Genomic DNA, 57,671 nt, shown 5'->3' on the forward strand with positions numbered 1-57,671 from the left:
CGATGGTACTGCAGGGGGGACCCTGTGGGAGAGTAGGACACCGCCGGACTTAACTTAGAAGAGCCCACCCCACGGGGTGGGCTCTTCGTCTTTAACCCACCATCTTTATAACCCACCTCCGACGACACACAACGAGCCCGCCCACCAGCGGGCTCTTCGTATTTAACCGACAGAACACGGCCTTCGGGAGCCGGCGATCTCCGCCCGTCGCTTGAGGGCGACGCGGAGTGGCTCGTAGGCTGGAGGGGCGACACTGGGAAGGGGATCCATGCGCGAGCTGAGCGAGATCGACATCCGTACGTCCTTCATGAATTGCTCGAAGGGCGAGGCGTTTCGCATCATGGTCCCTGTCGGGTTGGAACACCTCGACTGGGAGCGCCGCGACTACCTGGGCTGGCAGGACCCCAAGGCCCCGCAGCGCGCGTACCTCGTGACCTGGCGCGGTGATGAGCCCGTTGGCATCGTGCTTCGCCGCGCCGACCCGGTGGCCTCCCGGGCCCGTTTCCAGATGTGCTCGCTCTGCCAGACGCCTCAGCCGGCCGACAACGTCGCCCTGTTTGTCGCTCCGCGCTCGGGCGACGCAGGCCGGAACGGAAACACGATAGGCACCTATCTCTGTGCTGGCCTGAACTGCTCAGCGCACGTCCGGGTCGAGCCACCGGTATCCGAGATCCAGCCCGATCCATCGGCAGTCGTCGCCTCGAAGATCGAGGGGCTGCTGAGCCGACTGGACGGGTTCCTCGCGAAGGTCGACAGCGTCTGACCCAGTCTCAGGACTGGCAGCGGGGGCACCAGTAGGTGTCGCGCAGACTCAGTTCGTCCTGGCCGAGTTTGCCCGCTCGGATACGGGTGCCGCATCGCAAGCATGCTTTGCCGGCGCGGCCGTAGACCCAGACCTTGCGGCCGGGACGGGTGTCTCCCGTCGTGGTTCGTTCGACGCGATCCCTGTTGGCGAGAATGAGCCGGGACGAGAGGGCGACCATCGCCGGAACATCCGTCTCGCCGATGGGGCGGCTGGGCAGAATTCCGCGGAGGAAGCACAGTTCGTTCGCGAAGACGTTTCCGAGGCCCGCGAGGTTCCGCTGGTCGAGGAGTGCGACAGCGGCCGGTACCTCGGGTGCAGCCGTGAGGCGCGCGATTGCGTCGTCCGAATTCCAGTCGGCGCCAAGGAGGTCGGGGCCGAGGTAACCGACGACGGTCTCCTCCTCTGCCCGGGGAACGAGCTCGACGACGCCCAGGTCGAAGCCGACACTCACCCAGTCGGCTGTCGCGACGACCGCGCGTGCCTGGAACGCCGGGCGCTTCCACGGTGAGCCCGGGCGGTACAGGTGCCACGACCCCTCCATTTTGAGGTGGCTGTGCAGGGTGAAGTCGCCGACCCGGTGGAGCAGGTGTTTGCCGCGGCTGGCGACGCCCTCGATGCGTTCACCGGTGAGGTCGGATGTCGCAAAGGCCGGGACCCGGATGTCCCAACCGGTCACGGTCGCGCCCTGCAAAGCCTGATTGAGATGGAAGGCTTCGCGGTAGACGGTGTCACCCTCAGGCATGTCGCATCCGGAGGCCCCGTGGCGTCTCGCTGAAGCCAGCCTCGCGCAGTGCGGCAGCGACGGGCGTGCCGAGGAGGAACTCACCGTTCACCTTCTCGATGGCGAGCTTGTCGATCGCGCCGCGCTTCACCAGGGTTCCGACGGATGTCGCCGCCACGGTGAGTGTGTCCTGGTCGTCAGAGAACGCGAGAAGAGTCTTGCCGCCACGCTCGAAGTACAGGACGAGCTCACCATCGACGAGCGTGACCAGCCCGCCCGCTTTCCTGCCCGGCCTGTGCTTGGTGCCGCTCGTCTCGAGCGCCGGCCATGGAAGTGCTGCGCCGTACGGGTTGGCGGGGTCACTCGCGGCGAGGGTGACGACCTCCGACGGTGCGCGCTTGTCGTCGTCGTCGGGGCGGGTGAAGGAGCGGAGGCGGTCGACCGTGCCCGCCAGGGAGAACTGCGCGGCTCCCAGTCCGTCGATGAAGTAACCACGCCGGGCGCGGCCGGAGTCCTCGAACCCGCTCAGCACACGGTAGGTCAGGGCGAATCCGCCCGGCACACCCTCGGCCATAACGGATCCCCGGGTCACGACGCCGTAGCGCTCGAGCAGTATCTCGGCGGTGGCCGCAGCGCGCACCGTGGAATCCTGCTCGGCGAGCGGCAGGATCGACCAGCGGCCGCCGAGGATCGGGGCGCCGACCCTCGTGGCCATCGTCGCGGGGCGGAGCGGCCGCCCGCGGTACATGCGTGACCTGGGCTGAGCACGGGTGGTCCGGTGTGCGCCCTTTCCGTGGCCGGTGAGTGTGCGAAGCGGCGCGAACGTGTCGTTGGTGATCAGCCCAGCCCAGACCAGTTCCCACAGCGCGGTGACGAGCGACGCATCGTCGCGAGCACCGGTCGCCTCCGCCAGCTGGGGGAAGAAGTACGCGCCACCACCACCCAGGGCGAGGAGCACCTCGCGCTGGAGTTCGTCGGTGTCGGCGTCAGCCGGGATCGGCAGGGTAAGAGGCGCTGTCTCCGCGAGATGCAGGGTGACCCAGCCGTCGTTCCCGGGGAGCGAGCCGGCGCCAGCCCAGACGACCTCGCCCGTCGCTGTCAGCTCGTCGAGCATCGCTGGCGAATAGTCGGACACCCGTTGCGGCAACACGAGGGATTCCCACGCGGATGCCGGAAGGGAGACACCGGCGAGCTGGTCGATGACCGCGGCAACACCGTCGACGCCCCGGAGTCGGCTTCCGACCTGCTGCCAGACCGGGAGGAACCGGGCGAAAGCGGCCTGCTCGACCGGCTCGACCTCGTGCCGAAGAGCCGCCAGCGAACGCACACGGAGGCGACGGAGGACCTCGCTGTCGCACCACTCGGTGTTATCGCCGATTGCTTCCCTGCCCGTGGCGAGGAACTCACCGCGGACAACCCGGCGAGCGTCGGCAAGCCGGGTGAGGGTGTGCGCCGCGACGGCGCTGCCGAGCCCGAACCTGTCGGCCACCTGCTGGGTGGTGAACGGACCGTGGGTGCGTGCAAAACGGGCGACGAGGTCGCCGACGGGATCGGCCACCGGCTCGATGAACGCGAGCGGAACACCGATCGGCAGCGGGACACCGAGAGCATCGCGCAACCGTGCCGAATCCTCGATCGCCGCGAACCAGCTCTTGCCGGCGAACGAGACGGCAATGGCCCGTTTCGTGGCGGTGAGCGTGTCGAGGTGGGCGGCGGCAGCGTCGAGGCGTTCCGCGTCGATGGCCCCCGACGTGCCGTGTGTGTCAGCGGGTGCGGATGCCGGCGCGCCGTCAGTGGCGGCGGATTCGTCTGCCGCGTCGGCAGAGTCTCCGTCGCCAGGGACGTCTCCGGTGCCGGCAGCGGCTCCGGTGCCGACCGGCTCCAGCCGCTCCGCGACCTCCTCGACGGTGAGTGGACCGAGCATCCGCAGCAGGTCGGCAACCCCCTCGAGGCCACGCGCCCGGCGGGACTCGGCCAGCCGCTGGAGCTCGGCTTCGGTGCGTGCGATGACGCCAGGGTCGAGCAGCTCGCGGAGCTCCACCTGTCCGAGCAGCTCGGCAAGCAAAGCGCTGTCAATCGTCAGCGCCGCTGCCTTGCGCTCGGCGATCGGGCTGTCGCCCTCGTACATGAAGGCACCGACGTAGCCGAAGAGCAGCGACTTTGCGAAGGGTGACGGCAGATCGGTGGTGGTTTCCACGATGCGGATGGCGCGGCCAGCGAGCTTCTTCGTGATGTCGAGGAGTGCGGGAAGGTCGTACGCGTCCTGAAGGCACTCCCTCACGGTTTCGAGGATGATCGGAAAGCTCGGGTACTTGCGCGCAACGTCGAGCAACTGCGCCGAGCGCTGGCGTTGTTGCCACAACGGTGCCCGTTTTCCGGGGGAATAGTTCGGCAGCAACAGTGCGCGGGCCGCGCACTCGCGGAACCGTGACGCGAACAGCGCCGAGCCGCCGACCTGCTCGGTGACGAGCGCCTCGAGTTCATCGGCGTCGAAGACGAACAGCTCGGCACCGGGAGGTTCTGCCTCGGTGTCGGGAATCCGCACGATGATGCCGTCATCGCTCGCGACCGACGCGCCGTCGAGGCCGAAGCGCTCCTGCACCCTGGCGCTCACCGCGAGGGCCCACGGCGCGTGAACTTGCATGCCGTACGGGGAATGAAGGATGACCCGCCAGTCACCGAGTTCGTCCCGGGTGCGTTCGACGACGAGCGTCTTGTCTGAGGGGATGTGCCCGGTGGCCGTTCGTTGTTCGGTGAGGTAGGCCACGAGGTTCGTTGCCGCGCGCGAATCGAGACCGGCGCCGCTCAGCCGTGCCGCGGCATCCGCTTCGCTCGCCCCGTCGATCTCACGGCGGAACGCGCCGACCGCTTCACCGAGTTCGGCTGGCCTGCCGAGGCTGTCACCCTTCCAGAACGGGAGTCGGCCCGGCTGGCCGAACGCCGGCGTGACGAGCACACGATCGTGGGTGATCTCCTGGATCTTCCAGCTGGTGGCGCCGAGCGCGAAGACGTCGCCGACACGGGACTCGTAGACCATCTCCTCGTCGAGTTCGCCGACGCGGGACCCCGGCGTCGCGTCGCTCGACACCATGTACACGGCGAAGAGTCCCCGGTCGGGGATGGTGCCTCCGCTCGTCACCGCCAGCCGCTGCGCACCGGGGCGACCGGTGAGCGTGCCGGCGTCACGGTCCCAGACGATGCGCGGGCGCAGCTCCGCGAACTCATCGCTGGGGTAGCGGCCCGCAAGCAGGTCGAGGGTCGCTTCGTAGGCAGACCTGGGCAGTCTCGAGAAGGGGGCGCTGCGCTTCACCTGCTCGAACCACTCCTCGACGCCGATGGGCTCAAGCGCTGTGGCGGCGACGGTCTGCTGGGCGAGGATGTCGAGTGGGTTCGTGGGGACGGCGAGCGACTCGATGCGGCCGGCGACCATGCGTTCGGCTGCCACGGCCGAGTTGACGAGATCGGATCGGTGCTTCGGGAACAGCACGCCGCGCGAGATCTCACCGACCTGGTGTCCGGCGCGGCCGACGCGCTGAAGACCGCTCGCGACCGAGGGCGGCGACTCGACCTGCACGACCAGGTCGACCTCACCCATGTCGATGCCGAGTTCGAGGCTCGAGGTGGCGACGACGCAGCGGAGTCGGCCCGATTTGAGGTCGTCCTCGATGAACGCGCGCTGTTCTTTGGACACGGACCCGTGGTGTGCCCGGGCGAGCTGTGGTGCATCGGGCGCGGAGCCCTGGGTCTGGCCGCTTCCGCCCATCAGCGTGGCCGGCGGGCGTGCAGGAGAGCCGACGGCAACGGCCGTGCCGACCGGCTGGGCTTCTTCGACGCGGGACTCCGGATTGAGCCGCTCTTCGTAGATCTCGTTGAATCGGGCGGTGAGCCGCTCCGCCAGTCGTCGCGAGTTCGCGAAGACGATGGTGGATCGGTGGTCGAGGATGCGGTCGACAATGGCTTCTTCGACGTGCGGCCAGATCGATCCGGTGCGTTCGCCGTCGAGTGCGCCAGAGGTCGAGCCCTCGGGAATGAACGGGGCGCCCGATGCGAGGTCGGTCATGTCGTCGACGGGGACGATGACGCTGAGGTCGAACCGTTTTGACGCGGGCGGCGCGACGATTTCGACCGGCGAGGAGCCGCCGAGGAAGCGAGCCACTTCTTCGCGCGGTCGAACGGTCGCCGACAGGCCGATGCGCTGTGCCGGTTTCTCGAGCAGTGCATCGAGACGTTCGAGGGAGAGCGCGAGATGCGCGCCGCGCTTGGTCGCGGCAACGGCGTGGACTTCGTCGATGATCACCGTCTCGACCGAGCGGAGGGTTTCTCGCGCGGCCGACGTGAGCATGAGGAAGAGCGATTCAGGCGTCGTGATGAGGATGTCTGGCGGGTTCTTCGCGAGTGACCGGCGGTCGGCGGCGGGGGTGTCGCCGGAGCGAACACCGACCGAGATGTGGGGCGGCTCTGCGCCGAGGCGCAGCGCGGTCTGGGTGATGCCGGTCAGCGGGGCGCGGAGGTTGCGCTCGACGTCGACACCGAGCGCCTTGAGCGGAGAGATGTACAGGACGCGGGTGCCTGTGTCGTCGATCCGCGGCGTTGCCATCAGCCGGTCGAGTGACCACAGAAATGCCGACAGCGTCTTGCCCGACCCTGTCGGGGCTACGACGAGGGCGTGGGAACCGCGCGAGATGGCATCCCACGCACCGATCTGGGCACCGGTGGGCTCGGCAAACGCCCCGCTGAACCACTCACGGGTGGCGGGGGAGAACCTGTCGAGGACATCTCGCACGTTTCCATCCTGCCTGACGCCACCGACAGCATCCGCCCCCGCAGGTTAAATGCCCGGCGGATTTACAACTGGCGTTCGATGAACGCGCGGATGTCGGCGAGTTCCTGCTGTGAGATCGAGTGGTCGAGTCCCTCGTAGATGCGCCCGGCGAGCTTGGAGTGTGTGGGCAGCCAGTCCACGGTCCGGGTGACAGCCGAGAGGGGGATGACCTGGTCGTGGGTACCGCGGCCCCAGAACACCGGGGGACGGCGCTCGGCGAGCACCGCGTCACCGGGGACGACGCCAGGGGGCACGTAGCCGGAGAGATTGACGGCGTAGGCGAAGCGCTCGGGAGCGTGCCTGAGCAGTTGCATCGCCATTGCGCCGCCCTGCGAGAATCCGAGCAGGCCGATCGTCGATGGCTGGTTCGGCAGGGAGTCAAGCCACTCGAGTACGGCCTCGGCGGCCAGGTCGACCCCGGACTCGTCCGGCTGGCCCGGTGAGTCGATCGGGTACCAGGAGAAGCCGTCGATGGGCCAGGGGGCGATGAGCGGTGCGCGAAGGGACGCGATCACCGGTTCGAGCGGCAGGTACGGCGCCAGTCCGAAAAGGTCGGCTTCGTTCGAGCCGTAGCCGTGCATCACGATCAAGAGGGACCTGTCGTCCTGATCCTCCCCGGTTGCCGACCAGAGGACGGCGTCGTGGTCAATCATGGGCTTTGTCATCCGGCGGTTCTCTCTCATTCGGGACTTCGGTCAAGCCTACAGAGGTGAACGCTGGTAAGAATGGATCATGAGCGTTCGCACTCCCGACCCCGACCAGCCGCAGGAACCGTCATCGAACCCGACCCCGGGCTGGCTCAGCGACGTTGAGCTTGCTGAGGTTCGCCAGCGGCTGCCGCTGCTGTACGTGGAGGCGGTACCGGTTCGTGTCGACGGCCTCGGAATCGTCACCGAGGTGGGAGTGCTGCTCCGCGCGACGTCGACGGGGCAGATGACCCGCACGCTGGTCTCCGGGCGTGTGCTCTACGGCGAGACGCTGCGCGACGCGCTGTTCCGCCACCTCGAGAAAGACCTCGGACCCATGGCGTTCCCGCTGCTCCCAGCGTCGCCGACCCCGTTCCACGTGGCCGAATACTTCCCGATGCCGGGGATTTCCGCGTACACCGATGACAGGCAGCACGCGGTCGCCCTGGCCTACGTCGTTCCCGTCACCGGGACCTGCGACCCGCGTCAGGACGCACTGGAGATCACCTGGATGACCCCTGAGGAAGCGCAGTCGGATGCCGTCAGCGACGAGATGGAAGGCGGACGTGGCACCCTGCTTCGGGTCGCGCTCGCCTCGGTGGGGCAGCTGAGGTAGCACTGAGCCGGCAGAAACGGTCGGGTTTCGCGAGGAAACGCAGCCGTTTGTGGCCGAGCAAGGCCGTTCAGCCGTTTGTGGCCGAGCGGAGCGCTACCGGACGTAGCGGACTTCGTGGATCTCCTCGCCGAGGAACGGCTCCGTGTGCTCGGCGCCATCCGCGATGAACCCGTTCTTCTCGTAGAAGTGGCGCGCGTGGGTGTTCGCCGACGACACCCAGAGGTATGCGGGAGCGTCGCCGATCGCGGCGTCGAAGAGCTTCTGGCCGGTACCCGTGCTTCGGAACTCGGCGAGCATGTTGATGAAGTACAGCTCCCGATGGCGGGGCGCGTCGGCGTCACGGGCGGGGCCTGAACCGGAGAACCCGATGATGTCTCCGTCCAGCACGGCGGCGAACTGAAGGTACTCGGGCCCCTGGTTCATCCAGTGGGTCCAGAGCTCGGCCATGCGGCGGGGGGAGAGGTGCTCGAGCGCTGCTTTCGAGATGATCTCGTCGTACTGCTCGTGCCAGCACTGTGCGTGGACTCGACCGAGTGACTCCGCGTCGACATCGCGGACGGGGCGGACAATGACGTCGCGGATCGGGGTGACGGTGGCTTCGCTGCTCATACCGTGACGATACCCTCTGGTCCCGCTGCCGTGAAATCGGGTGACGGCATCCGCTCATTACTGGTGCATCCGGGCGCCAGGAGGCCAGAAGCGGGCGGGGGCGGATGCCGGGGCAACCGAAAAAACCGGCCGGCCTGCCTTCCAGAAACCTGGAACGCGGACCGGCCGGTATTCAGCTCAGAAGACTGTTAGCTTCCGCTGGAAACGCGGCGGTTCGTGCGCTGTCCTCCGGAGGATGCGCCACCGGAGGATGCCGGGCGGGCGGAACGCTCGGGGCGAGCCTGGGCCGGGCGAGCCTGGGCCGGACGGCCTGATGCTGCACCCTCGTGGCGGCGACCCGTTGTGCCTGCCGATGACGTGGAGTAATCGCGTGAACCGGAGCCTGAACGTGACCGTCCAGCGCCCTGTCCACCCTGGCCGGCGCGCTTGCGCTGGGCGTTGGCGCCCTGTGAGCGTCCACCGCCCTGGGCCTGAACGACGCGGGGGAGCGGCTTGACGTACGCGGCGACCTCGCCGACGAGGGCTGTGACCTCGGGGCTCTTCGACGTGACGGCAACCGGGGTCACCTTGATCTCGGCCTTGCGGAGAAGAACGGCGAGGTCCTTCTTCTGGGTCGGGAGGCAGATGGTGACGACGTCACCGGCGCTGCCGGCACGGGCGGTGCGGCCCGAACGGTGCAGGTATGCCTTGTGCTCCATGGGCGGGTCGACGTGGATGACGAGTTCGACGTCATCGACGTGCACGCCGCGAGCCGCGACATCCGTTGCCACGAGAACGCGGGCGGTTCCATCGCTGAACGCGGCGAGGTTACGGTCACGCTGCGGCTGCGAGAGGTTACCGTGCAGGTCGACGGACGGGATGCCCGAGTCGGTGAGCTGCTTGGCGAGCTTCTTCGCGTGGTGCTTGGTGCGCATGAAGAGGATGCGGCGACCGGTGCCCGATGCGAGGGTCTCGATGAGGTCCTTCTTGGCGTCGGGGCCGGAGACCTCGAACACGTGGTGGGTCATCGCGGAGACGTGGCTGGTGGCCTCGTCGACACTGTGCAGGACCTCGTTGTGCAGGAAGCGTCGGACGAGCTTGTCCACTCCGTTGTCGAGCGTTGCCGAGAAGAGCAGGCGCTGTCCGTTGGACGGCGTCTTGTCGAGGATGCGTGTGACAACCGGCAGGAAGCCGAGGTCGGCCATGTGGTCGGCCTCGTCGAGCACGGTGATCTCGACGGCGTCGAGGTTGACGAAGCCCTGCTTCATGAGGTCTTCGAGGCGACCGGGGCAGGCAACGACGATGTCGACGCCGGCCTTGAGTGCGGTGACCTGGCGGGTCTGGTTGACTCCGCCGAAGATGGTGGTGGTGTTGAGGCCGTACGCAGCGGCGAGCGGGGTGAGCACAGCCGAGATCTGGGTGGCGAGTTCACGGGTCGGTGCGAGCACGAGACCGAGCGGGCGACCTGGGCGGCGCTTTCCACCGGCGAGCTTGCCGCCGAGGCGTGCGGCCATCGGGATGCTGAACGCGAGGGTCTTGCCCGAGCCGGTCTTTCCGCGACCGAGAACGTCGCGGCCACCGAGGGTGTCGGGGAGCGTGTCGACCTGGATCGGGAAGGCGAGGGTCTTGCCGTCTGCGGCGAGAGCCGAGACGAGCGCGGCGGGGACGCCGAGTTCAGCGAAAGTGGTGTCCGGGACAGTTTCTGACAAAGTGGTGCCTTTCGGGGCAAAGCATCCCGTACGGATCTCGACAGGCGAAATCGCTGGAGCGGGAGCAAGTGGCGAAGGTGGCAGAGGCCACATCCGTTCGCCGTATGAAGAGTCATCGACCCGAGTTTCTCGGGGAGAGAGGAAGCGTTCTACGACGCAAGGGGCACGATTATGGGCCCGCAAGTTCCCTCAGTCTAGCGGATGCTCCGAGGTAACGTCTGGCAGGACGCCGTGAGCGCCTACTCCTGGCCGGCTTCTGTGTCGGTTTCTGTGCCGGTCGCTGCGTCCACCGGAGCGTCCGGCTGCACCGGTTCGAACGCCCAGTTCGGTGCCATCTGCGTGAGGCGCAGCCCGCGCCACTGCCACATCGTCCATAGCGGCATCCAGAGTGCGACGGCAGCGGGTCCCGTGATGTCGAGCCGGTCGCGGTAGAGGGTCTTGCCGGGCTGGCCAGGGGCCGGCGCGACGGCCATGCGGTGGTGCCAGCTGTCGAGAAGGGCGAGGGGGCCGCTCAGCGGTCGACCGTTGTCGACAAGAATCCGCACGCCGGGCATCCGCTTGAGATCGAAGTCAAGGTCGAGCAGCTGACGCCCGACGGACACGACGCCAACACCCTTCATGGTTACCTGCATCGTTCCGGGCTCCCAGAGCGTCGGCATTGGCGAGTCAGGGGCGAGGGTGAGCAGTGGCCCGTAGAGCTCCTGCAGCACGGTGGGCGAGCGCAGCGCTCGCCACGCGTCGTCGGGCTCGCAGTCGAGGATGAGCTTCAGTTGAACTCGCATATGCCCAGTATGGAGGTGTTTACGCGCCCGGACGCCGCGCGCGACCGGTGGAATGCGCTAAACAGGGGGGATGGCGATTCGGTACTGGCTGGCTGTGGCGTCGCGTGACCACGTCCGGAATGCCGTCGATCTCGGGATCGCCCAGGTGAACCACGGGCAACGCGGCGGACTCGACGCGATGGGAGAGGCGGACGGCATCGTCTGGTATTCGCCGAAGACCGAGTATCCCGACGGGGAGCCGTTGCGGGAGTTCACGGCGATCGGTCGAATCGCCTCGGGGATGCCGTACCAGGCGCTGTCGCTTGACCGGCGGCCGTGGCGTCGGCGCGTGGATTACGAGCGGGATGCCGAGCCGGCACCGATCCGCCCGATGCTCGGCATGCTCGATCTGACTCGTGACACACCACAGTGGGGCTATCAGCTTCGCCGCGGGCTGCTTGAGATCTCACGGTATGACTTCCATCTCATCAGGGAGGCCATGCAGCGGCCGAGTGCCGATGATCGCCGCTACCCCGAGCACCGCCGTTAGACGGCGTAACAGTAGAGCCGGCATCCGGATGCCGCGGCTAGCCTTGATGCATGCCTGAACTTGCCACCCGAAACGTGCCGACCACCCAGTCGAAGTATCAGGTGCGGTTCGACGTCGGTATTGACGGCCTCGCGCGAATCGGCGACGCCGACATCGTCGTGTGGGTCGACTCTCTCGCGCTCGCCGGGGCGGACGCTGCGCTCAAGTCGCTGGGGGACTCGACCAGCGCCGTCGCGGCGAACCTCACCAACCGCAGCGCGGTCGCCGCGTGGCTGCTCGAGCAGCAGGTCCAGCGGGGGCGCCGGGTCTCGATCGCTGTGGTTGCTGCGGGGCGGGATGGCGGCTTCGCGAGCAACGACCTGCTCGCGGCCGGCGCTGTCATCGATGCGCTCACCACGCTCGGAATCGACTTCACCTCGCCCGAGGCCGCTGTCGCCTGTGCGGCATTCGGTGGACTGAGGAACGCGGTCGGACACCTGTTTACGGCATCCGTCGCCGGCCAGGAACTGATCGCGGACGGGCAGCGCGAGCGGGTTGTCGCCGCGGCCCGGCTGGACTCGACGGACTCGGTCGACGTGCTGCGTCTGGTCTGAGCCGGCGCGGGAACGTGCAGGCATCCTGATAGCTCTCTGCGAACTCTCGCAAGCGATGGTTTCGGGCGGATGCCGGGCGTATCGTCGGCCCCATGAAGGCTACGTATCAGGACACAGTAATCGCCGATTCTCCGACCGAAGACCTCGTCAAGATCGAGGGGAACTGGTATTTCCCGCCGTCGAGCATTGCCGAGGACCTGTTCTCCGAGAGTCCCACTCCCTACACCTGCCCGTGGAAGGGGGCCTGTCAGTACTGGAACGTCACGGTCGACGGCACGGAGAAGAAGGACCTGGCCTGGAGCTACCCGGAGCCGTACCCGACCGCGTTTGACAGGGTCGGCAAGGACTTCTCCGGGTACGTGGCGTTCGACCGCTCGGTGACGATCAGCGAGTAGCCGCCTCCCGCGCCCGGTGGGCGCGAACCTTGTGCCGGTTTCCGCAGCGCTGCATCGAGCACCAGCGGCGGTTGCCGGCGCGCGAGGTGTCGAGGTAGATGAGCGGGCAATCCTCGGCGTCGCACTCGCGGATGCGACCGAGCGTCTCGCCGGAGAAGAGCGCGACGGCGTCGCGGGCCACAGTGGAGAGCGCCTGCCCGGTCCGCGGCTCTGTGCGCCCGGCCTGCACGGTGCCGCCGGCAAGGCGCGGCGGGATATCCGGGGTTGCCGCGTACAGGTTGAGCAGGTCGATGTCCCGGGCCCCCGGATCGCGACCGGCGCTCGCCGCAAGCGCGAGCCTCGCGATGGCCCCGCGGAGCATGAGCGCGTCCTGCAGATCGCGGTCGGTGGCCGGGGCACTGGGCAGCCTGGTCTCGAGCCAGGATGTGAGGTCGTCGGGTGTGCGGAGTGTCTCCTCGTCCTCCGCGCTCTCAGCTGCAGCATCCACGCCGACGTGACCGGTGTATGCGAAGTCCAGGGCGAGCGAACCCGTGTCAAACCACCAGCGGGTGCCCTCGGAGACGAGCCACTGGCCGGTCATGCCTGCCACGGCTCCGTGGCCCCGAGCATCGTGCATTGCGTTGATCCGGGGTCCGGGTGGCGTGCTGAGTGCAGAGGGATTCTGCGGTGAGGGGTGCATGTGACCATGGTACTGAGCACCCGGTTGAGCCAGCCCCGGCGCCTGCCGACGAGCGGGGCTGGTCAGCGGACAGCCCGGCTAGCTCCGCCGCACCCGCAACACGGAGTCGACCAGCGTGAGGCTTGTTCCGTCCGTCCCCGTGACCGGTCTGTCGACGAGCGCACTGGTCTCGACGACCCAGCCGCCGGGCAACTCGAGCGACGCCAACACGGCGTCCGGTGTCGGCAACGGTGGGGCGTCGTGGTTGTCGGCGTGGTCGTGGGTCGCCCCCGGTGGAAAGGCCGCGTGCCCGACAACAAGGAGTCGACCGCCAGGCGCAACCGCGGAGGCCGCGCGACGCAGGATGTCCTCGCGGGGGAGTTCGACGGGCGAGTGGAGGAACGCCGCAGTCACAAGGTCGAACTCGGTTGACGGATGCCACGTGGCGAGGTCAGCCTGCACCCAGCTGATGCGATCGGCCAGGCCGCTGTCGGCAGCTCTCGCTGCTCCGACGGCCAGCGCGGTCGCCGAGATGTCGACGGCGGTCACGTCCCAGCCGTGTGCGGCGAGCCACAGGGCGTCGCCACCCTCGCCGCTCCCGAGTTCGAGTGCAGTGCCAGGGGTCAGGCCAGACACCTCGTGTTCGACCGTCGCGTTGACGCGACCGCTCCACATCCCTCCGTCGTTGCCGCGATTGGAGACATAGCGAGCCTCCCAGAAAGTGGCCGGATCGGTGATCGGTTTCTCGGAACTCATCGCCGTCACTTTCCGACCGTCTCGGAGCTGGACGCGAACTCTCGGCCGGCCGGGAAATCACTCGAGGGGTGAGAAGTGAGTGTGGTGACGCGTTCTGTGGCGGCAGCGACGTCCTCGGCCACGAGCTCACCGTTGATGGCGAGGGCGGCGGTCGCGCCTGCCCCGGCAGCGATGGGAACCAGCGCACCCGGGTTGGCAGAGTTGCCGACCGCCCACACGCCCTGGACGCTGGTCTTGCCGAACGCGTCGACCGCTGTCCACGGGCCGAAGGGAGTGTCGCTGCGGTCGGCGCCGAGCTGCCTCAGCGGCTCGTCCAGTGCGATGGGTGTCGGTTCAGCGAACACGACATCAATGGGCGCGACGGTGCCGTCCGCGAGGGCGAGCCCGGTCATCGTCTGTCCCTCAGCGACAACGTGTGTGACGGGGCGATCCTCCAGTCGAATGCCGCGCTGGTGGAGTACGCGCCGGTCGATGTCGGGGATGGGGCCGACGAGTGCAGTGAACACGGTGATATCGCTCGAGTACGACCGCAACATGTGCGCCTTGTGCAGGCCCAACACGGAGCCGGCGAGCACTCCGATGGCCCGACCGGTCGCCTCGTAGCCGTCGCAATACGGGCAGGCCACCACGCCGCGCCCCCAGTGTTCCGAGAGGCCGGGGATGTCCGGAAGTTCGTCCCGCGTCCCGGTCGCGACGATGAGGCGGCGCGCGGTCGCACGGACACCGGCGTCGGTGACGAGTTCGAATCCTTCGGGCGTCGCACGACTCTGGGTGACACGGGCGTTCTCGATCACCCCGTCGACAGCGCGCACTTCGCGGTAGCCGTCGGCAACGAGATCGAGCGGTGAGTACCCGTCTCGACTCAACACGCCGTGCATGTGGGGTGCAAATCGATTGCGGGGCTCCTGCGCGTCGAAGACGAGCACGCGGCGGCGGGCGCGAGCCAGGATGAGAGCGGCGCTGAGTCCGGCGGCGCCGCCACCGATGATGATGACGTCCCAGTGCTCGTTCGAAATCGAAGGGCTCGAGGAATCGGGGGTGGCTGGGGCGGAGAGGCGGTCGTTGTTCGTCATGCGCCCAGCGTGTCTCCGTGCTAGCGTGTTGGCAACTATCGGTGCCAATTTGGCAAGAACGGAGTTCCCGTGGCCGACGACTCTCTCGCCCTCATCGGCCCACGACTCAAGAGCTGGCGCGAAAAGCGCAGTATGACGCTCGCCGAGCTTTCGGAGACCACCGGAATCTCGTCGAGCACACTCTCGCGACTCGAGGCGGGCAAGCGCGCTCCGAACCTGGAGCTTGTGGTGCCAATCGCGCGGGCGCTGAGACTGGAGCTCGATGACATAGTTCCGCGTGCCGCACCCAGCCCCCTGGTAAAGCGAACAACGAAGCGGGTCGGTGAGGTGCAGTTCGAAACGCTCTCGCCGGAGTCGAGTCCTGTGCAGACCTATAAGGTCACATTTCCCGCCAACCCGGCGGGTGTCGCCGCCGTGCCTGAGCCACGAGTGCACGAGGGGCACGAGTGGCTCTACGTGCTCTCGGGGCATCTGCGCCTCGTGCTCGGTGAACAGGACGTGACCCTCGGGCCTGGAGAGGCTGCGGAGTTCGACACGCGCATTCCGCACTGGCTGTCGGCGACCGGCGCCGGGCCCGTCGAGATGCTGTCGATTTTCAGCAAAGAGGGTAAGCGCATCCACCTCCGCGCCCGCCCCTCGACGGGCGCGTCCTCGGCGCGCTGACGGCTCGTCGTTTCGGGCGGAGGATCGTGGGGGCCAGGACCTCTGCGTGCCTCGGCCCCGTGTTTGTCCTCCCGAAACGCTGCCGGGTGGCAGCCGTGTGTGCTCGGGTCCCTGGTTTTCCCTCCCGAAACTCTGCCGGGAGGGGCCAGGCGTCAGCGCGGCCGGGCTTTGCTCGGGTGTCGGTTGGTTGGCGCCGCCGGGCGGGACTCTGGCGTGCCGCCCGTCGTTTCGGGCGGAGGATCGTGGGGGCCAGGGCCTCTGCGTGCCTCGGCCCCGGGTTCTTCCTCCCGAAACTCTGCCCGGTGGTGCCCCTCGCCCGTGCGTGGCCGGGCTGTGCTCGGGTGTCGGTTGGTTGGGGTCGCCGGGCGGGACTGTGGTCGTGCCCGTCGTTTCGGGCGGACGATCGTGGGGGTCAGGGCCTCTGCGTGCCTCGGCCCCGTGTTTGTCCTCCCGAAACGCTGCTGTGAGGCACCGATGCGTGAACGTGGGCGCGGACTACCAGCCGTCGACGATCGACATGAACCCGGCGAAAGCGAAAACCCCCGGCACCACATAGAGGAAGGTGAGAAGGGCCAGCCAGCCGGCAGCACGCAGACCCCACCGGGCGCTGTTGGCCCGATCGCGCAGAGCGAGGCGGCGCCCATCGGGTCCGATGCGCGGCTCCCGGGCGACGTACCGCACGTCCGGCGCATCAAGCTCGGCGCGAATGCGCGTGACGAGGCGAGACGTGTCCTGCCCGGGAACGCGTTCGTCGAGATACCGGGCGGCTTTTGCGGTGATGCGGGGCACGACGGTGGTGAGGATGGCGCCGAATCTGTGCCACGAGGCGGGGTCAGCGAAGTCAGCCCCCGGCCTGGTGAAGAAAATTATTGACGTGTCGCGGATCTCCACGTTGAAGCCCCAGGCGTGGTCGATGAGGTCGGCCATCACATCGGGCGTCAGGACATAGAGGGCCTCCCTGCCGTACTCCGTCGGTGAATAGACGCGGAACCAGTTGTCGAATTCCCCACCAACCGACAGCCTCTGCTGCTGATCAATACCCTCGGGCAGGTCGCTCGTGAGCCCGTCGTTGACTGTCGCGTCAAGGACGAGGTGGGGCAGCGGCGCGGGAAGTGCCACGCGCAGGTACCGCCACTCGCCGGCCCGCGGGCCATATGGAGTGGCGTTGCCGAACTCGACCCCGGGCGCTTCGAAGCGTGGGAACTGTTCCATCGGACGCCCGTCGGCGCCGAGGAGGGAGGAGAACTGAGCGACCGATCGGGGTCGTGGCTCAAAGCCGTTGGCGAGGGCGGTCAGGTCCTGCCGCCACTGCCGCAGTTGTGCTCGCGGCGTGGGCGGTCTGGCCGCCCACCGCGCCAGCCATACCGTTCCCGCGAGCCAGGCCGCAAAAACGACCATGCTGCCAACGATGTCGAGAACGTCCGTGCCCGTGACCTGACCGCCCTGATACCCATCCACACGGATGCCGAACGTCATGAAGACGATGCAGAGGTACCAGAGCAGGAGGCAGTTGTTCACATGAACGAGAACCTGCCGTTTGTTCGGTACCCAGGCGGGGCGGGAATCACGACGGAGGGCCGCTACGGCGGCACCAACGTCAGCGTCGGATGCGGTTAACCAGCGGATGTCCACAGTTCATTGTGGCGTAGCTGGGCGTCGCCGCTGACCGCGCGCGAGGGCGCTCAGAGCAGCTTGCGCAGCGTCCGCAGATTGCGGGTTGTCGTCACGGCCGTACTCTTCACTTTGGCAGTCCGCTTCGCGAAGGCGCTGTCGGTGGACAGTCCCCGGCTCACCTCCCAGTACAGCACGTCGTCCCCGCGGGCGACGCGCTCCACGGACTCATCGAGCAACTGATGATCAAGGCCGTCGAACACCGCGGGATCACTGGCGAAAATGACGTAGGGGTGTTTGTCGTCGACCTCATCGAACGGATAGGCAGAAGCGACTTTCTCAAGTGTGTCCTGCGCGACGACAATGACCCGTGCTGCATAACCGAACTCATCGGTCAGGGCCTTCTCGATTCGAACTGCCAGCGCCGCACCGTCGGTCTCGGACGTCGTGAAGAGTACGTTGCCCGACGCGAGCACCGTCTTCACGTCGTCGAAGCCGAGCGCACGGAAAACTTCGGCGAGAGGCGCAGACTTCACGGTGATGCCGCCGACATTGACGCCACGCAGGAGAGCGACCCAGCGTCGCGGGGCGTCCATTGGAGTGCCGGAGGTCATCACTGGTCTCGTCACTGTTCGTGGGTTCGTGGGTTACGGGGTCGCCGCAGCCGCGCGCCGCCGCATCGACGGCGTGATCTCGCGATGTTGCCACGTGATGGTGAACTTCGGGTCGAAGGTCCGCGAGCACACACCGCAGCTCGTCACGTGCCTGGGCTTGCGGTGGCGATAAAGGGTGTGCCCGCTCGGGCATGCCCCCACCCAGGGTGCGAGCTCGTCGGCGGTCTCGCCGTTGTGAAGCCTCGAGCCGACGTAGCCCAGGTCTTCGGCAACCCGTCGCCACGCAGGACCATGCCCGGCCCGCTGGCCGGCCAGCGCGTGGGCAACCTCGTGCAGCAGGATCTGGTGGACATCATCGTCGTCGTATCGAGCAGCGAGGTAACGCGACACGGTGATCCGGTGCGTTGTGAAGTTGCAGAGGCCTGCGCGGCGCTTGGCGTTGTCGAAGCCGAACGACCAGACGGAGGGGTCGAGATGCAACCTGATCAGAGAATCGGCCCACAGCCGAACCTTTACCAAATCTGACATGTCATCACGTTAGCGGCAGCCTCCGACATTCAGGCACTTTCGGTCAAGCCCGCTGACCGACAAAGGACTCGGTGACGGCGACGGCGATAAGCGCCGACTCGATCTGGTCATCGGATGCTCCGAGTTCGGTCCGCAGGGCAACCGCGGCCCTGAAGTCCGCAAGAGCAGGCTTGAACTCGCGCTGGTCGAAGTACACCTTGCCGCGGTGCTGGAGCGCGAGCGCCTCGTGCAGCTTCCACTCGTGAGTGTGTGCTTCGTCGATGAGGGAGGACAGTTCGTGAATTGCCTCGTCGAAAGCGCCACGGAACTGCAGTACCTGTGCGCGAAGCATCCGTGGCTGCATCAGCCCTTTACGGTCGCCCGTGAAGCGCGCGAGCCGCACGCACTGGTTGGCGACGTCGAGTGCGTCGTCGAGTTGCCCGGCGACCTTGTACAGCCACGCCTTCTCGCAGAGGGCGCTGAGGCTGCGCATGTCGCCGAGTTCCTCGAGGCGTTCTCCAACGGCCTTGAGGTCGACTTTTTCGCGCAGTGTTTTGGCGTCATAGCCAAGAATGATGCTCAGGGTGTACTCCAAGGGTGGTGCTGCCCGGTGTCGCCGATTTCCCCGGGGCTACTGTCGACTTTAACCCTCGACAAGCGGGGAGAGCGTGACCTCGACCAGCCTGTCGTCATCCGGGGTCGGATTTCCTCTGCCGTCGGTGTTGTTCGTGATCATCCAGAGTGAGCCGTCGGGGCCGGGCGCCACATCGCGGATGCGCCCGAACTCGCCGTCGAAGAACGGCTGGGCCGAAATAACGCCCTCAAGCCCGACACTGCCCTCGGGGACATGGACGCCGTCGAGGATCGACCAGAGCTTCTCGCCGCGAAGGGCCGCCATGAACAGGGTGTTGTCGACAACGGTGAGCCCGCTCGGGCTCGCATCGCTGGTCGACCACTGGAAGACGGGGTCGACGTAGTCTGCGTTGGCTGCGGCGCCCTCGACGGCCGGCCAGCCGTAGTTCGAACCTGGTTCGATCAGATTGAGTTCGTCCCAGGTGTTCTGCCCGAACTCGCTGGCCCACAGGCGTCCGTCTTCGCTCCACGCGATGCCCTGCGGGTTGCGGTGACCGAGCGAGTACACCGGAGAGCCGGGGAACGGGTTGTCCTGCGGGACCTCGCCGACCGGCGTGAGTCGGAGGATCTTGCCGTTGAGCGAGGCCTGGTCCTGCGCGTTGTCCGGGTCGCCCGCGTCGCCGACCGTGACGTACAGCATCCCGTCGGGACCGAAAGCGATGCGGCCGCCATTGTGGTTGGCCGCCTTCTCGAACCCGGAGATGACGACCTCAGCTGTGCCGAGCGCGAGGGAGCCGGGCGAGCCGTCCAACGGCATCCGTATGACGCGGTTGTCCGAAGCCGTGGTGAGGTAGGCGTAGATCCACCTGGTGTCGCCGACCGTGCGGGAGGCGAGGCCGAGCAAGCCGCCCTCTCCCTGGGCTTCGACGTCGGGAAGGACGACGGCCTCGCGGAGGTCTCCGGCGATCGTCAACTCCATGATCTGACCGGTGTCGCGGTAGCTGATCAGGGTGCTGTCGCCGAGGGGCAGGATCGACCACGGTGCCTCGAGGCCGGTGGCGAGTACCGTCGTCTCGCCGGTTGGGCCGACGGGACCTGTGCTCGTCGGAGCGGGAGCAGGGGTGGTCGCTGGCGAACCGGATGGCGCGCCGGGCGCCTCGGGGGCGCTCGCCGTGCATCCCGTGAGAAAAGCCGTCGCGACCAGCGCGATGGCGGTGCCCAGCTGCGTGCGACGTGCCATGTCAGCTCCCGGACTTCACCTGGAAAATGCTCTTGGCGGGCGGGGGAGACGGGATCGCTGTCGCGTCGGTCATCACCGGGGCGCCCGCGACGAACTGCTTGAGTTCGCTGCCGTAGACGGCCTTGGCAGGGTGCGGTCCGCCGGCGAGAAGCCGGGGGATGAAGTCCATCGGCAACTCGGCGTTCGAACCGACGAGGACGAGGTTGCCGAAGCGCCTGCCCTTGAGGATCTGCGTCTCGGCGAGCACCGCGACGGAGGAGACCGCGGCGTTCAGCGTCGCCACCTGGTTGCGGGCAAAGGCCAGCCCGGGGCCGTCGGCGACGTTGACCACGATGATGCCATCTGGGGCGAGAAGGGCGGATGCTGCGCGATAGAACTCGAGGCTCGTCACGTGGGCTGGCGTGCGGGCCCCGGAGAAGATGTCGACAACGACGAGGTCGACGGTGCCGGCGAGTCCACCCGGCAGTCGGCCGAGCACCTCGCGGGCATCGCCGTACCTGACCCGGATCGCCGCCCGCTTGGGCCACGGCAGGTGTTCGCGCACGAAGTCGACGAGGTCCTGTTCGATCTCGATGACCTGCTGGCGGCTGCCCGGGCGGGTGGCCTCGATGTAGCGGGGAAGGGTGAGTGCGCCAGCGCCGAGGTGAACCGCGGTGATCGGCTTGCCAGGATCCCGGAATTCGTCGATGACGTGGCCGATGCGCTGGATGTATTCGAAGAAGAGCTGGCTCGGGTCATCGAGGTTGACGTGCGACTGCGGGGTGCCGTCAACGACGAGCTGGAAGCTCCCCGGGTTGAAGCGGTCGGCCTCGATCACAGCCTGGAAACCGCTCAGGGCCAGTTTGATGCTGGGGTTGTCGGTCTCGCGCGATGCCATGGTTCGAGCCTACCTTTGCTCCATCACGCGAGTTGCTGGGTTTGCACGGGTTCGGCCCGCTCGTTGAGCGGCTCCAGCGCTCGCCGAGGGATCTTGACGCCGCGCTGTCCCGTGCACGCAGAAAAAACCGGCTGACGGCATCCGCAGGTTAACAGCGGCACACAACTCGCGGTTTCACCGCTGATGAGCCTGAAAGACCTGCCGCCAGTCCGCCGCGGAAACAGGGTTCTGAACGGGACGAGCCCCTGGCGTGCGGATGCCGGAGAACGGGTGCGCGAGGTCCCCTTCGGCCAGCCGTGCCCGGCTGACTCCAAGCGCCCGCGCCTGGGCCACGGTGAATGGGCGACCGGTGAGTTCGTGAGGAAGAGGTTTGCGCGCGGTCATCCGCCCAGCATGGGTTGGAGCGTTTTCGGCGGCCGGGGCTGAACAAGTTCTGTGAATCAGTGAACCGCCCCTGTGGCCGGTTGAGGACTGTTTCGTCCCCTCAGGGCACGGCTTTCCGGGGTTCCTGAGACGGGGGAGCGGCGGCGGGCGGTCTTTATACCGCAGCAGCGGATGCCAGTCAAGGCGAAGCACTGGACAGGGGAGTTAAGAAGACATATAGTAGACCTTTGCGCTCCCAGACGTTTCCATGCCTTCATATTGCGGTCGGCCCAAGTGTTTCTTTCTCAAGAAAGACGCACCATTTTTGATGGCGTCTGACGAGTTCTCCATTACTACCAGTAACTAGAGCCTGTACGAGGGCCCACGGAGGTTATTTCCTTGGCTGTTGCGCGCAACGCATCCACCAACTCACCCAAGAACGGCCGCGACGCATCGCGTCTGTCGTTCGCGAAGATCACCGACACCCTGACGGTTCCGGATCTGCTTGCTTTGCAGACCGAGAGCTTCGACTGGCTCGTGGGCAACGACGTGTGGAAAGCACGCGTCGATGAAGCCACCAAGGCCGGCCGTCAGGATCTGCCGACTCACTCCGGCCTCGACGAGATCTTCGAGGAGATCTCACCGATCGAGGACCTCGGCGAGACGATGCAGCTGAGCTTCACCAGCCCCTTCCTGGAGCCGGAGAAGTACTCGATCGATGAGTGCAAGGAGCGTGGCAAGACCTACGCTGCTCCGCTCTACGTCGAGGCCGAGTTCATGAACCACCTCACCGGTGAGATCAAGACTCAGACAGTGTTCATGGGCGACTTCCCGCTCATGACCGAAAAGGGCACGTTCATCATCAACGGCACCGAGCGTGTCGTTGTGTCGCAGCTCGTCCGCAGCCCGGGTGTGTACTTCGACCGCAACCAGGAAAAGACATCCGACAAGGACATCTTCTCCGCTCGCATCATCCCGAGCCGCGGTGCATGGCTCGAGTTCGAGATCGACAAGCGCGACCAGGTCGGCGTTCGCATCGACCGCAAGCGCAAGCAGTCGGTCACCGTGTTCCTCAAGGCCCTCGGCCTGACCAGCGAAGACATCCTCGAGCAGTTCAAGGGCTTCGAGTCGATCGAGCTGACCCTCGAGAAGGACACCATCCTCACGAAGGAAGATGCGCTCCGCGACATCTACCGGAAGCTCCGTCCGGGAGAGCAGGTCGCCGCTGAGGCTGCCCGCGCACTCCTCGACAACTTCTACTTCAACTCCAAGCGTTACGACCTCGCCAAGGTCGGTCGTTACAAGATCAACAAGAAACTCGGTCTTGAAGCACCGCTCAGCGACAGTGTGCTGACCGTCGATGACATCGTCGAGACGATCAAGTACCTCGTTCGCCTGCACTCGGGTGAGACCACCTTCACCGGTCTCCGCGATGGCAAGAAGGCGGAGATCCGCCTGGACATCGACGACATCGACAACTTCGGTAACCGTCGTATCCGCGCCGTCGGCGAGCTCATCCAGAACCAGGTTCGCACCGGTCTGTCCCGCATGGAGCGCGTCGTTCGCGAGCGCATGACCACGCAGGACATCGAAGCGATCACCCCGCAGACCCTGATCAACGTGCGCCCCGTCGTTGCCGCGATCAAGGAGTTCTTCGGTACGTCGCAGCTCTCGCAGTTCATGGACCAGAACAACCCGCTCGCTGGCCTCACCCACAAGCGTCGCCTTTCGGCGCTTGGCCCCGGTGGTCTGTCGCGTGAGCGTGCAGGTGTCGAGGTTCGAGACGTTCACCCGTCCCACTACGGCCGTATGTGCCCGATTGAGACGCCTGAAGGCCCGAACATCGGTCTGATCGGCTCGCTCGCATCGTTCGCACGCATCAACGCGTTCGGTTTCATCGAGACCCCGTACCGTCGCGTTGTCGACGGACTCGTCACGAAGGACATCGACTACCTCACGGCGATGGAAGAGGACGACTACATCGTCGCCCAGGCCAACGCACCGTTGAACGACGATGGCCGCTTCACCGAGGACCGCGTCCTCGCCCGCCGCAAGGGCGGAGAGGTTGACCTCTTCCCCGCGTCGGAAATCGGCTACATGGATGTTTCGCCTCGCCAGATGGTTTCCGTCGCGACGAGCCTCATCCCGTTCCTCGAGCACGACGATGCAAACCGCGCACTCATGGGTGCCAACATGCAGCGCCAGGCAGTTCCGCTGCTTCGCTCGGAGTCGCCGATCGTCGGAACCGGTATGGAGGGCTACGCAGCCATCGACGCCGGTGACGTGATCACCGCCGAGAAGTCGGGTGTTGTCGCCGAGGTTTCCGCCGAGGTCGTCACCATCCAGCTCGACGAGGGTGGAACCCAGGAGTACTACCTCCGCAAGTTCGACCGCTCCAACCAGGGCACCAGCTTCAACAACCGCGTCATCGTCTCAGCGGGCGACCGCATCGAGGCCGGCGAGGTCATCGCTGATGGTCCCGCAACGGAGAACGGCGAGCTCGCACTCGGAAAGAACCTCCTCGTGGCATTCATGTCATGGGAGGGTCACAACTTCGAGGACGCGATCATCCTGAGCCAGAACCTGGTGAAGGACGACACCCTCTCCTCGATTCACATCGAGGAGTACGAGGTCGACTCTCGCGACACCAAGCTGGGTAAGGAAGAGATCACCCGTGACCTTCCGAACGTCAGCCCGGAGCTGCTGAAGGACCTCGACGAGCGCGGCATCATCCGCATCGGCGCCGAAGTTCGCCCCGGCGACATCCTCGTCGGAAAGGTCACGCCGAAGGGCGAGACCGAGCTTTCCGCCGAAGAGCGTCTGCTCCGTGCGATCTTCAACGAGAAGAGCCGCGAAGTTCGCGACACCTCGCTCAAGGTTCCCCACGGTGAGCGCGGCACGATCATCGCCGTCAAGGAGTTCAACTCCGAAGATGGCGACGACGAGCTCGGCTCGGGTGTCAACCGCCGCGTGGTCGTCTACATCGCCCAGAAGCGCAAGATCACCGAGGGTGACAAGCTCTCCGGTCGTCACGGCAACAAGGGTGTCATCTCGAAGATTCTGCCTGTCGAAGACATGCCGTTCCTCGAAGACGGAACCCCCGTCGACATCATCCTCAACCCGCTCGGTATCCCGGGTCGAATGAACTTCGGCCAGGTCCTCGAGCTTCACCTCGGCTGGATCGCTCAGCAGGGCTGGAAGGTTGAAGGCAAGCCGACGTGGGCGAAGAACCTGCCGGCAGAGGCACACAGTGCTCCCGCCGGAACCAAGGTTGCGACCCCCGTGTTCGACGGTGCTTCCGAGGAAGAGATCGCAGGTCTCCTCGACTCGACGACGGTCACCCGCGATGGCGACCGCCTCATCGGATCAAGCGGTAAGGCCCGCCTGTTCGATGGTCGCTCCGGTGAGCCGTTCCCGATGCCGATCTCGGTTGGCTACATGTACATCCTCAAGCTGCACCACCTCGTCGACGACAAGATCCACGCTCGTTCGACCGGACCGTACTCGATGATCACCCAGCAGCCGCTCGGTGGTAAGGCACAGTTCGGTGGACAGCGCTTCGGTGAGATGGAAGTGTGGGCGCTCGAAGCTTATGGAGCTGCTTACGCTCTCCAGGAGCTGCTGACGATCAAGTCCGATGACATCCTTGGCCGCGTCAAGGTGTACGAGGCCATCGTCAAGGGTGAGAACATCCAGGAGCCCGGCATCCCCGAGTCCTTCAAGGTTCTGATCAAGGAAATGCAGTCTCTCTGCCTGAACGTTGAGGTCCTGTCAGCTGACGGAACTGTCGTCAGCCTTAAAGACACCGACGACGACGCCTTCCGCGCTGCGGAAGAACTCGGCATCAACATTTCCTCCAGGTTCGAGTCCTCGTCAATCGACGAGATCTAAGCCTGGCCAACTGAAGACCTCAGAGAACTTTCTTTAGGAGAGAAATTGCTCGACGTAACAACTTTTGATGCGCTTCGCATTGGCCTGGCTACAGCCGACGACATTCGTCGTTGGTCGTACGGCGAGGTCAAGAAGCCTGAAACAATCAACTACCGCACCCTGAAGCCCGAGAAGGATGGTCTGTTCGGTGAACAGATCTTCGGCCCGAGCCGTGACTGGGAATGCTCCTGTGGCAAGTACAAGCGTGTCCGCTTTAAGGGCATCGTTTGTGAGCGCTGTGGAGTGGAAGTCACCAAGTCGTCCGTGCGCCGTGAGCGCATGGGTCACATTGAGTTGGCTGCCCCCGTCACCCACATCTGGTACTTCAAGGGCGTTCCGTCGCGCTTGGGTTACCTGCTCGACATGGCACCGAAGGACCTCGAAAAGGTCATCTACTTCGCGGCATACATGGTCATCTCCGTTGACGAGGAAGCTCGCCACGAAGACATGCCAGGCCTTGAGAACGAGATCCGTCTCGAGATCAAGACCCTCGGCGACCAGCGCGACACCCGCATTGCTGACCGTCTGAAGAAGCTCGAAGACGACCTCGCTGCCCTCGAGGCAGAAGGCGCCAAGGCTGACCAGAAGCGTCGCACCAAGGACGCCGCTGAGAAGGAGATGAGCCAGGCCCGCAAGTCGTACGACGAGCAGATCGCTCACCTCGAGCGTGTCTGGGACGACTTCCGCAGCCTGAAGGTCGGAGACCTGAAGCCTGAGGATGCCGTCTTCCACGAACTGCAGGACCGTTTCGGCCTGTACTTCGAGGCGTTCATGGGCGCGGAAGCGATCCAGAAGCGACTGCTGAGCTTCGACCTCGCGGCTGAGTCCGAGCTGCTGCACACGCAGATCGCCGAAGGCAAGGGTCAGAAGAAGATCCGCGCCATCAAGCGCCTCCGTGTCGTCAACTCGTTCCTCTCGACCGGCAACTCGCCGGCCGCGATGGTGCTCGAGGTTGTCCCGGTTATCCCGCCGGAACTGCGCCCGATGGTGCAGCTCGACGGTGGCCGCTTCGCGACATCCGACCTCAACGACCTCTACCGTCGTGTGATCAACCGCAACAACCGTCTGCGTCGACTGCTTGACCTCGGTGCCCCCGAGATCATCGTCAACAACGAGAAGCGCATGCTTCAGGAGGCTGTTGACGCTCTGTTCGACAACGGTCGCCGTGGTCGTCCGGTTACAGGAACGGGAAACCGTGCCCTCAAGTCCCTGAGCGACATGCTCAAGGGTAAGCAGGGTCGTTTCCGTCAGAACCTGCTCGGAAAGCGCGTTGACTACTCGGGTCGTTCGGTCATCATCGTTGGACCGCAGCTCAAGCTGCACCAGTGTGGTCTGCCGAAGCAGATGGCTCTCGAGCTGTTCAAGCCGTTCGTCATCAAGCGCCTGATCGACCTGAGCCACGCTCAGAACATCAAGGCAGCAAAGCGCATGGTCGAGCGCAGCCGTCCCGAGGTCTGGGACGTTCTCGAAGAGATCATCCGCGAGCGTCCGGTCATGCTGAACCGTGCACCTACGCTCCACCGCCTCGGAATCCAGGCGTTCGAACCTCAGCTCGTTGAGGGTAAGGCCATCCAGCTTCACCCCCTCGTCTGTGCTGCATTCAACGCTGACTTCGACGGTGACCAGATGGCTGTTCACCTGCCGCTCTCGGTTGAGGCGCAGGCTGAAGCTCGCATCCTGATGCTCGCATCGAACAACATCCTCAAGCCGTCTGACGGACGCCCGGTCACCCTGCCTACGCAGGACATGATCATCGGCCTGCACCACCTGACCACCCTCAAGGAGGGTGTCGCCGGTGAAGGTCGCGCGTTCTCGTCGATCGCGGAAGCAATTCTCGCGTTCGACCAGAAGTCACTCGACCTCAACGCCAAGGTGCGCATTCGTCTTCACGACATCACCTTCGCCAAGGGCGAGGGCCCAGAGGGCTACGAAGGCAGCGGAGTTGTACTCGTCGAGACCACACTCGGTCGCGCGCTGTTCAACGAAGCCCTTCCGGACGACTACCCGTACGTCGAAGCAGTTGCCGACAAGGGCCAGCTCTCCGCGATCGTCAATGACCTCGCAGAGCGTTACCCGAAGACAGTTGTGGCCGCGACCCTTGACAACATCAAGGACGCCGGTTTCCACTGGGCAACCCGCTCAGGCGTCACCGTTGCGCTCAGCGACGTTCTCACCCCGCCGAACAAGCGCGAGATCGTCATGGGCTACGAGAAGCTCGCCGCCAAGGTGCAGGGCCAGTTCGACAAGGGTCTGACCACCGACGCGGAGCGTCGTCAGGAGCTCATCAAGATCTGGACCGAGGCGACCGAAAAGGTTGCTGAGGCGATGCGCGCCAACTTCCCCGAGGACAACACGATTAACCGCATGGTGTCGTCTGGTGCTCGTGGTAACTGGCTGCAGATCCGCAACATTGCGGGTATGCGAGGCCTGGTGAACAACCCGAAGGGTGAGATCATCCCTCGCCCGATCATCTCGTCCTACCGCGAGGGCCTGTCGGTTGCCGAGTACTTCATCGCAACCCACGGTGCTCGTAAGGGACTTGCTGACACGGCGCTTCGTACGGCCGACTCGGGTTACCTCACACGTCGACTCGTCGACGTGTCGCAGGACGTCATCATCCGTGAAGAAGACTGTGGAACGACCAAGGGCCTCGAGCTCGCGATCGCCGCTGTCGACTCCACCGGAACCCTCGTCCGTGACGCCAACGTTGAGAACTCCGTGTTCGCTCGTTCGCTCGCTGCAGACGCCATCGACCCGAAGGGCACCGTTGTTGCGGAGGCCGGTTCGGACGTCGGAGACGTTCTCATCGACAAGCTCGTCGAGGCAGGTGTCGAGAGCATCAAGGTGCGCTCGGTCCTGACTTGTGAGTCCGCTGTCGGTGTTTGTGCAGCCTGCTACGGCCGTTCGCTCGCAACCGGAAAGCTCGTCGACATCGGAGAGGCCGTCGGCATCATCGCGGCACAGTCGATCGGTGAGCCCGGTACCCAGCTGACGATGCGTACGTTCCACACCGGTGGTTCGGCATCAGCAGACGACATCACGCAGGGTCTTCCCCGCGTCCAGGAGCTCTTCGAGGCCCGTACCCCCAAGGGTGCGACGCCGATCGCTGAAGCTGCAGGTCGCGTCAACATCGAAGACACTGACCGTAGCCGCAAGATCATCCTCACGCCGGACAACGGCGACGAGCCAGTGATCTACCCGGTTCTCAAGCGCGCGACCCTCCTCATTGAAGATGGTCAGCACGTTGAGCTCGGTCAGCCTCTGCACCTCGGTGCCGTCGACCCGAAGGAAGTTCTCCGGGTTCTCGGTGTTCGCGAAGTTCAGAAGCACCTCGTTGGTGGCGTCCAGGGCGTTTACCGCTCGCAGGGTGTACCCATCCACGACAAGCACATCGAAGTCATCGTCCGCCAGATGCTCCGCAAGGTGACAGTGGTTGACCACGGTGACACAGGCCTCCTGCCTGGTGAGCTCGTCGACCGGATGAAGTACAACGAGCTGAACCGTGCTGCGCTGACCGAAGGCAAGAAGACGGCATCCGCTCGTCAGGAAGTCATGGGTATCACCAAGGCTTCTCTCGCGACCGAGTCGTGGCTCTCTGCCGCATCGTTCCAGGAGACGACCCGCGTTCTCACGCAGGCCGCCATGGAGGGCAAGAGCGACCCGCTTCTTGGCCTCAAGGAGAACGTCATCATCGGTAAGCTCATCCCGGCCGGAACCGGACTCGGAAAGTACCGCAACGTCACAGTTGAGGCAACTGATGAGGCCAAGGCCGAGCGTTACCCGAACCGTATCTTCGCAACGGATGGTGCATTCGATGAGGCCGACCTCGGCTTCGTTGACTTCGACACCTTCTCGAGTGACGATTTCACCCCCGGTACCTACAACTAGGTAGCAGGCACAGTCGCTTCGGCGGCTGACACGAAAGGCCCCGACTCTTGAGTCGGGGCCTTTCGTCGTTAACGGATGCCTGCGGCCGCGTTCGCGACGCGCTCGACAGCACCCGTTCGGAGATTGTCCAAATCGTGACCGGATGTTGCGGGATGAGTGGTCGGCAGCGCGGTAGCTTGGGGGCCTGCCTCGCGAAAGGACAGCCATGTCGGACCAGTTCGGAATCCCCGGTGAAGAAACCCCCGTTCCGGCGGACGACGGTCAGCGACGTCGGCGCCTCATCCTGTGGATCTCGGTCGGGCTCGTGGTTGCCGTCGTGATCGCCCTGGTGGTGTTCTGGGCGGTCCGTGATGGTGCGGAGACCGGCGGCGAACCGACGCCGACGCCGACTGCGACGCGGACAACGACCGCCACGCCGACTCCGAGCCTTACGCCGACGCCGACGCCGACGCCGACACCCGAAGACCCCGACGCGATCTCTCTGCCGTCGGAGTGCTCGGCGGTCTACAGCCCCACGTTCTTCGAGGGTCTCAGCGCGTCCGGTATGCCGCTCAACGATGAAACCCTTGCCGGTACTGCGCCAACCAAATCGGAGAGTGCGGAAGCGATCCGAGAGACGTTGCCATCCATCGACTGCGACTGGGGAGTGGCGAGCGAGGTCGGGATCGGGACCGCGGTGAATATCGTCGACGCGGGCCAGATCGCAGCGGCGATTGAAGCGCTCACCGCTGACGGTCACAGCTGCGTCGAGTGGATGGGCGGCACGCACTGCACGATCCTGTGGGTCGACGAGTCCGGTGAGTACGGGCCGGCTGGCGAGTCGCACTACTTCCGGAGCAACGGGTGGGTGTCCACGCACTGGACCCAGGTGGATTTTGCCGGATACACGGAAGACATTATCGCAACGCTCTGGGGGTAGCGCGCCGGGCGGATGCCGTCACGGAGCGGGGAGGCAACGACGCGTCACGTGAATGGGGGCGCCGAATCCCCAACGGGGGACTGTGGCCACCTGGCACCTGGACTGTAGCGTGACAAGGCTGCCAAGCACTGACACGATCCGGGGGGTGATCTTCGTGCCATCCATTATGGAGACGCTGATCCTCCAGGGGATCCTCCCGTTCGACCAGCTCGAGCGGGTCAGCCGCAACCAGGCCGATGACGAGGTCGCACTCGGCGCGCTGCTCGAGCAGAAGATGGTCACCCCGGTCCAGCTCGCGCGAGCGCGGGCAACGCAGGCCGGGATCGGCTTCGTCGAGCTTCTCGAGTACCCGGTGGACCGCACGGCTGTTGCTCTCGTGCCCGCCACGCTCTGCCGGCGGCACTCGGTGCTGCCAATCGGGCTCGTCGACGGCGTGCTTCAGCTCGCGATGGTCACACCGGGTGATGTGTTCGCGATCGACGATGTGCGTGCGGCAACCCACCTGAGGGTTGAGAAGGTGCAGGCGGAGCAGGGCGACCTCCTCGCCGCCATCGATCGGTACCTGCGTGCCGATGACGAGCTCAACGACCTGACGAGCACGCTCGAAGAAGAGTCAGCTCCGCAGGATGCCGGACTCGGCATCGCGGACAACAGTGATGACGATGCGCCTATCGTGCGGTTCGTCAACCTTCTCGTGTCGCAGGCGATCCAGGACAGCGCCTCCGACATCCATATCGAACCTGGCGAGCACGAACTCCGGGTGCGATACCGCATTGACGGCGTGCTCCATGAGATGCAGAGCGCGCCCAAGAGCATCCAGAACGGTGTGATCTCGAGGCTCAAGATCATGAGCGATATCGACATCGCCGAGCGGCGTAAACCGCAGGACGGCCGGATGTCGGTGAGCCACGGCGGGCGCAAGATCGACCTGCGCGTGGCGACACTGCCCACCGTGTGGGGCGAGAAGGTCGTCATGCGAATTCTCGACAACTCGAACACGAGCCTCGACCTGCGCGACCTTCAGTTGCTCGACCGCAACTTCGAGGCGTACAAGAAGTCATACACGAAGCCGTACGGCATGATCCTCGTTACTGGCCCGACCGGTTCGGGGAAGTCGACGACGCTTTACACGACGCTCAACACCGTGGCGCGTCCCGAGATCAACGTGATCACCGTCGAAGACCCCGTCGAGTATCGGATGGCGGGCATCAACCAGGTGCAGGTCAATCCGAAAGCGGGGCTCACCTTCGCGAGTGCGCTGAGGTCGATCCTGCGTTCGGACCCCGATGTGGTGCTGCTCGGCGAGATCCGTGATCATGAAACCGCGCAGATCGCGATCGAAGCGTCGCTCACCGGCCACCTCGTGCTGTCGACCCTGCACACGAACGATGCGCCCAGCGCCGTCGTGCGGCTGACCGAAATGGATATCGAACCCTTCCTCGTCGGGTCGGCGCTCGACTGCGTCGTCGCCCAGCGTCTCGCGCGGCGGCTCTGTGACCGGTGCAAGGCACCGGCCGAGCACACGGCCGATGACCTGCTCCGGATGAAGTTTCCGCAGGTCCCGGTTAGCCGCCGGATGCCCGGAATCTTCCGACCCGTCGGCTGCAACCAGTGCTCGAACACCGGGTACCGCGGCCGGCTCGCGATTCACGAGGTCATGAGTATCTCTGAGGAGATCGAGCGGATGGCCGTCGCCCGCGCGTCGAGTGCGGACATCGGGAGGGTGGCTCGTGAGCAGGGGATGCTCACGCTCCGCGAAGACGGGTACACCAAAGCCACCATGGGGCTCACAAGCCTCGAGGAGATTCTGCGGGTCGTCGTCTAACGGCGCTCGCAGTGGGGACGGCAGGTGCCGAACCCGGACATTCACACAGCAGAAAGCACATTTGAGGGAGTGACGCTTGAGCGATCCAATCTATGAGATTCCGATCCTGCCGCCCGGCGCGAACGTTGGCGGTTGGACGCCGGGAATCAAGCCACGAACGGATGCCAGCACCGGCGTTCCTGCTGCGGACGCACCGGATCCTTTGGTCACCAGCGCTACCTCGGACTCTGAGTCAAGGGGCATTGATGTCTTCGACGAACTCGCGCCGCCGTTCGCGCCGCGTGCCGGGTTGCAGTTCAGCGATGCGTCTCCGTCGATGGCTGCTTCGCCGCCGATGGCTGCGTCGCCACCCCTGACGACGCCGGTTCCGCAGGCAGCCCCGCCGATGACCCGCAGCGAGGCCAACCGTATGGCCCAGGCCGCTGCCGCAGCACGCGCTGAGCGAAACGGGGGTGAGCAGGTCGCACCGCAGGCAGAAGCTGAGATCTCGCTCGTTGAGGCTCTCTCTGCTGTGGTCGCCCTCGGGGCATCCGACCTGCACGTCACGGCCGACGCTCCGCCGATGATCCGCGTCAACGGTGGGCTGAAACCGATCGACGGCGCAGCGCCCTGGAGCCGGGACAAGGTGACGGCGGAGCTCGCCGCCATCGTGACCGACAAGCAGCGCGAGATGTTCTATGACCATCTCGAGCTCGACTTTGCGCACACCCTCACCGCGGACAGCCGGTTCCGCGTGAACTACTACATGCAGCGCGGTGCGATTGGGGCGGCGTTCCGGTTGATTCCGACCGAGATCAAGCGGCTCAGCGACCTTGGAGTGCCTGACTCTGTCAGTCGGTTTGCTGCCCTGCCACGCGGCCTGGTGCTCGTGACCGGTCCGACCGGTTCGGGTAAGTCCACCACGCTGGCCGGACTCATCGACCTCGTGAACCGTACCCGCGCCGACCACATCGTGACGGTCGAAGACCCAATCGAGTTCATGCACAAGAACCAGAAGTCGATCGTCAACCAGCGTGAGGTCGGTGCAGACACGCACAGCTTCGCGAACGCGCTCAAGCATGTGCTGCGTCAGGACCCCGACGTCATCCTGATCGGTGAGCTTCGTGACCTCGAGACGATCTCGGTGGCGCTGACCGCCGCCGAGACCGGCCACCTCGTCTTCGCGACGCTGCACACGCAGGATGCCGCGCAGACGATCGACCGTGTGATCGACGTCTTCCCGTCGCATCAGCAGGATCAGGTGCGCACGCAGTTGTCTGGTGTGCTGCAGGGCGTCGTCTGCCAGACCCTCGTGCCGAAGGCGAGCGGGTCGGGGCGAGTGGTTGCGACCGAGGTCATGGTGATCACGCCGGCGCTGTCGAACCTCATCCGTGAGGGTAAGACCTACCAGATCCTCTCGGCGATGCAGGCGGGTAGGGAACTCGGCATGCACACTATGGACCAGCACCTCGCTGAGCTCGTCAACTCAGGCAGGGTGACCCGCCAGGCCGCGGAAGCGAAAGCCCACGACCCAGAGGGCTTCTCACGGATGCTCAGCGGTGTTCAGTCACCGACCGAGGCATCGACTCGTGCGATGCAGGCGTCGGGGATCGACTTCGGCGATTCGTTCTCGAACAGGCTGGAGCGGTAAGTGCCAACCACCCTCGCCTATGCCTACAAGGGACGAGACGCAGCGGGCAAGATGGTCAAGGGCAAAGTCGAGGCTTCGAGCGAGTCGGCCGTTGCTACCCGTCTCCGATCGATGGGGCTGTCACCGATCTCGATTGAGGCCGCGCCAGACGGCACAGGGCTGAGTAAAGAGATCACGATCCCCGGATTCTCGAAGGGTGTCGGGCTCAAGGACCTCGCGATCATGAGCCGGCAGATGTCGACGATGGCCAGTGCGGGCTTGTCGCTCATGAAGACGCTGACGATCCTTGCCGATCAGACAGAGTCGAAGCCGTTGGCGAAGATTCTGGTCACGGTGCGTGACGACGTCGAGGCTGGTTCGTCGCTGTCGGATGCCATGCGGAAGCACCACAAGGACTTCCCGCCGATCATGATCAACATGGTCAAGGCGGGGGAAACCGGCGGTTTCCTCGACAAAGCGCTTGACACGGTCGCGACGAACTTCGAGAAGGAAGCGGCGCTCAAGAACAGCATCAAGAGCGCCATGACCTACCCCGTGGTAGTCGTCTGCATGGTGGTCCTCGCGGTGGCGGGCATGCTCATCTTTATCGTGCCGGTGTTCAAGGACATGTTCGAGGGGATGGGCGGCAGCCTGCCCCTTCCGACCCAGATCCTGGTCACGCTGTCGGAGCAGATGATCTGGCTTGGGCCGCTCATCCTGGTGCTCTCTATCGTCGGTGGCGTCTGGTGGAAGTCGCACAAGAATGACGAGAACGTACGCAAGTTCCTCGACCCGCTCAAACTCAAGATGCCCGTGTTCGGCCTGCTTATGAAGAAGCTCGCTGTTGCGAGGTTTTCCCGCAACTTCGCGGACATGATCGGCGCCGGTGTGCCGATCCTGCAGGCGCTTCAAATCGTCGGGGAGACATCCGGCAACTACGTCATTCAAGAGGCGCTCAAGAAGGTCGCAGACTCGGTGCGTCAGGGGAAATCGATCGCTGGCCCGATGGCGGAGGAGGATGTCTTTCCGCCGATGGTTGTGCAGATGGTCGCCGTCGGTGAGGACTCGGGCGCGATGCAGCAGATGCTCGAGAAGATCGCCGAGTTCTACGACCAGGAGGTGCAGACCATGACCGACAGCCTCACGTCGCTGATCGAGCCGCTGCTCATCGCCTTCCTCGGCATCGTCGTCGGCGGCATGATCGTCGCCCTTTACTTGCCCGTCTTCAACATCGCCACATTGATGCAATAACTGAGGTTCACTCAGCTTAATGCGTCACTGCCCCCGAGCTGGGGTGGCAATGTGCTCAAGTGACCCCTATTCGCGTGTGCAGGTTGAATGTGTCCTTCCCATATGGTCAGAGAAGGGGGGCCACCGGGATTTCCGACCCACAAATTAGTAACGCTCAGTCAAAGGAAAATTTCATGGTTTCTCGCATCACCGCTGCGCTCGCCGCACGCTACAAGGCCATTCAAGAGAAGGAAAAGGGCTTTACCCTGATCGAGCTCCTCGTCGTCGTCATCATCATCGGCGTCCTCGCCGCGATCGCGATCCCCGTCTACCTCGGCATCCAGAACAACGCAAAGGAAAGCTCTGTTCAGTCCGATGTCACCAATGCGAAAATTGCCGTGATCGCGTATCAGACGGACACCGGCAAGCTTCCGACGGACAAGACTGCCCTCGCGCTGGATAAGAAATACGGATTCACCCTAGGAGAGCACACGGCATCGCTTACGTTCCAGCAGACCGCTGATAAGACGGGATTCTGCATCGTCGGGGTGCCTGATGCTGACGCCGGTTTCACAACCACTTTCGCGGCAACCGACTCAGCGGGTGCCGCAAAGGGCGGCTGCACAGACGGTGTGTTCACTGCGCCTAAAGCGTAAAACCCGCACCTAAATGGTGTGAGGATGGGGCACTGTCGCATGCGACAGTGCCCCATCCTCCTTGATGCCCGTTTTTCCGTCGTCTCGATCCAAGGGGAGGAATGCCTTGATCACTTCTGGATCCAGACCGCTCCCGAACGCCCGCCGGGACAGTGGGCTTACGCTCATCGAGGTCATCGTCGCCATGATGGTCTTCGCGCTTGTGTCGCTGGGTGTCGCGTATTCCATGACGAGCGTTCTCGCCATGACATCAGATTCTCGTGGCCGCGTCGCTGCAGCGAATTTGGCTGCGGGAGAGATAGATCTCGTGCGGTCGTACGAAGACGTTTTTGGGGTTCTGGATCGAACCGTCGTGGAAACCGTCGGAGGAATCAAATACACGGTCGAGCGATCCACATCGTGGGTGTCCACCCTCGGCACAGACGTTAGCTGCGACAAAGCAGGCGGCACGCTTCAGTACAAGAGAATCAACGTGACTGTGACCTGGGAGGGGAAGCGGAAGGCTACGAAGCCGGTACGCACAGACACACTCTTGACCCCGGGAAGCCGGATCAATGATCCGCAGACGGGAACGATTTTGGTCTCGGTGAAAGCTGCTTCCGGGTCAGGTAACCCGAAAGTTACCGTTACTGCCGTTCCTACGTCCGGCGGCGGTGCGATCACACAGGCGGCGCCAGTCACGGATGCAGATGGATGCAGCTACCTCCTGAAAGTCAAGCCCGGAACCTACGACGTCAAGGTCGAGAAGTCAGACAATGTGGATCTCGAGCATGAGGACGAGCCGAAGCTCGTCGCGACTGTGAAGAAGGGCGAATCGACATCCGTGGCTTTCGCCTATGACCTGGCTGCAAACTACAGATTGAACTACGTCCCGACTCCGGTCCCGCTGGCCCCTATCCCTGCAGCGAATCTCCTCGTGCCTACTAACCTCGATGTGAGCTTCCTCAGCACCTACAACCCATTCGTGAAGCTTGACGCGGGCAATTCTGTACCGCTATTCCCGTGGCCATCGGGCTACCAGGCGATTGCCGGTGCTTACGCATCCTCCTTGACCGAAAAGCCCTGCACCGTTGTCGATCCTGCGGCCTGGCCTATCGATACGACCAGCAAGCCGAACCGACAGGGTGCGCGGCTTGAGGCAGAGTCGGCCGCACCGGGGAATGTCGCCGATGTAGAAGTGCCGGTTGGTGCGATCGACGTCGTCGGATCCGCAACGACGAACAAGACTTATCTCTTCGCAAAACGTCAAGTGACAGCGGGGGCGGGCATGCCGTCCTGCGACACTCCCGTCACTTACGAGTTTGGGCAAGTTGTGCCCAAGAGCAAGACTTCTATTTCAATTGCACTCCCGTACGGGAAGTGGACGCTATACACCACGACGAATGAGAAGGGCACAAGCTCGAAGACCGACTTAGACAGCACTCGGCTGACGGTGCGCACCAGCGGGACCGTGGATCCGAGCAAGATCGTCACGTTGGACCCCCGAGCGCCAATCGTGGTGCCATGAAGCGCGGGACCCACGAGAATCAAGACCGAGAAGCCGGTCTTGGGCTTAGCGAACTGGTCGTCACGATGTTCGTCTTCGGAGTCATTTTGACTTTGGTTGTCGGCGTTTTCGTTGGCATCGGCAAGGTCGCAGCGACGAGCCGTGCGACGGTGTCCAGTTCGAGCACGGCGTCCAACGCAATGAATGAGCTCGGGCAGGTGATCCGCAACGGGACAACGGTTCCCGTGAAGAACACCGTGACCCCTCTTCCCGCTTTCGCGGCCGCCGCTGGAGAGTCCGTCACTCTCTACTCGATCGTTGGCGGGAGTGGGGCCATGCTTGCACCGGTCAAGGTGACGTTCTCGGTGAACGCGTCGCGACAGCTGATCGAAACCCGTGTCGTAGCCAAAGACGTGGATGGCTACTGGTCGTGGCCGAGTTCCGCGACGACTACGACTCGCAACCTGAGCGGCTCATTACTCGTATCCACGGATGGAGTTCCTCTATTCACTTACCTGAACGGGGAGCGCCAGCCGTTGCCTGTTGGAGCGGACGGGGCATTGGCTGCGGAGCAGCTTGCAAAAGTAGCCGCGATAAAGGTGACGATGCGGGTCGAAGGAAATTCGGACGCACCCGGAAGAACCGTCGAACTCAAGAACACCATCGGTGTGCCGAACCTTGGGAATGTGAAGACATCATGAAGTACTCGGTCGCACGCTTCCTACGCATTCGCGGCGAAGCTGGAGCTGCGTTGGTGCTGGTGATCGTGCTTGGTGCCGTCATGATGCTCATCGTGGGGACTGCGGTCGCTATGTCGATCGGGGGACTCAGGTCCGCCAAGACCGCTGAGGACTGGAACGGTGCTCTTGCCGCCGCATACGCTGGCCTTGAGGAGTACCAGAACCGCCTCGCGAACGACAGCACTTACACAAAATACGGCAATCCCGACGCAGATTTTTCGAAGACGACTGGCGTCAAGGTAAGTCTTCCTGCGGACGATCCGAACCCAGCTTTTGGGCTCGGCTCGGGCAGCTGGGCCACAGTCCCCGGAAGTGAAGGGCAGGCGTCGTTTCGATACGAAATCGACAATTCGAAGTACACGGCGAATGGCGTCTTGACCGTGCGTTCAACAGGACGGGTCGGATCGGAGACACGATCGGTCGTCGCCGACCTCAAGCAAAAAGGTTTCATCGATTTCCTGTACTTCACGGACTACGAAGTACAAGACCCCACTCAAGGCGGAAACAACTGCACCCCCACGTACACCTGGAACTCGACGAACAAGTGCACGAAAATCTCCTTCGCCGATAACGACAAAATTGAGGGACCCCTCCACTCGAATGACACGCTCTACCTCTGTGGCACCTACAACGGCCCTGTAACAACGGCAAACACTAAGTCGTCGAACTATCAGAGGGCAGACGACTGTCCGAGCGATATGCCCATTTTCAATGCAGGTGTTCCGAAGACGGGCCAACTCATTGGCATGCCAGCAACAAACGCCCAGATGAAGAGGGAAACCCGTTCCGATCTCCCCACCGAAGTTCCTCGCCCGGGATGCCTTTACACGGGTCCCACGTCCATCCTGCTGAAGGACGACGGGACGATGGTCGTTAAGTCACCTTTCACTACGCACACGAACGTTGCCGGCGAAGTGCCCAAGTCTGGAACGAACCCTCTGAATCCGGACACAGGAAAGACCCTGTGTGGAGTACCAGGAACGGCTACTGGACAGCTTGGATCGCAAATGGGTGCCATCGTCGACGTACCTGATCAGAACCTGATCTACGTGCAGAATGTCCCGACGACGGTGACAACGCCGGCCAACCCAAACTTCACGGCAAAGAACGCCAACCCCGCAAACTTCAGTTGTACCAGTGCGGACAAAGGCGGCTGGAGCTTTGGCGGTAGCTCCGAGAAGATTCGATACCCGCTCGCGGATGAGAATTTCGTGCCCGAAGCGTCACCGGTGCACTACGGATGCCGAAACGGTGACGTTTATGTCAGCGGCAAGTTCAACGGAGCCATGACAATCGCTGCGGAGAACTATGTCTATATCACCGGCGACCTGGCATACGTTGATGACGGTGCTGACATTCTGGGTCTTGTGGGCAATAACGCCGTGTGGGTTTGGAACCCGATGAAAACGACGACATCTGGTGGCGGCTGGGGAGGCGGGTCGACTGTTTACACACCCCTCCTGACCGCGAAGGACCGAAAAGTATCCGCCGCAATTCTCTCGGTTGCTCATTCATTTCTGGTGCAGAGCCACGACAAAAGCACTTCACGGGGCACGCTTACCGTGCAAGGAGCCATCGCGCAGAAGTTCCGAGGTCCGGTAGCTACGACGGGCGGCACGGGCTATGCCAAACTCTACAAATACGACGAGAGACTGCGCTTCACGGCTCCGCCGAAGTTCCTCTCTCCGGTCTCGACGACATACGGGATCAGCCAAGTGGGCGGCGTTACCAGCGCCTTCAAAGCTGACGGATCGAAGCAATGACAGACCTGATTCCCGCCGCAGCGGCCGCCTCAATGGTGGTTCTTTTCGTTGGAGTGCTCGGCCTCCTCGTCGGGTCCTTCCTCAACGTCGTTATTTACCGGGTGCCGAACGGTATGTCCGTCGTTGCTCCACCGAGCGCATGCCCGGGGTGCGGCTCCCAGATCAAGCCGTACGACAATGTGCCCGTGTTGTCGTGGCTGGTGCTTCGCGGTAAGTGCCGCAGCTGCAAAGAGCCGATCTCAGCGCGCTACCCACTCGTCGAAGCGGGTGTCGGCGTGTTCTTCGCCGTGGTCGGGGTGTGGTGGTGGCTGGTTTCCAGCGAGTTCGCCACGTGCACCACCGGCGTTGTTGCCAACGTGCTCGTGCTCGTCGCATTTCTCTGGCTCGCCGGGGTCAGCGTCGCTCTCGCGCTCATTGACCTGGATACGCACAAGCTTCCCAACGCGATCGTCCTGCCGAGCTACCTCGTTGGCGGAATCTTGCTGGCGGCTGCCGGCATCCTGAATTCGGACTTTGACGCCTTGATTAGCGCTGGTGTCGGTATGGCGGCGATGTGGCTCGCCTACTTTCTGATGGCGATGCTCTACCCGGGCGGCATGGGGTTTGGCGACGTCAAACTCGCCGGCGTTCTGGGCCTCTACCTCGGGTTCGTCGGCTGGGGTGCGCTCCTCGTCGGCGCATTCGCTGCCTTCTTTCTTGGCGGGCTGTATGCGATCGGGCTCATGCTCGCACGCAAGGCGGGCCGCAAGAGCGGTATCCCGTTCGGTCCCTGGATGCTCATCGGCGCCTGGACCGGCATTTTCTTTGGCACCGCGCTATGGAATTCCTACCTCTCGCTGCTCGGTGTGGCGTAGGTAGAAAGTAAGAGGAGAAGCATGTCAGCAACAATCGTGGGTATCGACATCGGTAGCGTCGCCATCCGCGCCGTCGAGCTGAAGGACGCCGATAAGGCACGCCCAACTCTCCTGCGCTTTCACGAGCTTCCGCTGCCGACTGGTGCGGTGAACCGCGGTGAGGTGATCGAGCCGAGCACCGTGTCATCCGTGCTCAAACGGCTGTGGTCGACCGGCGGGTTCAAGAGCAAGAACGTGGTGATCGGCATGGGCAACCAGCGGGTGCTCGCTCGTGACCTGACCCTGCCCCGGATGTCACAGGAACGTATCCGCGAAGCGCTCCCGTACCAGGTGCAGGAACTGCTTCCTGTTCCGGTGGGCGATGCCATGCTCGACTTCTATCCCGTCTCCGAAGGCCAGTCAGACACGGGCCCGGTTGTGCATGGGCTCCTCATCGCGTCGATCAAGGAAGCGGTGATGGGCAACGTCCGCGCCGTGGAGAAGTCGGGACTGACGACGAAGGAAGTCGACCTCATTCCGTTTGCCCTTGCCAGGGCGCTGCTTCGAGGGGACCAGGCGAACGGGACCGTCGCAATCGTCGACATCGGAGCATCCGCCACCACGATCGTGATCGCAACGAACGGGGTGCCGCAGTTTTTGCGCATCATCCCGGCCGGCGGCGATGACCTGACGACGGCGCTTGCGCAGCGGCTGGAGATCGCCCCCGAGCAGGCGGATGGGCTCAAGCGTGCGCTCGGGCTTCGAACGAGGGTCGATGACCCGAAATACCAGTACCCGATGGAAATCATCAACGAGGTGACGAGTGAGCTGCTCATCAGTGCTCGCAACACGCTGGAGTATTACAGGGAGTCGCGGCCGGAGGCATCCGTCGACCGCATCCTGCTCACCGGCGGGGGAGCCAGCCTCAGCGGGCTGCCTGACGCGCTCGCCGAATTGACGCGCAGGCCCGTGGTGCAGGCCGACCCATATGCCAGCATCGCGGTCGCCAAATCGTTCAACACCGATGACCTGCGCGCTCGCCAGTCTGCGATTCTGGTGGCTCTTGGACTCGCGCTGGGGAGCAAAGCATGAGCAAGAGTACAGAGACGCTGGTCATCGGCGGGGTGCCGCGGGCGGATCTGCTTCCGCTCGAGATCCGCGCGGTGCACCGGGGCAAGCGCACCCTGCGATCGATGATCTACGCGACGCTCGGGGTTGTACTGCTCGTCTTTGTCGCGACCGGGGCGTCCTTCTATTACGCCCTCACCGCGCAGATCGCGCTGGTTGCGGAGCAGAACCGCACGAGTGAGTTGCTGCTCGAGCAGCAGAAATACGCGGATGTACGCGTCGTGCAGGACGCCCTCGCCACGGTGAAAGCCGGCCAGATGGTCGGGTCGGCGACGGAGGTCGACTGGAAGGCGTACCTCGATCAGGTCCAAGCGAGCCTGCCGGAGAACGTCGAAATCACTGAGGTCACCATCGACGGAGCGTCGCCGCTCGTCGATTACACCCAGCCGAGTGCGCCTCTTCAGGGTATGCGGGTCGCGACACTGACCTTCGGGGCGAAGACTTCTGCGCTGCCCGATACTGATGCGTGGCTCGTTGCGCTGGCGAAACTGCCCGGGTATGCGGACGCGAACCCCGACTCGATCACCCTCGAGGAGGACACCGGTCAGTACACGACGGTCGTGACCATGCACATCGGTGAGGGCGCGTGGTCGCAGCGTTTCGTGCCGGAGGACCAGAAGGTGGATCCGAACGCGGATGCCGATGGCTCGGTTGATGCGGATGCTGATGGCTCCGATGCGGCTAACGGAGAGGGAGGCGAGTAGTCATGGATAAGTACAAGCTCTGGGTCCTCGGCCTCGCCGTCGTTATGGTCGGCATCCTCGCGATGGGTTGGTTCGTCGGTGTCGATCCGCAACTGCAGGCGAAGGCCGCCGCCGACGAGCAGCGGATTTCTGTGGAAGCGCAGAACGACGCGACAGTTGTGGCGATCGCCAAGCTCAAGGGTGACTTCGAGAGCATCGACGCGCTGCGGGCTGAGCTTGCCGGGCTGCGCAGCTCGATCCCCGCGAACGGAGATCTGCCCGCCTTCCTGACCCAGCTCGACACCCTGGCGAGCGAGAGCGGCACGACGATCACTGCGCTGACCGTGGCCGAGGCGATCGAATATACGGCTCCGGAAACGTCGGTTGTCGTGCCGCCCGTGGAGGCGCCGGCTGAGGAATCCGGTGAGGAATCGACCGAAGGTGACGAGGCTGCTGAAACGGATGCCGCGGCATCCGAGCCAGAAGGCCCTGAAACTCCCACGGTCATCACCGACGCTCGCATCTCGGCTGAGAATTTTGTGGTGATCCCGATCACGGTGAACGTGCAGGGGGACCACGACGGGGTGTGGTCGTTTGTCGACAAGCTGCAGCACGGGTCCCGGTTGTTCATGGCGACGCAGATGACGAAGATGCCGAATGAGGAAGTGCCGGGGCAGTTCGACGCGACGGTGACCGGGTATATCTACACGCTGTTGGAGAAGTAGGGCGGGACGTTTGGCGGCGTATATATATTCTAATGTTTTGCGTGAAACTCTTTTCTAATATCGAATATCTTGGTATTATGAAGTATGGCAAAGGTGTCCGAGCAGATTCGAGAGGTCGCCCTTCGGGTGTGCGACCAGATCGCTCGGTATGAGGACGCCATTGAGGCGGTTGGTCGTGTGGCGGGGGATGCTGCGGGGCCGGAACCAGCGTCTGGTCCTGAACCTGCGTCGGGGGCAACTGAGTCTTCCTCCGTTGGGAGCGTGTCCGGCATCACCGAATTCGGTGGTGCCGGTTCGTCGTTTAAGCGGCCGCGATTCGTGCCAGTCGAGCCGGAGCCGTTGCCGGCGAGCCCTCCTGTAGGTGCTGGCGGCGGTGTTGTTGCTGCTGGTGCAGGCCTTGGTGCCGGTGCCGGTGTGGGTGTTGCAGGTTCAGCCAGCGATGCGGGTCTGCCGTTGTCGATGGTGTTGGAGCGGGCGGCGAACGCCGAACTCGAGGAATTGCTCCGCAACGCGGCGCGGGCGAAGTCCGAGCTGGATGCGGTAATCGCGGCCGGGGCTGGGGTGGCTGCGAAACGGTCGAGCCGTGATCTCGGTTACTCGGGGTGGGCTCAGTCGACCGGGGATCGCACGGCGGTGAACCTGGTGCAGCGGTTGACCGGGTCGACGAAGTCGGAGGCGTTCCGTCAGGTGCGGCTTGGGGAGGCGATGGGTGAGGCGGATGCCGCCACCCACCCCACAGGCTTCGGACCCGGTGAAGGTCCCGGCGTCGACGGGGCGGATGAGCCGTTGATCGATGTGGATGGGAAGATCCTGGTTGACCCGGACGCGGACACAGACCGCGCTCCGGTGTCGGTGTTGCGTCCGGTGCCGGTGGTGCCGTGGCATGAACCGATCTCGCGGGCGGCGCGGGAGGGTGTGATCCGGTCCGAGGCGGTAACGATCATCATGCGCGGACTCGGTGTGCCGAACGACCGGGTGGATGTAGAGATGCTGCGGGCCGCGGCGGTGGAGATCATCGCGGATGCTGCCGGGGTGAACGCTGATGAGTTGGGGGTTCGGGCGCGGCATTTGCGGGATCGGATTGATCCGGCCGGGGTGCAGCTGAGGTGGGATGAGCGTTACGCGAACCGGAAGTGGCGGTTCGGCCGCAACGAGGACGGCACGAAAACAGCGTATGTGGCCTTCGATGAGGAAGGCGCGGCGTGGGTGGAGTCCATCGTCGGGGCGGCGTTGCGGCCGCGGCGGGGTGGCCCGCGGATGGTGGACCCGGTCGAAGCGGAACGGGCCGAGAAACTCCGGGTCGATGAGCGCAGCAACGACCAGATCGTGTACGACATTCTGATGGGTGCGATGCGGACCGGGGTGCAGGCCGACCCGACCACAACGTACGGGTCTCGCCAACCCGGTATCCGGGTCGTGATGACCGAGGAGAACCTCGACAACCGCGCCACCGACAGTGAGGGCGCTGAGCACCTGGTCGGTACCGGATATCTCGAAGACAGCAAAGATGCGGTTCCGGGCAGTGTGATCGAGAAGCAGATCTGTATCTCCGGGATCTCACCGATCCTGATGGACACCAGTGGCACAATCCTCGACGTCGGCCGCGAACAACGCTTGCACACCCGGAAACAAAGGGTGGCGATGGCGGTCCGGGACGGTGGGTGCCGGATCGAGGGGTGCGAGTGTCCGCCGTCGATGACTGAAGCGCACCACATCAACGAATGGGCTGCCCACGATGGTTGCACCGATCTCGCGGACGGGATCCTGTTGTGTCCGTATCACCACACGCTGGTGCATACGTTTGGGTATCGGGTGGTCCGGATCGAGGGCGAGTACTACCTGATCCCACCACCGGGAGAGAACGGGGAACGGATCCCGATCCGGATGCCATCGAAATCACCGTTGGAGAAGGAACGACTCCGCCTGGCCGGGATCAAGGCCGCGACCGACGCAGCGGACGCCGCAGCACGAGCCGCAGCCGCCGGGAACAACGGTGCCGGGGCCGACAGTGCCGATGGCGGCGGTGACCGGTCAGGCAGACGAGGCGGACAGGGTCCAGGGGAGAACTCGGCCCACCCGCCCGCCCGACAGACCCGAACCGCGTAGTCGAGGGTCCATGGGACAACTCCGCCCACCCGCCGGCCCAACAGACCCGGACCGCGTAGTCGAGGGCCAGGGTCCAGGGGAGAACTCCGCCCACCCGTCGGCCCATCAGGACCGAACCGCGTAGTCGGGGGGTCCGGGGGAAACTCCGCCCACCCGCCGTCCCAACAGACCCGGGACGCGTAGAGCCCGCTCGGAAAAGGCGCCACGTCCCATTAACAATCGGGAGTCTGAAGGCTCGCATCATGCCGAAGCATCAGCATTGCATCGCCCCTTTTCAGCCGAGCGCAGTTGCGGAATTCGAGCGGGAACCGGAGTTCGAGGCGCGAATATCAAATAAAACAGCTGGCACCGGCATAAACGCGAGCAGTCGTCGGTTCTATTCAAAGTAATAAATAGTCCGTCACGTCAGAGTAATTGTCCGTCACGCGAATTTGCCTGCCGACCGAGGCCATCTAGGGTCGTAAGTTGGGGCATCCGCTGGATTGATTGATCGCGATGCCTCCACAAAGTTGAAAGGTAACACCCACGTCATGAACTCACGCCGTCTCACCACCGTCTTCGCAGCAACCATCGTCGCCGGTCTCGCCCTCTCGGGATGCTCCGCGGATGCAGGTGGAGGATCCGCAAAGGAACCCAGCGGAAGTGCACTCGAGCGCGTGACCGAAGCCGGGACTCTCGTGGTCGGAACCGAGGGAACGTACCGTCCGTTCAGCTTCCACGAAGGCGGAGCGGGAGACCTGACCGGATACGACGTTGAAGTAGTCACGGCAGTCGCCGACCAGCTCGGACTCGACGTGGAATTCGAAGAAACACAGTGGGACGGCATCTTCGCCGGTCTCGAGGCTGAGCGCTTCGACATCATTGCCAACCAGGTCTCGATCAGCCCCGACCGCGAAGAACAATACACACTGACCGACCCATACACGGTCTCACCTGGCGTCCTGATCGTCTCCGAAGACAACACAGACATCACCTCGCTCGAGGACCTTGCTGGCAAGACCACCGCCCAGTCACTCACGAGCAACTGGTACACGGTCGCCGAAGAAGCAGGCGCAACGGTCGAAGGTGTCGAGGGCTGGGCCCAGGCCATCGAACTTCTCGAACAGGGGCGCATCGACGCCACGGTCAACGACAAGCTCACCTACCTCGACTACCTCAAGGGAAAGCCAGACGCACCCATCAAGGTCGTCGCCGAAACCGAAGACCCGTCGCTCAGCGCCTTCGCCCTGAAGTCGGGCAGCGATGACCTCGCCGAGGCCATCAATGAGGCTCTCGCCGAGCTCGCCGCAGACGGGACGCTCGCCGAGATCTCCGTGAAGTACTTCGGCGAGGACGTGAGCAAGTAGTCCCCGCGGCTGGGATACTGCCCTCATGACCGAGTGGCACTTCCTCAACGTCACGCTGTCGGCACTCGCGCCGACAGCGGCAACGGGCGGAGAGACAGAGTCTGGTTGGACGCTGTTTCTCAGCTCGTTCTGGCCGCTGCTATCCGGGGCGATCACCGGCACCATTCCGCTCGCGCTGATCTCATTCGCGGTGGGCCTCGCCCTCGCCCTTCTCGTCGCGATCATGCGGCTCTCACGCAACAAGATCTTCTCGAGCATCGCCCGCGTCTACATTTCGATCATTCGCGGAACGCCGCTGCTCGTCCAGCTCTTCGTCATTTTCTACGGACTGCCGTCGATCGGCGTGACCATCGATCCGTGGCCGAGTGCGATCATCGCGTTCTCGCTCAATGTCGGCGGATATGCGGCAGAGGTGATCCGTGCGGCTATCCTCTCCGTGCATCAGGGCCAGTGGGAAGCCGCATACACAATCGGGATGTCACGGACGCGTGCACTGCGACGCGTGATCCTGCCTCAGGCGGCGCGGGTCTCCGTGCCGCCGCTGTCCAACACTTTCATCAGCCTGGTGAAGGACACCTCTCTTGCGTCGCTGATCCTGGTGACCGAGATGTTCCGCCAGGCCCAGAAGATCGCATCGTTCACGTCCGAGTTCATGCTGCTGTACCTCGAGGCCGCGCTCATTTACTGGCTGATCTGTCTCGTCCTGTCCTCGGGGCAGAGCCTGCTCGAAAAGAGGTTGGACCGCTATGTCGCTCACTAACACCGGCCAGGATGCAAAACTCCTCGAGGTGACCGCCCTCTGCAAGAAATTCGGCGCACATGAGGTGCTGCGGGGCATCGACCTGTCCGTCGACCGCGGCAAGGTTCTCGTGCTCATCGGGCCATCCGGCTCCGGCAAGACCACAGTGCTCCGCTCGATCAACGGCCTGGAGGTCCCGGAGGCCGGTGTCGTCACCGCGGCAGGCGGCATCCGCGTGGATTATGCAGCAAAGCCAGCGAAGAAAGACATCCTCGCGCTCCGCGACCGCACAGCCATGGTGTTCCAGCACTACAACCTGTTCCCGCACATGACGGTGCTCGAGAACATCATCGAAGGGCCGGTTCAGGTCAAGGGCGTCCGAAAAGCGCAGGCGATCAGCGAGGCCGAAGCCCTGCTCGAACGCGTCGGCATGGCTGAGAAGCGTGACGTTTACCCGTTCCAGCTGTCTGGGGGCCAGGCACAACGTGTCGGTATCGTCCGTGCGCTTGCGCTCAAACCGGACCTGCTCCTGTTCGATGAGCCAACGAGCGCCCTCGACCCCGAACTCGTCGGAGACGTACTCGTGGTTATGAAGGAACTCGCCGACGAGGGCTGGACGATGCTCGTCGTCACCCACGAACTCGCTTTCGCGCGACAGGTCGGGGACGAGGTCCTCTTCATGGACGAGGGCGTCATCATTGAGCGTGGCGCGCCGAGCCAGATGTTCTCGGCGCCGAGGGAAGAGCGAACCAAGCAGTTCCTGCACCGGGTTCTCCACCCGCTGGATGACGACTAACCCCCGCGCGTTAGGGCTTCGCGCGAGCCTCCTCGCGCTACAGTGACCACAAAGGGGGCACTGTACGCCCCGAGCAACGAGGAGCGTCACATGAGCAACACCACCCCGGAACCTGGCCACGAGATCCACGACGGATCGACCCCGGAGTCGCACGCTGCCGACGAGTCGCCTCGCGAGGGTGACACGGCTGTTGCGCCCACTGTCGACCCGGCCGACGACCGCGAGATCGTGATCGACTACGGTTCCGCCGTCGACCCCGACTACGTTGAGTCCGAATATGTCGAGCGCCAGCACGTTGAGCCTGCGTCCGTTGACGCCGCTCACGTCGACGCCGCCAGCCCGGCAGAGTCCGACGCGCGGGTCTCGTCATCGAACGAACCGAGCGTGCTGACCCAGGCCGACCTTCGCGAGGACGAAATCCGTGCCGCCGAGGCGGGAACCGGTGCCGTCCCCGCCGAGCAGACCGTTGCGCAGCGCCTCGCCGCCGAGCGTGAGGCCGCACGCGCAGAAGCAGAACGCGCTGAGGCCGCGCGCGCCGAAGCAGAACGCGCCGCAGAACGCACCGCCGCCGCTCGTGCAGAGGCAGAGGCAGAGGCAGAAGCCGAGCGTAAAGCGCAGGCCGACCGCGACCGCTCTGACCGATCCGACCGGGGCTCCAACGACAGCGACGAGCGACACACCGCCACCGCGACCGCCACCGCCACGGCCGCCAGCGTTCGCCAGCCGATCTACGTGCAGGCGCCGTCGAAACCGAAGCCCAAGAGCAACCGCGGCTTCGGGATCGCGGTCTCACTCCTCGCGACCGCCGTGTTTGCCGCCCTTTACGCGGGCATCCTCGCCCTGATCCTCATCGCCAACAACGGTTCCGTCGACATCCTCGGCGAGGTTCTGGCCAAGGCGCCGTACTGGGTTCCCGTGATCTTCTTCTTCCTCGCGATGGTCCTGCTGGTCGCGGTCGTCAACCGTGGCGGATGGTGGGCGTACGTGCTCGGCGGCTTCGCCGTCGCTGCGATCGTTTACGCGTCGTACCTCGGTGGAGTGCTCATCGACCAGGCAAACAACATCACCCCAAATCAGGTGTCAGAGACAGTCGGCCAGGCCCTGCTTTCGCCCGCCGCCATCATCTCGTTCCTCGTTGCACGAGAGGTGCCGATCTGGTTCGGTGCGTGGATCGCGTCGCGCGGACGCAAGGTCAGGGAGCGCAACGCCGAGGCTCAGGCCGAGTACGAGCGCATCCTTGAGCAGGGGCCCGTTGTCGCCTGATCGTGAGGCGGATCGCTCGTCATCCGAGGGTTCTGTGGCATCCGATCCGACGCGTCTTCGTGCAGCTCTCATGTCCGCAGGCGGGCTGACCGTAGCGCTCGCGATCGGCGCCTCGCTGGTCGGTTCCCGTATTTCCCTGACGAACACGGATGCCGCGGGCTGGCTTTCGGTCGCGATGCTCATCGCGTCGGTCGCCGGCTATCTCGGCGTCCTGTTGCGGCTCAGCACCGCATCGGGTCTTGTGGCGATCATCGTCTACCCGACGCTTGGCGCTGTCGCGGCGTTCCTGATTGCCGGGGGAGTCCTGTATGGGCTTGGAACGGGCGACCCTTTCCGCGGCCCCGCCTTCGCGCTCGGCCAGTTCTCGGCCCCCGGCTTATACTTCGTCACGGCACTCGCGGCCTGCGCCGCAGCTGCTTTTCGCATGGGCACTCCTCCACCTCGCACCGGCCCCGACAGCCGGTAGGGTAAGGAATCTCATCGGTCCTGGCGATTCGTCGCCGGGACCGACCTGTGTGAGTAAGGACGAAAATGCGCCTCAAACTGACCCTTGCCCGACCGTCGGGTGCCCGCGACGACATCATTGTCACAACGGATGCCGGTGCCACGATCGCCGAGGTCGCCTCGACAATTGCGCGGGTCGATCCGGCGGAGTCTCTGCCGCGGGACGGTAACTACACGCTTCAGGCAGCGCTGCCAGGGCACTCCGAGTGGCTCGCGCTTCCTCCGGACGCGCCGGTGGGCGAGTCGTGGATCGGTTCCGGGGCCACAGTGCACATTTCGGATGCTGGCAAGTACTTCTCGCAGGCGAAGACCGGACACGCACCAACGCTCGCGACGATCACCGTCCTCTCCGGACCGGACGTGGGTCGCAGCATCCCTCTCACCGCCGGAAGCTACACCGTTGGTCGCGATGAGTCCTGCGAGATCACGCTCGACGACAAGATGGTGTCAAAGAAGCACGCGCGAATCGAGGTCGGCGACGCCGTCGACGTTGTGGACCTGGGCTCGGCGAACGGTGTAGAGGTGGACGGCGGAATCGTTGCCCGCCTTCACGTCACCGAGACCGAGACGGTGCGCCTTGGCGACACCGAGCTGAGAATCGCATTGCACGAGTCCGTCGCCGAAGCCGGCGTCGCCCCCAAGGCCGGCCCGATCTTCTTCAACCGTTCGCCCAAGGTCGAGCAGCGCTACGCCGGCCAGGAGTTCACGGCTCCCGAGGTCCCCGCCGAGAAGGAACCGCAGCCGTTCCCGCTTCTCGCGATGCTCACACCCATGCTCATGGGTGGCGCCCTGTTCATGCTCACGAAGAACCCGATGTCGCTTCTCTTCATCGCGATGACTCCGATGATGCTCATCGGTAACTACATCACCGGCAAGCGTCGGGACAAGAAGGCGCTCAAGAAGGCCATCGCGAAGTTCGACAGCCGACTCGCCGACCTGGACGAGCGGCTGCAGAAGGAGAGCGTCACCGAGCGCGTCCTCCGCCTCGCTGAAGCTCCCTCCACCGCTGAAACGCTCGACGGCGCAATGCGCCGTGGGCCGATGCTGTGGACCCGACGCCCCGAGCACTGGTCGTTCCTCAACGTCCGCCTCGGTGTGGGATCGATGACGTCCCGCAACACAATCAAGTCGAGCGAACACGGCGACCTGCTGCCCAAGTTCCAGGAACGGCTCGAGCTGCTCATCGAGAAGAACAAGTACGTTGCCGGCGTCCCGCTCATCGACAACCTCCACGACTCGGGGGCGCTCGGTATTGCGGGATCCCCGTCGGCAGCGATCGGTTCGCTCAACTCAATCCTCGTGCAGCTCACCGCCCTGCACTCCCCGGCTGAACTCACCGTTGCCGCCATGGTGACCCCGCAGTGGTCCGACCAGCTGGCCTGGCTCAAGTGGATTCCGCACACGTCGTCCCCGCACTCGCCGATTGAGGGCATCCACCTCGCCGACAGCGCGGCAAGCGCGGCCAACCTCATGTCTGCCCTCGAAGAGATCATCCACTCGCGCGTTGCCGAGCGGAAGGCGAAACTGCAGCGCCGCGGCGCGATGGCCCAGAAAGCTGCAGCGCTCGAACGCGGTGCCGAGGTCGGCGAATCGAGCGACGAAGGGTTCCAGGCTCCACTTCCTGCGATCGTCGTGCTCATCGCTGACGACGTGTCCGTCGACCGCGCGCGGCTCGTGCAACTTGCTGAGCTCGCTGCGGATGCCGGCGTCTACCCGATCTGGATGGCCCGCGACGTCACGGCGCTCCCGGCGGTCTGCCGCACCTACCTGTCAGTCCCAGACGATGACGGCTTCGCCACCGTCGGATACGTGCGCATCGGCGAGACCATCACCGACGTCGTGACCGAACTCATCGACCCGCAGACCGCGCTCGACTACGCACGCCGGATGGCGCCGATGATCGACGCTGGCGCCCTCGTCTCCGACTCGAGCGACCTGCCCCGGTCGGTGTCGATGGTTGCCCTGCTCGGCCACGACCTCGTCGAGCACAGCGACGCTGTCGTCGACCGCTGGCGCCAGAACACCTCGATTCACGACCGGACTCCAGGCATCGAACCGAAGAAGCGCCGCGCGGGCAAGCTGCGGGCGACCATCGGCTCGGCGGGTGTCGATGCCATGCACCTCGATCTCCGCACACAGGGCCCGCACGCTCTTGTGGGTGGCACTACCGGTTCCGGAAAGAGCGAGTTCCTCCAGGCCTGGGTGCTCGGAATGGCCGCCGAATACAGCCCCGACCGAGTGACCTTCCTCTTCGTCGACTACAAAGGCGGCTCGGCCTTCGCCGACTGCGTGAGCCTGCCGCACTGCGTTGGCCTCGTCACCGACCTCAGCCCGCACCTCGTGCGCCGCGCGCTGACCAGCCTCCGGGCCGAATTGCACTTCCGTGAGCACCTCCTCAACCGCAAGAAGGCCAAGGACCTGCTCGAGCTCGAGAAACGAGGCGACCCGGACAGTCCGCCTGCCCTCGTGCTCGTGATCGATGAGTTCGCGGCCCTGGCCGGCGAGGTCCCTGAGTTCGTCGATGGTGTCGTCGACATCGCCCAGCGTGGCCGTTCGCTCGGTATCCACCTCATCATGGCCACACAGCGGCCCGCCGGCGTCATCAAGGACAACCTCCGCGCGAACACCAACCTGCGCATCGCGCTCCGGATGGCGGACGAGTCCGACAGCACCGACGTCGTCGGTGTGAAGGACGCAGCCCACTTCGACCCGGCGATCCCGGGTCGTGGCCTCGCCAAGACCGGTCCCGGCCGCCTGCAGACCTTCCAGTCCGCGTACGCCGGCGGTTGGACCTCCCGAGAGCCCGACCGTCCCGGTATTGACGTGACCGAGCTCCGGTTCGGGGCACAGGCGCGCTGGGAGGAACCCGGCCGCGGTGACGTCGATGAGTCCCGTGACCTTGGGCCGACAGACCAGCAGCGGCTCGTGGCATCCATCATTCAGGCGTCAGACGCCGCCCACATCCCTGCCCCGCGGCGACCGTGGCAGGACGAACTTGCGCCCGTGTACGACCTGGGCAAGTTGCGGCAGCGGACAGACGCGCAGCTCTTGCTCGGAGTCAGTGACCTGCCCGAGAAGCAATTGCAGCTTCCCGTTTACTTCAACCCGGATGTCGATGGTCACCTGGTCATCTATGGCACCGGCGGTTCCGGAAAGAGCACAGTTCTCCGGACGCTCGCGACCGCTGCGGCGATCACCCCGCGTGGTGGCCCCGTCGAGGTGTACGGCCTTGACTTCGGCGGTGGAAGCCTGAGGATGCTGCAGGACCTGCCGCACGTCGGGTCGATCATTCACGGTGATGACACCGAGCGGGTCATCCGCTTGATGCGCCAGCTCAAACAGGAGCTCGAGTCGCGGGGTCCGCGATACGCGGAAGCGAACGCGTCGTCGATCGTCGACTATCGACGCCTCGCCGACCGGCCCAATGAACGACGCATTCTCCTTCTCATCGACGGATTCCAGAACTTCCGTCAGGAGTTCGAAATCCCGGCCGGACGGTCCCAGTGGTACGGCGTCTTCGCTGACATCATCTCCGGTGGGCGCCAGGTCGGAATGCACGTCGCGTTCACCGCCGACCGCACTGGTTCGGTCCCCAGCTCGATCAGCTCGAGCGTTCAGCGACGCGTCGTGCTTCGCCTCGCCGATGAAACGGCGTACGCGATGGTCGACGTGCCCGGCGACATCCTGTCAACCAGCTCGCCTGCCGGCCGCGCGATCGTCGATGGCGAGGAGACCCAGATCGCCGTTCTCGGTGGCTCGGCCTCGCTGTCCGACCAGTCCGTCGCCACGAAGGGGCTTGCCGCCGCGATGACCCGTGCCGGAGTGGTGCCCGCCCAGCCGGTTCGCTCGCTGCCGAAGGAATACCCGGTGGACGAGTTGCCCACGCGGGTCGGCTCGTTCCCCGCCATCGGCATCAGCGACGAGGACCTCGGACCCACGGGCATCGAGTTGGCTGGAACGTTCCTCATCTCGGGACCCCCGGCGAGTGGCCGCACGACAGCGCTTCGCGGTTTCGTGCGCTCCATCGCGCGCTTCGACCCCGAGGTGCGGATGTACTACATCGGGAACAAGCGATCGATCGTGTCGAAGGATCCGCGGTTCGTTTCGGCAGCAGTGACCATCGAGGACGCGGCAACCCTCGCCAAGGAACTCCTCGCCGCCATTGTCGACCCGGACACCGAGGGGACCATCGCTGTCTTCGTCGAGCAAATCGGTGATTTCCTCCAGACCCCTGCCGACAACCCGATCGTGGATATGATCCGGGCCATCAAACGCAGCGACCACTTCATCCTCGCCGAGGCAGAGTCGAGCTCCTGGTCGAGTTCCTGGCCGCTGCTCGGCGAGTTCAAGAACGCACGGAGAGGTCTGTTGTTGCAGCCGGAGACCATCGACGGCGACATCGTCCTCAAAACGAGCCTGCCCCGGATGCAGCGTGCCGAGTTCCCGCAGGGCAGGGGAGTGCTTGTTTCCGGCGGTAAGTTCGCCCGGGTCCAGTTGCCCCTCGTGCTGGGGGAGTAGCAATCGAGCATGGGGAGTGGTCCCCATCGACGTTCTCGTTTGTCCTCCATTAGGTTGTTCACGTGGGGACGATCCAGAAGGGATCTCCGAACCAAGGATTGGATAATCACCATGGCAAACATCAACGTAACCTTCCAGGACCTCAAGACCGCTTCTGGCCAGATCATCACGGGCAAGGGCGCACTTGAAGACAAGATCAACGAGCTGCAGCGCCTCGTGACCGACCTCGTGTCCAGCGGGTTCGTCACCGACCAGGCCTCAGGAGCGTTCCAGGAGTCCTTCACCACGTTCACGCAGGGCGCCACCCAGGCGGTCGGCGGCGCACAGGGCATGGCTGACTACCTGACGAAGGCTGCTGACTCGCTGCAGAGCGCAGACACCGAGCTGGCCAACGCCATCCGCGGCTAAGCTCGCACAGCTTCTCGGGGAGGGTCGGCTTCGGCCGGCCCTCCCTGGCCATCTCAATCGACTCTTTCTCAGGGGATATCATGAGCGACCAACTCATCGTCAAAGGCGAACTTCTCGAACAGACGCAGACAAACCTGCAGTCGATTCTCACTGAGTTTGAGAGTGCCGAGGAGTTCAGCAAGACCGTGGCCGATCACACCGGCCACGAGCGACTCGCGGGGCGAGTGAGGGACTTCGCCTCCAGCTGGAACATCAAACGCGAAGAGACGGTCGAGTCGGTGAAGGCGTTGAAAGACAGTGTCGGCGGCATCGCTGACACCTTCGCCAGCCTGGATGCTGATCTGGCCAAGGCGCTCGCCGACACGGCAGGCCAGGCAATACCCGGTGTGCCGAAAGCCTTATAGCGGTTTCGTTCTTCTTCTCGACAGATAGGTACTCATTTCCATGTCTTTTCCTGAAATCACGGGCGATCCCAGCCAGTTGAAGGTCTACGCGACGCGCTACCTGAACCTGGCGGACGCCATCCAGAACGCATCGGCGACGCTCAAGGCGGTTGGCGACAATTCCGATGGGAGCCGCTCCCAGGCCGTCGATGAAATTCGCGTTAAGGCTAAAAAAGGCGGGGAAAGCATCGGCAAGGCCGAGCGACGTTACCGCACGACAGCGATGGCGCTGAACACGTACGCGACGGCATTGGAAGACGCACAAAAGAAGGCAGCAGAAGCGCGATCTGAGCACACAGAGGCGAGCCAGAGCCATGCTGCAGCCCAGGCGAAGGCCGACGAGTTTGAGGACAAGGCTGCGGTTCCCGGCGAAACGCAGGCTGCGGATTCCCGTTCACACTCGGTGTGGAGCGGACAGGCCAGCACCTTCGCCACGGCCGCTTCAGCGGCTCAAACGAAATACGACCAAGCTGTCGCCGACAAGGAAGCGGCCGGAAACATCGCTGCTGATGCCATTGAATCGGTTGTTTCCGACGACGATCTCAGTGACAGCTGGTGGGACCACCTCGTCGATTTCTGCGAAAAAATCGGAGACTGGGTTGCGATCGCGGCGCTCCTGCTGTCCTGGGTGCCGTTCCTCGGCCAGATTCTGCTCGCAATTTCAGCGCTCATCAGCATCATTAAGCTCATCGACTCCCTGATCAAGTTCGCCAATGGCGAGATGACCCTTGGTGAAGTGATCGGTGCTGCCGTCGGTGTCGTGCTCGGGCTTCTCGGCGGCAAGGTCCTGGTGGTGGCCATCAAGGGCCTCCGTGTTGCGCGCGCGGGTAAAGCGTTGGACGCCGCGAAAAAGACAAGGGCGGGCGTGATGGCCAATAAAAACGCGCAGACGAAATCCAAAAGCGTGACTCGGAAACGCAACCTCGCGGATAAGGCCCGCCGTGAAAAGATAAAGGATCTCAAGGACACCTTCGCTCCAAAGACTCTCGCCAAGGAGCTCAGAGACACCGCGATCAACCCCTTCAAGGATCTCAGAGACGCAACCAAGGGACCGGTGGCGTCGGAGTTTCTGCGGTCGCTCACCGAGGGTGGAAAGGGCAAATGGGCGAAACTTCTCAACACCGGCGATATCACGGACTTCTCGAAGGCGCTGAAATCGATGGACTGGTCGGAAATGCCCCCAACTCTGAAAGCCGAGGTGGTCCTCGAAGCCTCCAAGGTCTTCGGAGGAGCCGGCGAAACCCTGCTCGCGCCGGTAATTGACGTGCCCTTGACCATCGACTCGCTGATCTCCAAGGTGAATGACGAGATCACCTCGGATGTGAGCACCAGTGTCGATGCTCGATAGCGGTGGCTTGAACCGGCAGTGCTGGACCGATTCTGTATGGTGGCGTAAATGAGTGGATTCGAAATCGTTGGCGTGAACCTCAACCTCCCAGACGATTGGTATGAGGTCGACCTCGACGCCGATAGCCCGGCGCAGTGGATTGCCGATCTTCCTATCGCTGTCGATGAGACGGTCGACAGAGTTGCCTTCGATGGGATGCTTGCCTCTGTGAGAGGCGCGCTACTCGCCGATGGCGTCGATGTCGCTGCCATTCACTTGAACTCACCGAACCGCGGCAATATCGGCGCGGCTCTAACGTTCGAGTTGGTGGCGCGAGGAGCTGACGACACGCCCGCATCCTTCCTGGCATTCGCGGAATCGCACCGGGACCTTCGAAGCCCCGAACTTGACATCAGTGCGTTCCGGTCATGGACGGGAACTCATCAGTTCGGCGAATTTGTGGCTTTCACCTACCTCGCCCTGGTGACGTCTTCTGAAGGAGATGAGAGCAGCTTGGAAGAGCGCGCCGTCTACACGATCTTTCCGGAGTCCACCGATGAACTGGCGCAAATCACGTTCCGAACTGCGCGTCTTGGGGTGTTCGACGACATCGCGGAACAAACCGCCGCAATGGTAGAAAACATCGAGCTGGAACTGGAGACAGTATGACCCGGCAAGTGACGCTGACCGGTGCCGATCTCTCACTGATACTCCCCGGTTCATGGGCCCTGATTCCGTTGGCGAACGCCGACGTGGCCCAGGCCCGGATAACCGCTCTCATCAAGAAGCAAATCGGTAAGAACGACCGTCTCGCTCACGTCAGGCGCGAACTCAAGACCAGCCTTATCCAATCGGCGGAAGAAGCCATCGCCCTGGGGGCCGTTGGTCTGGCCATTTCATTGGAGATTCTCCCCGGCGTTCCTTTCCCCGCTTCACTTCTCATTCTTCCTGTCGCCTGGCCGGCGTCTCTGGAGAATGACGATCGCTCCGATGCCGAGCGACTCCTCGCTGCGTACCCGGGTGCAAGCCTCCTGGAGGAGGAGACCGATCGGCCCATCGTCCGTCGTCATGAGATCGTCAAGACGACCTACGACACGGAGTCGTCTACCGACCTGCGCGTGAACTATTGGCTGCCGGTGGGTGACGGTGGTCAACTCGCCCGCATCTACGTCAAGGCGCCCATGGTGCACGCGCCCCCGCTGTGGCTGGAACTTTTTGACACCATCGTCGGTTCGCTGGGTTGGCTCAACAACGCGGCGGCCGCGGATGAAGAAGCAGCGATTGTCTAAGGTCGGTGCGTCAACAGCGGACGCCGCAGCGCGCCGGACACCTCTCGACGAAGAGCGCGACGCGCGGAGCAATGGCAGGCAAGACGGCACCGAGCGGATTCGCCGAATCATCGCCACCGTCGGCAACATCCTCGGATCCGCGGCTCTCACTGTCGCAACCGCGGTGGTCGCTGCGATTCTCTGGTTCACGAACAGCGGGGTGTCGATCGGTGACGTTATCGAAGACGACTATTCAGGTACCACCACCATCGCGTTCCCGTTCCTCATGCTTGTGCTTTCCCTCGTTGGGTTCTTTTTCGGCCAGTTCGCCGCTCGCGGGCGCTGGGGCGTTGGCCC

Annotated in this window: 49 protein-coding genes (1 of these 49 running past the window's edge); 33 read left to right on the forward strand and 16 right to left on the reverse strand. The window is 64.3% G+C overall.

Annotation, left to right across the window (positions count from 1 at the left end):
* Positions 1-268: 268 nt before the first annotated feature.
* Positions 269-763 carry an FBP domain-containing protein gene (locus AC1C2M_RS00005; protein ID WP_483404948.1) on the forward strand — a complete coding sequence of 165 codons (495 nt, stop codon included), beginning with the start codon at positions 269-271 and terminating at the stop codon, positions 761-763.
* 7 nt (positions 764-770) lie between these two features.
* On the opposite strand, the gene AC1C2M_RS00010 is transcribed toward AC1C2M_RS00005, so the two are convergent.
* From AC1C2M_RS00010 to AC1C2M_RS00020, 3 genes are all read right to left on the reverse strand, one after another.
* Positions 771-1,547: a DNA-formamidopyrimidine glycosylase family protein gene (locus AC1C2M_RS00010; RefSeq protein ID WP_495434841.1), complete on the reverse strand. Its 777-nt coding sequence runs from the start codon at positions 1,545-1,547 to the stop codon at positions 771-773.
* On the reverse strand, positions 1,540-6,309 hold the full coding sequence (locus tag AC1C2M_RS00015; RefSeq protein WP_495434842.1) for an Lhr family ATP-dependent helicase: 4,770 nt from the start codon (positions 6,307-6,309) through the stop codon (positions 1,540-1,542). Before AC1C2M_RS00015 ends, AC1C2M_RS00010 begins: the two co-directional genes overlap by 8 nt.
* Before the next feature lie 62 nt (positions 6,310-6,371).
* Positions 6,372-7,013, reverse strand: a complete 642-nt coding sequence (locus AC1C2M_RS00020) for an alpha/beta hydrolase (RefSeq protein WP_483404945.1) — start codon at positions 7,011-7,013, stop codon at positions 6,372-6,374.
* Positions 7,014-7,080: 67 nt separating this feature from the next.
* On the opposite strand from AC1C2M_RS00020, the gene AC1C2M_RS00025 reads away from it, so the two are divergent.
* Positions 7,081-7,650, forward strand: coding sequence for an NUDIX hydrolase family protein (locus AC1C2M_RS00025; protein WP_108391831.1), 570 nt, complete (start codon positions 7,081-7,083; stop codon positions 7,648-7,650).
* A gap of 93 nt (positions 7,651-7,743) precedes the next feature.
* Here AC1C2M_RS00025 and AC1C2M_RS00030 read toward each other — a convergent pair whose 3' ends face one another.
* From AC1C2M_RS00030 to AC1C2M_RS00040, 3 genes are all read right to left on the reverse strand, one after another.
* Complete coding sequence (locus tag AC1C2M_RS00030; RefSeq protein ID WP_483404944.1) at positions 7,744-8,259, reverse strand: GNAT family N-acetyltransferase; 516 nt, start codon at positions 8,257-8,259, stop codon at positions 7,744-7,746.
* Between the two features lie 188 nt (positions 8,260-8,447).
* Entirely contained in the window at positions 8,448-10,040 is a 1,593-nt protein-coding gene (locus AC1C2M_RS00035; RefSeq protein ID WP_495434232.1) for a DEAD/DEAH box helicase, read from the reverse strand.
* Between the two features lie 146 nt (positions 10,041-10,186).
* The gene (locus tag AC1C2M_RS00040; protein WP_495434843.1) at positions 10,187-10,729 is read right to left on the reverse strand and encodes a hypothetical protein; all 543 of its coding nucleotides are present in this window, start codon (positions 10,727-10,729) and stop codon (positions 10,187-10,189) included.
* A gap of 70 nt (positions 10,730-10,799) precedes the next feature.
* Here AC1C2M_RS00040 and AC1C2M_RS00045 point away from each other — a divergent pair, with 70 nt between their 5' ends.
* From AC1C2M_RS00045 to AC1C2M_RS00055, 3 genes are all read left to right on the forward strand, one after another.
* Positions 10,800-11,258 (forward strand): EVE domain-containing protein, encoded by a 459-nt coding sequence (locus tag AC1C2M_RS00045; RefSeq protein ID WP_495434844.1) that lies wholly within the window; start codon positions 10,800-10,802, stop codon positions 11,256-11,258.
* Positions 11,259-11,308: 50 nt separating this feature from the next.
* Positions 11,309-11,851, forward strand: coding sequence for a 2-phosphosulfolactate phosphatase (locus AC1C2M_RS00050; RefSeq protein WP_495434845.1), 543 nt, complete (start codon positions 11,309-11,311; stop codon positions 11,849-11,851).
* Between the two features lie 92 nt (positions 11,852-11,943).
* On the forward strand, positions 11,944-12,246 hold the full coding sequence (locus AC1C2M_RS00055) for a DUF427 domain-containing protein (RefSeq protein WP_108391826.1): 303 nt from the start codon (positions 11,944-11,946) through the stop codon (positions 12,244-12,246).
* Here the strand turns inward: AC1C2M_RS00055 and AC1C2M_RS00060 are convergent.
* The 3 genes from AC1C2M_RS00060 to AC1C2M_RS00070 all read right to left on the reverse strand — a co-directional run bounded on the left by AC1C2M_RS00060 (position 12,236) and on the right by AC1C2M_RS00070 (position 14,733).
* Complete coding sequence (locus AC1C2M_RS00060; protein ID WP_495434846.1) at positions 12,236-12,826, reverse strand: CGNR zinc finger domain-containing protein; 591 nt, start codon at positions 12,824-12,826, stop codon at positions 12,236-12,238. The genes AC1C2M_RS00055 and AC1C2M_RS00060 overlap by 11 nt on opposite strands.
* Positions 12,827-13,003: 177 nt before the next feature.
* Complete coding sequence (locus AC1C2M_RS00065) at positions 13,004-13,660, reverse strand: SAM-dependent methyltransferase (RefSeq protein WP_495434847.1); 657 nt, start codon at positions 13,658-13,660, stop codon at positions 13,004-13,006.
* Between the two features lie 5 nt (positions 13,661-13,665).
* Entirely contained in the window at positions 13,666-14,733 is a 1,068-nt protein-coding gene (locus tag AC1C2M_RS00070; RefSeq protein ID WP_495434848.1) for an NAD(P)/FAD-dependent oxidoreductase, read from the reverse strand.
* Positions 14,734-14,802: 69 nt separating this feature from the next.
* Here AC1C2M_RS00070 and AC1C2M_RS00075 point away from each other — a divergent pair, with 69 nt between their 5' ends.
* Complete coding sequence (locus tag AC1C2M_RS00075) at positions 14,803-15,396, forward strand: helix-turn-helix domain-containing protein (protein WP_495434850.1); 594 nt, start codon at positions 14,803-14,805, stop codon at positions 15,394-15,396.
* Between the two features lie 495 nt (positions 15,397-15,891).
* Here the strand turns inward: AC1C2M_RS00075 and AC1C2M_RS00080 are convergent, their stop codons facing one another.
* The 7 genes from AC1C2M_RS00080 to AC1C2M_RS00110 form a co-directional block, all read right to left on the reverse strand.
* Positions 15,892-17,028: a hypothetical protein gene (locus tag AC1C2M_RS00080; RefSeq protein ID WP_495434851.1), complete on the reverse strand. Its 1,137-nt coding sequence runs from the start codon at positions 17,026-17,028 to the stop codon at positions 15,892-15,894.
* 50 nt (positions 17,029-17,078) lie between these two features.
* Positions 17,079-17,636 (reverse strand): DUF1697 domain-containing protein, encoded by a 558-nt coding sequence (locus AC1C2M_RS00085; RefSeq protein WP_495434852.1) that lies wholly within the window; start codon positions 17,634-17,636, stop codon positions 17,079-17,081.
* 18 nt (positions 17,637-17,654) lie between these two features.
* A complete protein-coding gene (locus AC1C2M_RS00090) occupies positions 17,655-18,149 on the reverse strand; it encodes a SprT-like domain-containing protein (RefSeq protein WP_483404932.1) in 495 nt (164 codons plus the stop codon).
* A gap of 43 nt (positions 18,150-18,192) precedes the next feature.
* Positions 18,193-18,723, reverse strand: coding sequence for a hypothetical protein (locus AC1C2M_RS00095; protein ID WP_483404931.1), 531 nt, complete (start codon positions 18,721-18,723; stop codon positions 18,193-18,195).
* A gap of 48 nt (positions 18,724-18,771) precedes the next feature.
* A complete protein-coding gene (locus AC1C2M_RS00100; protein ID WP_495434853.1) occupies positions 18,772-19,941 on the reverse strand; it encodes a PQQ-dependent sugar dehydrogenase in 1,170 nt (389 codons plus the stop codon).
* Between the two features lies 1 nt (position 19,942).
* Complete coding sequence (locus AC1C2M_RS00105; RefSeq protein WP_108391820.1) at positions 19,943-20,818, reverse strand: spermidine synthase; 876 nt, start codon at positions 20,816-20,818, stop codon at positions 19,943-19,945.
* 174 nt (positions 20,819-20,992) lie between these two features.
* Entirely contained in the window at positions 20,993-21,202 is a 210-nt protein-coding gene (locus AC1C2M_RS00110) for a hypothetical protein (protein WP_495434854.1), read from the reverse strand.
* 378 nt (positions 21,203-21,580) lie between these two features.
* Between AC1C2M_RS00110 and rpoB the strand changes: the two genes are divergently transcribed.
* From rpoB to AC1C2M_RS00245, 27 genes are all read left to right on the forward strand, one after another.
* The gene (gene rpoB, locus AC1C2M_RS00115) at positions 21,581-25,072 is read left to right on the forward strand and encodes a DNA-directed RNA polymerase subunit beta (RefSeq protein WP_483404928.1); all 3,492 of its coding nucleotides are present in this window, start codon (positions 21,581-21,583) and stop codon (positions 25,070-25,072) included.
* Positions 25,073-25,117: 45 nt separating this feature from the next.
* Positions 25,118-28,999, forward strand: a complete 3,882-nt coding sequence (locus AC1C2M_RS00120) for a DNA-directed RNA polymerase subunit beta' (RefSeq protein ID WP_108391817.1) — start codon at positions 25,118-25,120, stop codon at positions 28,997-28,999.
* A gap of 205 nt (positions 29,000-29,204) precedes the next feature.
* Positions 29,205-29,918, forward strand: coding sequence for a hypothetical protein (locus AC1C2M_RS00125; protein ID WP_495434855.1), 714 nt, complete (start codon positions 29,205-29,207; stop codon positions 29,916-29,918).
* 154 nt (positions 29,919-30,072) lie between these two features.
* Complete coding sequence (locus AC1C2M_RS00130) at positions 30,073-31,743, forward strand: GspE/PulE family protein (RefSeq protein ID WP_495434856.1); 1,671 nt, start codon at positions 30,073-30,075, stop codon at positions 31,741-31,743.
* A 76-nt stretch (positions 31,744-31,819) separates the two neighbouring features.
* Positions 31,820-33,373: a type IV pilus twitching motility protein PilT gene (locus AC1C2M_RS00135; protein ID WP_495434857.1), complete on the forward strand. Its 1,554-nt coding sequence runs from the start codon at positions 31,820-31,822 to the stop codon at positions 33,371-33,373.
* On the forward strand, positions 33,374-34,603 hold the full coding sequence (locus AC1C2M_RS00140; RefSeq protein WP_495434858.1) for a type II secretion system F family protein: 1,230 nt from the start codon (positions 33,374-33,376) through the stop codon (positions 34,601-34,603).
* Positions 34,604-34,776: 173 nt separating this feature from the next.
* A complete protein-coding gene (locus AC1C2M_RS00145) occupies positions 34,777-35,238 on the forward strand; it encodes a type IV pilin protein (protein WP_495434859.1) in 462 nt (153 codons plus the stop codon).
* A 106-nt stretch (positions 35,239-35,344) separates the two neighbouring features.
* Positions 35,345-36,745: a type IV pilus modification PilV family protein gene (locus AC1C2M_RS00150; protein WP_495434860.1), complete on the forward strand. Its 1,401-nt coding sequence runs from the start codon at positions 35,345-35,347 to the stop codon at positions 36,743-36,745.
* A complete protein-coding gene (locus tag AC1C2M_RS00155; RefSeq protein WP_495434861.1) occupies positions 36,742-37,425 on the forward strand; it encodes a hypothetical protein in 684 nt (227 codons plus the stop codon). The genes AC1C2M_RS00150 and AC1C2M_RS00155 overlap by 4 nt, the downstream gene beginning before the upstream one ends.
* Positions 37,422-39,227 carry a hypothetical protein gene (locus tag AC1C2M_RS00160; protein WP_495434862.1) on the forward strand — a complete coding sequence of 602 codons (1,806 nt, stop codon included), beginning with the start codon at positions 37,422-37,424 and terminating at the stop codon, positions 39,225-39,227. The genes AC1C2M_RS00155 and AC1C2M_RS00160 overlap by 4 nt, the downstream gene beginning before the upstream one ends.
* The gene (locus AC1C2M_RS00165) at positions 39,224-40,081 is read left to right on the forward strand and encodes a prepilin peptidase (protein WP_495434863.1); all 858 of its coding nucleotides are present in this window, start codon (positions 39,224-39,226) and stop codon (positions 40,079-40,081) included. The genes AC1C2M_RS00160 and AC1C2M_RS00165 overlap by 4 nt, the downstream gene beginning before the upstream one ends.
* Positions 40,082-40,102: 21 nt before the next feature.
* A complete protein-coding gene (pilM, locus tag AC1C2M_RS00170; protein ID WP_495434864.1) occupies positions 40,103-41,152 on the forward strand; it encodes a type IV pilus assembly protein PilM in 1,050 nt (349 codons plus the stop codon).
* Positions 41,149-41,892 (forward strand): hypothetical protein, encoded by a 744-nt coding sequence (locus AC1C2M_RS00175; RefSeq protein WP_495434865.1) that lies wholly within the window; start codon positions 41,149-41,151, stop codon positions 41,890-41,892. The genes pilM and AC1C2M_RS00175 overlap by 4 nt, the downstream gene beginning before the upstream one ends.
* A 2-nt stretch (positions 41,893-41,894) precedes the next feature.
* A complete protein-coding gene (locus tag AC1C2M_RS00180) occupies positions 41,895-42,596 on the forward strand; it encodes a hypothetical protein (RefSeq protein WP_495434866.1) in 702 nt (233 codons plus the stop codon).
* Between the two features lie 84 nt (positions 42,597-42,680).
* Positions 42,681-44,702: a DUF222 domain-containing protein gene (locus AC1C2M_RS00185; protein ID WP_495434867.1), complete on the forward strand. Its 2,022-nt coding sequence runs from the start codon at positions 42,681-42,683 to the stop codon at positions 44,700-44,702.
* Between the two features lie 530 nt (positions 44,703-45,232).
* The gene (locus AC1C2M_RS00190; RefSeq protein WP_495434868.1) at positions 45,233-46,048 is read left to right on the forward strand and encodes an amino acid ABC transporter substrate-binding protein; all 816 of its coding nucleotides are present in this window, start codon (positions 45,233-45,235) and stop codon (positions 46,046-46,048) included.
* 25 nt (positions 46,049-46,073) lie between these two features.
* A complete protein-coding gene (locus AC1C2M_RS00195) occupies positions 46,074-46,808 on the forward strand; it encodes an amino acid ABC transporter permease (protein WP_495434869.1) in 735 nt (244 codons plus the stop codon).
* Complete coding sequence (locus tag AC1C2M_RS00200) at positions 46,795-47,583, forward strand: amino acid ABC transporter ATP-binding protein (RefSeq protein ID WP_495434870.1); 789 nt, start codon at positions 46,795-46,797, stop codon at positions 47,581-47,583. Before AC1C2M_RS00195 ends, AC1C2M_RS00200 begins: the two co-directional genes overlap by 14 nt.
* Before the next feature lie 90 nt (positions 47,584-47,673).
* Complete coding sequence (locus tag AC1C2M_RS00205) at positions 47,674-48,846, forward strand: hypothetical protein (protein ID WP_495434871.1); 1,173 nt, start codon at positions 47,674-47,676, stop codon at positions 48,844-48,846.
* A 70-nt stretch (positions 48,847-48,916) separates the two neighbouring features.
* Complete coding sequence (locus AC1C2M_RS00210; protein WP_495434872.1) at positions 48,917-49,312, forward strand: hypothetical protein; 396 nt, start codon at positions 48,917-48,919, stop codon at positions 49,310-49,312.
* Positions 49,313-49,377: 65 nt separating this feature from the next.
* Positions 49,378-53,868 carry a type VII secretion EssC family protein gene (locus AC1C2M_RS00215; RefSeq protein WP_495434873.1) on the forward strand — a complete coding sequence of 1,497 codons (4,491 nt, stop codon included), beginning with the start codon at positions 49,378-49,380 and terminating at the stop codon, positions 53,866-53,868.
* Between the two features lie 111 nt (positions 53,869-53,979).
* Complete coding sequence (locus AC1C2M_RS00220; RefSeq protein ID WP_483404908.1) at positions 53,980-54,276, forward strand: WXG100 family type VII secretion target; 297 nt, start codon at positions 53,980-53,982, stop codon at positions 54,274-54,276.
* Between the two features lie 80 nt (positions 54,277-54,356).
* Complete coding sequence (locus AC1C2M_RS00225) at positions 54,357-54,680, forward strand: hypothetical protein (RefSeq protein ID WP_495434874.1); 324 nt, start codon at positions 54,357-54,359, stop codon at positions 54,678-54,680.
* A 40-nt stretch (positions 54,681-54,720) separates the two neighbouring features.
* The gene (locus tag AC1C2M_RS00230; RefSeq protein ID WP_495434875.1) at positions 54,721-56,067 is read left to right on the forward strand and encodes a hypothetical protein; all 1,347 of its coding nucleotides are present in this window, start codon (positions 54,721-54,723) and stop codon (positions 56,065-56,067) included.
* A gap of 48 nt (positions 56,068-56,115) precedes the next feature.
* Positions 56,116-56,715, forward strand: a complete 600-nt coding sequence (locus AC1C2M_RS00235) for a hypothetical protein (protein WP_495434876.1) — start codon at positions 56,116-56,118, stop codon at positions 56,713-56,715.
* Complete coding sequence (locus tag AC1C2M_RS00240; RefSeq protein WP_495434877.1) at positions 56,712-57,335, forward strand: hypothetical protein; 624 nt, start codon at positions 56,712-56,714, stop codon at positions 57,333-57,335. Before AC1C2M_RS00235 ends, AC1C2M_RS00240 begins: the two co-directional genes overlap by 4 nt.
* Positions 57,328-57,671: the beginning of a hypothetical protein gene (locus tag AC1C2M_RS00245; RefSeq protein ID WP_495434878.1), read on the forward strand. 547 nt of this gene lie beyond the right edge of the window; only the first 344 of its 891 coding nucleotides appear in the window; its start codon is at positions 57,328-57,330; its stop codon lies off the right edge, out of view. Before AC1C2M_RS00240 ends, AC1C2M_RS00245 begins: the two co-directional genes overlap by 8 nt.

This window comes from Mycetocola sp. Y444 (assembly GCF_059445295.1).

Bases quoted from the DNA above. Each gene is read 5' to 3' on its own strand.
- AC1C2M_RS00005 (WP_483404948.1), top strand. From the start codon at position 269: ATGCGCGAGCTGAGCGAGATCGACATCCGTACGTCCTTCATGAATTGC.
- AC1C2M_RS00010 (WP_495434841.1), bottom strand. From the start codon at position 1,547: ATGCCTGAGGGTGACACCGTCTACCGCGAAGCCTTCCATCTCAATCAG.
- AC1C2M_RS00020 (WP_483404945.1), bottom strand. From the start codon at position 7,013: ATGACAAAGCCCATGATTGACCACGACGCCGTCCTCTGGTCGGCAACC.
- AC1C2M_RS00025 (WP_108391831.1), top strand. From the start codon at position 7,081: ATGAGCGTTCGCACTCCCGACCCCGACCAGCCGCAGGAACCGTCATCG.
- AC1C2M_RS00030 (WP_483404944.1), bottom strand. From the start codon at position 8,259: ATGAGCAGCGAAGCCACCGTCACCCCGATCCGCGACGTCATTGTCCGC.
- AC1C2M_RS00035 (WP_495434232.1), bottom strand. From the start codon at position 10,040: ATGTGGCCTCTGCCACCTTCGCCACTTGCTCCCGCTCCAGCGATTTCG.
- AC1C2M_RS00040 (WP_495434843.1), bottom strand. From the start codon at position 10,729: ATGCGAGTTCAACTGAAGCTCATCCTCGACTGCGAGCCCGACGACGCG.
- AC1C2M_RS00045 (WP_495434844.1), top strand. From the start codon at position 10,800: ATGGCGATTCGGTACTGGCTGGCTGTGGCGTCGCGTGACCACGTCCGG.
- AC1C2M_RS00050 (WP_495434845.1), top strand. From the start codon at position 11,309: ATGCCTGAACTTGCCACCCGAAACGTGCCGACCACCCAGTCGAAGTAT.
- AC1C2M_RS00055 (WP_108391826.1), top strand. From the start codon at position 11,944: ATGAAGGCTACGTATCAGGACACAGTAATCGCCGATTCTCCGACCGAA.
- AC1C2M_RS00060 (WP_495434846.1), bottom strand. From the start codon at position 12,826: ATGACCGGCCAGTGGCTCGTCTCCGAGGGCACCCGCTGGTGGTTTGAC.
- AC1C2M_RS00065 (WP_495434847.1), bottom strand. From the start codon at position 13,660: ATGAGTTCCGAGAAACCGATCACCGATCCGGCCACTTTCTGGGAGGCT.
- AC1C2M_RS00070 (WP_495434848.1), bottom strand. From the start codon at position 14,733: ATGACGAACAACGACCGCCTCTCCGCCCCAGCCACCCCCGATTCCTCG.
- AC1C2M_RS00090 (WP_483404932.1), bottom strand. From the start codon at position 18,149: ATGTCAGATTTGGTAAAGGTTCGGCTGTGGGCCGATTCTCTGATCAGG.
- AC1C2M_RS00100 (WP_495434853.1), bottom strand. From the start codon at position 19,941: ATGGCACGTCGCACGCAGCTGGGCACCGCCATCGCGCTGGTCGCGACG.
- AC1C2M_RS00105 (WP_108391820.1), bottom strand. From the start codon at position 20,818: ATGGCATCGCGCGAGACCGACAACCCCAGCATCAAACTGGCCCTGAGC.
- AC1C2M_RS00110 (WP_495434854.1), bottom strand. From the start codon at position 21,202: ATGACCGCGCGCAAACCTCTTCCTCACGAACTCACCGGTCGCCCATTC.
- AC1C2M_RS00125 (WP_495434855.1), top strand. From the start codon at position 29,205: ATGTCGGACCAGTTCGGAATCCCCGGTGAAGAAACCCCCGTTCCGGCG.
- AC1C2M_RS00145 (WP_495434859.1), top strand. From the start codon at position 34,777: ATGGTTTCTCGCATCACCGCTGCGCTCGCCGCACGCTACAAGGCCATT.
- AC1C2M_RS00155 (WP_495434861.1), top strand. From the start codon at position 36,742: ATGAAGCGCGGGACCCACGAGAATCAAGACCGAGAAGCCGGTCTTGGG.
- AC1C2M_RS00160 (WP_495434862.1), top strand. From the start codon at position 37,422: ATGAAGTACTCGGTCGCACGCTTCCTACGCATTCGCGGCGAAGCTGGA.
- AC1C2M_RS00165 (WP_495434863.1), top strand. From the start codon at position 39,224: ATGACAGACCTGATTCCCGCCGCAGCGGCCGCCTCAATGGTGGTTCTT.
- pilM (WP_495434864.1), top strand. From the start codon at position 40,103: ATGTCAGCAACAATCGTGGGTATCGACATCGGTAGCGTCGCCATCCGC.
- AC1C2M_RS00175 (WP_495434865.1), top strand. From the start codon at position 41,149: ATGAGCAAGAGTACAGAGACGCTGGTCATCGGCGGGGTGCCGCGGGCG.
- AC1C2M_RS00180 (WP_495434866.1), top strand. From the start codon at position 41,895: ATGGATAAGTACAAGCTCTGGGTCCTCGGCCTCGCCGTCGTTATGGTC.
- AC1C2M_RS00185 (WP_495434867.1), top strand. From the start codon at position 42,681: ATGGCAAAGGTGTCCGAGCAGATTCGAGAGGTCGCCCTTCGGGTGTGC.
- AC1C2M_RS00190 (WP_495434868.1), top strand. From the start codon at position 45,233: ATGAACTCACGCCGTCTCACCACCGTCTTCGCAGCAACCATCGTCGCC.
- AC1C2M_RS00195 (WP_495434869.1), top strand. From the start codon at position 46,074: ATGACCGAGTGGCACTTCCTCAACGTCACGCTGTCGGCACTCGCGCCG.
- AC1C2M_RS00200 (WP_495434870.1), top strand. From the start codon at position 46,795: ATGTCGCTCACTAACACCGGCCAGGATGCAAAACTCCTCGAGGTGACC.
- AC1C2M_RS00205 (WP_495434871.1), top strand. From the start codon at position 47,674: ATGAGCAACACCACCCCGGAACCTGGCCACGAGATCCACGACGGATCG.
- AC1C2M_RS00210 (WP_495434872.1), top strand. From the start codon at position 48,917: ATGTCCGCAGGCGGGCTGACCGTAGCGCTCGCGATCGGCGCCTCGCTG.
- AC1C2M_RS00215 (WP_495434873.1), top strand. From the start codon at position 49,378: ATGCGCCTCAAACTGACCCTTGCCCGACCGTCGGGTGCCCGCGACGAC.
- AC1C2M_RS00220 (WP_483404908.1), top strand. From the start codon at position 53,980: ATGGCAAACATCAACGTAACCTTCCAGGACCTCAAGACCGCTTCTGGC.
- AC1C2M_RS00225 (WP_495434874.1), top strand. From the start codon at position 54,357: ATGAGCGACCAACTCATCGTCAAAGGCGAACTTCTCGAACAGACGCAG.
- AC1C2M_RS00230 (WP_495434875.1), top strand. From the start codon at position 54,721: ATGTCTTTTCCTGAAATCACGGGCGATCCCAGCCAGTTGAAGGTCTAC.
- AC1C2M_RS00235 (WP_495434876.1), top strand. From the start codon at position 56,116: ATGAGTGGATTCGAAATCGTTGGCGTGAACCTCAACCTCCCAGACGAT.
- AC1C2M_RS00240 (WP_495434877.1), top strand. From the start codon at position 56,712: ATGACCCGGCAAGTGACGCTGACCGGTGCCGATCTCTCACTGATACTC.